Genomic DNA, 53,743 nt, shown 5'->3' with positions numbered 1-53,743 from the left:
GGCGCCAACGCCCAGCAGGGCGCGTTCAACCTCGGGTTCGGTGACATCACCCTCGGCGACAAGAGCACCAACACCGCCACCAACGGCGGCGTGGTGGTCGACGGCGAGAACAAGGGCGACATCGTCAGCGGTGACGGGGCGGTGCTGGGTGACGGCAACACCATGAACAACGGTGACATCTGGGCCGGCTCCGGCTCGCATGTCGCGGTCGGTAAGGACAACGCCATCGAGGACAACTCGCAGCACGCCGGCGGTGACCTGATCTCCGGCAACGATGGCCCGGTGATCAGTGACGTCGACATGAGCGGCGGCCACGGTGGCGGTGCCTCCGGTGGTGACAGCCTGATCGGTATCGGCAGCGGTGGCGCGTCCGGTGGCGACGGCGGCAATGCCGGTTCGATCATCCTGACCGATGCCTCGACCCACGCGGTCGGCGGCAACCAGACCACGGTCGACGGTGACTACGGCAGCCGCAACACCCAGGACAACTCGGTGAACACCTCGGTGCAGACCGAGACCACCCACAGCGTCGAGGACAATTCGTCGAGCTACACGTCCAACATCGGCTCCGGCAACGACACCGCGTTCGCGTCGAACAACGACACCCTGTCCCACAACGACACGTCCTTCGGGTCGCACAACGACACCAGCTCGGCGCTGGGCTCGGGCAACAGCTACGAATCCCAGTCGCACACCGATGTCGCGTCGCACAACCCGATCGACACCGGGCTCGACGCCTTCTGATCCGATTCGCCCCAGGGACGGGGGCCATCCGTTACGCGGGTGGTCCCCGTCCCATTGGCGCGCCTACCGTTGAGCCCGGCAGGAGGGATTTCCATGACGCAGCCCGCAGACCCGCGCAAGGTCAAGGTGATCGTCGAACTCATCGACCACACCAGCACGATCGCCGCCACCTACGACCGCGGCGATCTGGTGGAGCGCCTGCGCGTGGCCAAGGTGCGCATCAGTGACCCACAGATCCGGGTGGTGATCGCCGGCCAGCTCAAGCAGGGTAAGAGCCAACTGCTCAACTCGCTGCTCAACATTCCGGTGGCCCGCGTCGGCGATGACGAATCCACCGTGCTGGCCACCGTCGTCGCCTACGGCGAACAGCCGTCGGCCCGGCTCGTGGTGGCGCGGCCCGACGGTGCCGAACCGGAACTCGTCGAGATCCCGCCGTCTGAGGTGACCAACGATCTGCGTCGCGCCCCGCAGGCCGGCGGTCGTGAGGTGCTGCGAGTCGAGGTGACCGCGCCCAGCCCACTGCTCAAGGGCGGGTTGGCATTCGTCGACACCCCCGGAGTGGGCGGCCATGGCCAGCCGCATCTTTCGGCCACCCTGGGTCTGCTGCCCGACGCCGATGCGCTGTTGATGGTCAGCGACACCAGCCAGGAATTCACCGAACCGGAAATGACCTTCATCCGCCAGGCGATCGAGATCTGCCCACTGGCAACGATTGTCGCGACCAAGACCGACCTGTATCCGCATTGGCGCCAGATCGTCGGGGCCAACACCGCGCATCTGCAGCGGGCCGGTATTTCGACCCCAGTCACTCCCGTCTCCAGTGTGCTGCGCAGCCATGCGATCCAGCTCAATGACAAGGAGCTCAACGAAGAGTCGAACTTCCCGGCCATCGTGAAGTTCCTGTCCGATCGGGTGTTGAGCCGTGAGACCGACCGCATCCGCGACCAGGTGGTGGCCGAAATCCATTCGGCAGCAGAGCATCTTCTTCTAGCTGTGAACTCGGAGCTGTCGGCGTTCACCGACCCGAATGAACGCGAGCGGCTCACCGCCGACTTGGAGCGGCGTAAGCAAGAAGCCCAGGATGCGTTGCAGCAGACCGCCTTGTGGCAGCAGGTGCTCAACGACGGTATCGCCGATCTGACCGCTGACGTCGATCACGATCTGCGCCACCGGTTCCGTAACATCACCACCCACGCCGAAAAGGTGATCGACTCCGGCGACCCGACCTTGCACTGGGCCGAGATCGGTTCGGAACTCGAAGAGGCCGTGGCCACCGCGGTCGGCGACAACTTCGTCTGGGCCTATCAACGCGCCGAGGCATTGGCGGCCGAGGTGGCCCGCACCTTCACCGAAGCCGGTTTGGAGGCCGTGCAATTGCCGCAGATCGACGCCAGAGACATGGGGGCCGGATTCGGTGAGATGAAATCGCTGGCCCGGTTGGAGGCCAAACCGATCAAGGCCGGGCACAAGGTGATCACCGGTATGCGCGGGTCCTACGGTGGCGTGCTGATGTTCGGCATGCTCACCTCGTTCGCCGGGCTCGGCATGTTCAACCCCCTGTCGCTCGGCGCGGGTCTGGTGCTGGGCCGCAAGGCCTACAAGGAGGACATGGAGAACCGCATGCTGCGGGTGCGCAGTGAGGCCAAGGCCAACATGCGGAAATTCGTCGACGACGTCGCGTTTGTGGTCGGCAAGGAATCACGGGACCGGCTCAAGGGCATCCAGCGTCAACTGCGCGACCACTACCGCGAGATCGCCAACCAGACCACCCGCTCCCTCAACGAGTCACTGCAGGCCACCCTCGCCGCCGCCAAGACCGAAGAGGCCGAACGGGCCACCCGAGTCCGCGAGCTGGAGCGTCAGAAGAACATCCTGACCCAGGTCGTCGACCACGCCCGGAAACTGGCCGTAGCGGGCAACTAAGCTCGAAGGGTTAACTGGCGTCGAAAGGTTGGACCCCGCAGCGTGAGCACGGCCGATCAGGTGCGCTCGATTCTGGGCGGCACCATCAAGGCGTACCGGGGTGACCCGGCCTATCGCCATCGGCCCGACGTGCACAACGAGCTCGACCGCATCGGGCGTCGGCTCAACCAACCGATCCGCATCGCCCTGGCCGGCACGCTCAAGGCCGGCAAGTCCACGCTCGTCAACGCCTTGGTGGGAGAGGACATCGCGCCCACCGACGCCACCGAGGCCACGCGCATCGTCACCTGGTTCCGGCACGGGCCCACCCCGAAGGTCACCGCCAACCACCGCGGCGGCCGCCGGTCGAACGTGCCGATCGCGCGGGACCCCAACGACAGAGGCCTGACGTTCAGCTTCGCCGGACTCGACCCCGATGACGTGGTGGACCTCGATGTGGAGTGGCCGGCCGCCGAGCTCATCGACAGCACGATCATCGACACCCCGGGCACCTCGTCGCTGTCGCGCGACGTCTCCCTGCGCACCCACCGGCTGCTGGTTCCCGAAGACGGTGTGCCCCGCGTCGATGCTGTGGTGTTCCTGCTGCGCACCCTCAATGCCGCCGACATCGCCCTGCTCAAACAGATCGGCGAACTCGTCGGCGGGTCTTCGGGCGCGCTCGGCGTCATCGGGGTGGCCTCGCGGGCCGACGAGATCGGCGCCGGGCGCATCGACGCCATGATGTCGGCCAAGGACGTGGCCAAACGGTTCACCGAGGAGATGGACAAGACCGGCATCTGCCAGGCCGTCGTCCCGGTGTCCGGGCTGTTGGCCCTCACCGCCCGCACCCTGCGTCAGAGCGAGTTCGTGGCGTTGCAGAAGCTCGCCTCGGTCGAGCCTGCTGTGTTGACGAAGGCGATGCTGTCGGTGGATCGGTTCGTTCGAGAAGACCCGGCGCTGCCGGTGGACGCGGCCACCCGCGCGGCGCTGCTGGACCGGTTCGGCATGTTCGGCATCCGGATCTCGATCGCGGTGTTGCATGCCGGGGTGTCCGACTCCGTCGCGCTGGCCGACGAGCTGCTGGAGCGCAGTGGCCTGATCGCACTGCGCGACGTGATCGACCAGCAGTTCGCGCAACGGTCGGAGCTGCTCAAGGCGCACACCGCGCTGCTGTCGCTGCGACAGTTCGTCCAGCACAATCCGATCTACGCGACGCCTTACATCCTCGCCGACATCGACCCGCTGCTCGCCGACACGCATGCCTTCGAAGAGCTGCGGCTGCTCAGCCTGCTGCGCTCGCGGCCCACCACCTTGAACGACGACGAGATGGCTTCGTTGCGGCGCATCATCGGCGGCGCGGGCACCGATGCGGCCAGCCGGCTCGGGTTGCAGCCCGACGCACCATTCGACGGGCCACGGGCCGCCTTCGCCGCCGCGCAACGCTGGCGGCGACGCGCCGATCATCCCCTCAACGACCCGTTCACCACGCGGGCCTGCCGCGCCGCGGTGCGCAGTGCGGAGGCGCTGGTCGCCGCGTACTCGTCCCGTCACTAACGAATCTCCGCTCGCCGCCGACATACAGGTATGCGTGATTGCCTGGGGTTGTCCGTCGGGACGACCACATTGGTGGGCGTCGCCGACCAGGCACCGCTCGTGCGTCCGGCGGTGCTGCCCAACGGGTTGGCGTTCACCGACTTCCTCGGACGGGTGGGTGACCCGGTGCCGCTGATCGCGGCCGATGGTTCGACGCATCGGGCCGAGCGGTTGTTGGCCGAGGCGATCGAAATGTTGACCCGCGAGGCCAGCCCTGCACGTCGTCCCGACGTGTCGGTGGTGGCGGTGCCCGCACATTGGAGCCCGGTGGCATTCGATGCGCTGCGTGGGGTGCTGCCCGGGGTCCGGGTGGTTCCTGATTCGGTTGCGGCGCTGACGGCCATCCAGTCTCATCCCGGTCTGCCGGCCCGCGGTGTCGTCGCCCTCTGCGATTTCGGTGCCTCCGGCACCAGCCTGACCCTTGCCGACGCGTCGGCCGGGTTCGTCACCATCGGACAGACCGTGCGGTTTGACGAGTTCTCCGGCGACCTGATCGACCAGGAAGTGCTGCGGCACGTTCTGCGCAACCTTGAGGCCGAACCGGCCGGGACGGCCGCGGTGGCTACGTTGGTTCATCTGCGTGAGCAGTGCCGCGCCGCCAAGGAACGGCTCAGCGATGAGAGTGCCACCAGCCTGGCCGGTCCGAGCGGCGCAATCCGGCTCACCCGCGCCGAACTGGACGCGGTGGTGGACCAGTCCTTCGGCGGCGTGATCGAGGCACTCTTCGACTTGCTGCGCCGCAACGGTATTCACCCATCGCGGCTCGCCGCCTTGGTGACCGTTGGTGGCGGGGCGAGGATACCCCTTGTCACACAACGACTTTCATCCGCTTTTCGAATTCCGGTCACCACCGTGCCGCAGGTCCAGGTGATCGCGGCGGTCGGTGCCGCGCTGCTGGCCCGTCGCGGCGCCGACGAGACGGCAACGCAGGTGGCGGTTGGTCCTGCATCGGTCCCGGTGACAGAGACGGCGACGGTGGCCGCGTCCGCGCTGGCCTGGTCAGTCGAGGACTCGGCGGCTGAGGTCGCCGAGTTCATTCCCGAATCGGTGACCGAGGATTCGGCCCGGCCGGAGTTCGTGTTCTCCGAACCGCCCATGGCGCCCGCCCCCGCGCGTCTTGCCTGGTACCGGCGTGGCGGCGTGGTGACCTATGCAGCGGTGTTCCTGGCCGTGGTCGGCACTGTTGGCATGGTGTTGTCGGCGCGCGCCGATCGCCTCGACACCGCGGTTTCCGGACTTCTGGGACCGCAAACAGTTCCGGCCGAGTCTCCGTTGGCCCAGGCCGCGCCCGCACCGCCGACCCGGACCGTGGTGGTGCGTGATCCGTCGTGGCCGGGGCCCAAGGCCGGCGCTCCGGCTGCTGCTCCTCGCCCGGCGGCCGCGCCACGGATGGTGCAGAGCGCGCAGAGTCCACCTGCTCCGCAGCGAGTGGCTCCCGCGCCGCAGGCGCCGCTGCCGGCCGCTCCTGCGCCCGCGCCGTTGCCCGCACCGCCGGTGGCTTTGCCACAAATTCCCGTGCCGCCGTTGGTGTTTCCGCCTGTCACACTGCCGCAGTTGCCGATCCCGACGTTCACGCCGCCGAGCCCGTCACCGTCACCCAGTCCGTCGCCGGCCCCTTCGCCCAGCCCGTCGCCGACGCCTGAGCCGACGCCTGAGCCGACGCCCGAGCCGACACAGGAGCCCACACCTCAGCCGACGCATACGCCGGAGCCCACGCACTCGCCGGAACCCACCTCAGCGCCCGAGCCCACACCCACATCGTCTGCGCCCTCGCCGTGAGCCACACTCAAATCTCGGATTACTGCTTGATATTGACTGAAATCCGAGGTGTTGATAACTATGCGGCGCGGTCGAGCCGAGCGAACTCACAGCTCGGCCCACACGGATGGCCGGCCACTGCGATCCCGTGCTGTTGCAGCACCTGAGCGATCTTGCTCGCGGTTCGGCATGGCCGGTCAAAGACTTGCCCATACGAGAGCCGGACGGTTGAACGGCCGTCGACTGCGGCGTCGAGATCTCGCTCGAAGTCGGCATCCCGACTGGTCGCTGAATCGTGATGCAACCGGCCGTCGAGCTCGACGATGAGCCGTTCGCCGTACTCAGTGTCGCGGTAGCAGACGCCGACGGACGATGCTGCCCGCTTCTGGCGCTTGGCCCGGGGTAGACCGTGCGGCCGCTCGACGCGAACGAGATAGCCGTGCTCGAGCACTGAGCAGGTGCCGTCGCCGATATCGACCAACACCGAACGTAACCACCGGCGACGGCGGACCCGTGACCGTGAATCGAGCACTTGCAGCAACCGATGGGCAGTGGTTCGCCGCGATTGGCAGGCATTGGCCAGGACCGCGATGGCATCGAGTTCGGACGCGGCGCGGCACGCGACGTCGAGCACGGCTTCGTCGTAACGCATCCGCGGTGGGCTGACGTTCCACAACACCCGCTCTTCTAGGTTCACCAGGTGGTGAATGCAGACTCCCGCCGGTTCAGCCAACATCGGCCGCTGTTGCGCGACGGCGACATGGATGGGCAGGGCGTCGGGTCCAAGGGCAGATTCGAAGCACAATGCAGCCGGAGCCGCGTAAAGCACTGCGGCCCAAGCACGTTGCCGCCACGTCGGCGGCCCGGTGTGGTCGACGTATACGCCCGTGTGGACCCGGGCCCACTCATTGCGTCGGAGCAATCGCCGGATCTCGTGCTCCCGCAGGCCGGCGTCCAACGCCTGCCGACGCGAGATGACCCCATCCTGCTGCCGAAGAATTTCACCGACGTCCACCAACCCGATACTCGTGGACGGTCGCTACGGCGGCCAGAATCATTTCGACGACCTGTGGATAAACCCCGCCGAGCCAGTCAGGGGTTGCCCGCGGGCGGCGGCGTTGTCGTCGTCACCGGCGCAGTGGTGGTTGTCGTCGTCGGGGCCGTCGTCGTGGTCGTGGTCTCGGTCGTCGTGACGGGCTCAGTGGTTGTGGTCGTGGCGGTGGTTTCCTCGACCGTGGTGGTCGGTACGACCGTCTCGGTGACCGTGTGAGTCGGCGCCGGAACCACCGGGGCCGAGGTGGCGACCGATGTGGTGGTGGTTGCCGTAGTCGACGTGGGGGTAGTCGTCGTCGACGAGGAATCGGACGAGAACAGCTGCACCAGGGCATAGATGACCAGCGCCGCGATGACTGCACCCGCAGCGCCCATGCCGATCAGCGCGACGGGCTTGCGGTACCACGGGACGGGCTCGGGAGCGGGCGGCGCGGGCGCCTCGGAATACTCGCCGTAGCTGGGCGCGTACTGGGTGGGCTCGTCGTCGTCGTAATAGTTCGACACGCGCCGATGGTAGGCGGGGTCAGCCGCCTGGCGGGGGATACAGCGTGCGTGTCACGTTGGTACGCGGCCGGTAGTGCGTCGTGGGGTACTCCCCATAGTCGGCGCCCGGCGACGTGTACGACGGCGTGGTCGTTGTCGTGGTGGTCGTCGTCGTTGTCGTCGTGGTGGTCTCCGACGACGTGGTGGGCGAGGTCTCGGTCGTCTCCGACGGCGAGGTGGTCGTGGTATCGGACGGCACGCCGAACTCGGTGGTCACCGGCAGGCGGGAGGTGGTGGTCCGGGTCGTGGTGGACTTCGTGGTCTTCGAGGTCGACGTATAGGCGGGCGGGACGAAATCAATCGGAGCGTCCTCGGGCCCTCCGGAGCTGGTCAACGAGATCACCGCCCACAACACCAAGCCGATCACGGCCAGCGCGGCAGCGCTGGCCCCCGCGACTGCGGGCGTCGAGTGATGCCAGGGCGCCTCGGGAGACTGCCCCTGATCGTCCTCGTCACCGGCCACGGGCACCGATACTATGCCCGGCCCTGAAGCGGGCTTCGGTCAGCTCAACTGACGGATGACTTCACCGGCGAAGAACTCGAGATGATCCAGATCGGACTGGTCGAGCATTTGCAGGTAGACCCGCTGCACACCGGCCTCCAGGAACGGTCCCAGCTTGTCGACTATCTCGGCGGGTGTGCCGACCAGGGGCGAATTGCTGCGCAGCTCGTCGACCTCGCGGTTGATCGCGGCGGCCCGCTTGGCGATCTGCGCCTCGTCGCTGCCTGCACACAGCACGAAGGCCGCCGAGTAGGTCACGGCGTCCGCGGCTCGTCCCGCTGCGGTCACCGCGTCGGCCACTCGCGTGAACTGGGTTTTCAGGGTGTCCAGCGGCACGAACGGCACGTTGAACTCCGACGCGAACTCCGCAGCCAGCGCGGGGGTGCGTTTGGCGCCCATCCCGCCGATGACGATCGGCAGAGATGACTGTGCGGGCTTGGGCAGCGCCGGGGAGTCTACGACGGAGTAGTGCCTGCCGGTGAAGTCGAAGGTTTCGCCGACCGGCGTACCCCACAGGCCGGTGAGGATGCGCAGCTGCTCTTCGAGCCGGTCGAAACGCTCACCCAGCGGCGGGAACGGGATGGCGTAGGCCTGGTGCTCGGCCTCGAACCAGCCCGCGCCGAGACCCAATTCGACACGGCCACCACTCATCTCGTCGACCTGTGCCACCGAGATGGCCAGCGGGCCTGGATGACGGAACGTGGCCGAGGTGACCATGGTGCCCAGTCGGATCGTCGAGGTCTCGCGTGCGAGTCCGGCCAGCGTCACCCAGGAATCCGTCGGTCCGGGCAGGCCGTCACCGCTCATCGCCAGGTAGTGGTCAGACCTGAAGAACGCCGAGTATCCGAGGGCTTCAGCGGCGCGGGCCACCGCGAGCTGGTCAGAGTAGGTAGCGCCTTGCTGGGGTTCGACGAATACACGGAAATCCACGGACGCCAGCCTATCGGCGATCTCAAGTGAGCGGCTGCTGAGTGAGTTCGTCGAAGCGAGCGAGCGCGGTATCGAGGTCTGGTTCGTCGAAGACTTCGCCGAGTCTGATTCGGTCGCCTTCGACGGTCAAAACGCAAACGTCCCGCCACTCGGCATCGAAACCCTCTTGAGAGGTTGCTGTCGCCACATGAGTGACGACCACTCCGACGTCACTGAGCCGATGAACCGCCTCGACGTAGATGGTGGCGTGTGTTGTGATGTCCCAGATCGCGCGGAGTGACGCACCCAGACCACCGGCCGCGATAGCGACTGTTCGCCGGTGGTCGACATCCGTCCAATTTGGTGTGGCCGCGGGAAGCTGATGCCGATTCAGCGCAGCGTATGTGCTTATGACCGTCGACCACGTCTGCGCATGGGTCGCGGCCTCACCTGCGAGGTAGCGGGCATCGAGTTCTTTGAGTGCGGCGTCGAAGTCGTCGGAGTCGAAGGTGACGACCGCGGCGATGAGCCCGTGGTCGTCGAGCGCAATGATTTCGAGAATTTCCACATGGAACCCGTCGACCTGCTCATCGCGGTTTGCGTATCGGGAGCGTCTGAGGGCGAGGCGCTCGCCGCGTGTCGCGACGACGGTCGCCGCTGCGTTCCTGACGCCGAGCCCAGCGACTGCGCGGGCGTCTTCGAGGGCGGCATCCCGGCCGCGACGGATTCCGGTGCTGACGATGTGGCGGCGGTCCTCACTGAGCATGTCGTCGGCCAGCATGGTCGCCATCGCATCCAGATCCGGTCCTACAAAACAATTCTGTAAGCGCTCGTACGCGCGGCTCGCCGCGTTGCTCGGCTGTGCCGGGCGGCTGAGTTCGTTTAACCGCGCGAACGCGGCGTCGAGGTCGCTCTCGTCGAAGACTTCCAAGCTGCTGAGCTGCTCGCCATCGACGGTGAGGATGATGACGTCTCGCCACTCGGCATCGAAGCCCTCGTGCGAAGTGCCTTTCAGCACTTGGGTAAAGAGTGCTCCTGACTCACTCAGTCGATGTACGCACTCGATGTAAAGGTTGATGTCCGGTGCGACATCCCATGTCGCATGGATGTACGGGGTGATGTCGCCGGGTTCGAACGCCGTCGCGCGCCGGTGGTCGGTTGTTACCCAGTCCTGCGTCGTCATCAACGGCTCACGGTGGTTGAAAGCCGCGACATTCCGGGCGATGACCGTCCAGGAGCGCGCGTGGTCGACGGATTCGCCAGCGAGGTACCGCGTGTCGAGTTCGGCGATCGCGGCGTCGAAGTCGTCGGGGTCGAAGGTGACGGTAGCTGAAATTCGATTGTCGGAGTCGATCTCGATCACGTGCAGGAGATCGAGGCCGAACTCCTCGGGTGCGCCGCCGCCGAGTGAGAATCGAGCTCGGGCAAGGACGACGCGTTCCCCACGAATCGCGATTGCGGTGGGAGATTGAGTAGCGCCGAGATCGGCTGCTATTCGGAAGTTCTCAACGAAGGATTCCCGGCCGATTTGTGAGCCGGCGCTGGTCACCCTACGACGGTCGTCGAAGCTGATGTCGTCAGTCACCGCCTTCCCCATCGCGTCCCAGTCGCGGGCGGCGAATCGCTCTAGAAAGCGATCGGTCGCTTGGCTTGCCGCGTTTTGCAGCCGCGGCGTGTGCGGGTGCAGCTCCTCGAACCGCGCAAGTGCAGCATCGAGGTCCGTCTCATCGAACATCTCGCAGCGGTTGATCAGGCTGCCGTCGATTGTCAGAAGGTTGATGTACCGCCAGGCCACCTCAATGCCCTCCGGGGAGTTCCCCTGCGCCGTATGGGTGACGACTGCGCCGAGTTTGCACAACCGATGGACAGATTCGATGTGGATGGTGCCGCCAGTCAGTTGGTCCCAGGAAGCCTCGATGCTTGCGACCATTTCACCCGGGGCATACGTCAAAGCGCGCCCTCGCTGGTGGTCGACATTCACCCAGTCCAGCGTCGTCGCGGGGAGTTCGCGTCGGTTGAGTGCAGCGTATGCGCCCGTGATCGCTGACCACGTGTGCGCATACGGAGCTGCTTCACCCGCGAGATATCGAGCCTCAAGTTCAGCAAAGGCAGCGTCGAGGTCGTCGGGGTCGAATGCGATGACGGTCTCGACCAATCCGCCGACGACTTCGGTTACGTTGAGCGATTCTGCGTCGAAACCATCGCGGCCGTGGAGGCTTGCACGGCTGAGGCAGAGACGATTACCCCGGACCGCTAGCGTTGTTGTCGAGATGGTCACCACGCCCAAGTCGGCGACGGCTCGAATATTGCCGAGCGCCTCGGAGCGACCATTGTGCTCTCCGCGGATGCCCCGCCGTCTGTCATCAATCCAGACCTCCTCAGCGAACAGCGGACCGATTTCGTCCCAGCGGCCGACGGCGAACAGGTCATTGATCCGATCGTTGATTTGCGTTGCGCTGTTTTCCAGCGAGGCCTGCTGTGTTCCCGCGAACCTGGTGTACAGACCGTCGAGTTCAGCGAGCGCGGCGTCGATGTCTTCGATGTCGAAGGACATTTGCAGGCTGATGCCACCTTGTGCATCCAGCCCGAACAGATGCAACAGCTCGTCGCGTGGCGCGCCAGGACTCTCATCCGCAGTTCCCAGTATCGAGCGGACCAAGGCCAGGCGTTCACCGCGCACGACGACAAGCACCCGATGGATCTGCACGACGCCGATCCCAAGGAAATTTTGCGCCGCACTTGCCCACTCGCTGGGCGAAATTTCGGTCCGTGTGAAGCCAACTATCTTTCGCCGGCCCTCGAGCGTGATTCTGGGAGCGAACACCTGATCCAACTCGTCCCAGGCCTCACGGGCCGCACTGTCGTCCAACCGGCGGATTGCCCGCACACAGGCGCTATCTGACCTGGTCCCGCTTTCCGATGTGGCATCGAAATGCGCCTGAAGGCGCCGGGGCACTTGGTCCTTCGAGTGTTGCACTTCGAAACACGCATACTGCGCGTCAAGTTCGGCAAGCGCATCTTCCATGTCGTCGACGTCGAACCATATTTGCAGGGCGATTCGGCCGCCCTCATCGATGCCGTACACCTGGAGCAGTTCGTCGCGCGGTGCGCCGGGGCTTTCATCGACAGTGCCCAAGGCGACCCGTGCGAGAGCCAGGCGTTCTCCTCGTACGGCGACAACGGCATGGTTCGCCCGCATGATCCCGTTCTCGAGGTCGCACCTTGTCTGGTGCACGACGTCCCGTGGTGAGAATTCGGTCCGGTCGAAGCCGATGAGTTTGCGCCGACTCTCGATAAAGCCTTCGGGAGCGAACATCTGCTCGAATTCGTCCCACGCCCCGGCCTCGATCGCGGCCGCAGCACGTTCGCTCACCCGTGTGCAGGCGGTATCGGGATAGCGCAACACTTCGCATCGCGTATGCTGCGATGCGAGTTCGGCTGTCGCAGCAACGATGTCGTCGCCGTCGAAGAAAATGACAAGTTTGATCCGACCTTCGTCGTCGAGACCCTGTAGCTCGAGGAGCTCATCCTGAGGTGCGCCGGGGCTCCCATCGTCGGTGGCTATCGTCAGCCGGAAGAGCGCCAGTTTCTCCCCTCGCGTGGCGATGATCGCAATGTGGTGCCGCTCGGCGCCAATCCCGCGGAGGTGTGTCACCTCCTGTGTCCATTCTCCCGACGAGAACTCGGTGCGGGGGAATCCGACGACCTTGCGGCGACTCTCGACGGTGACGTTCGCCGCGAACATCTGCTCGTACTCCGCCCATGCCTCGCGATCGAGTGCGGCACTGAGCCAATAGAGCGCACGCACGCACGCACTGTCCAGCTTGACGTTCGGCGATTCCAGCGATGCTCGTGGACGTACCTCCGATCGGGCGTACTGCGCGTCGAGTTCGGTGAGCGCGGCGTCGATGTCTTCGAGGTCGAACCATATTTGCAGCGCGATTCGGCCCTCTTCATCGAGGCCAAGCAACTGGAGCATCTCGTCCTGCGGCGCCCCGGGGCTGATGTCCGTAGTGCCCGCTTCCAGGCGGGTAAGCGCAAGACGTTCGCCCCGCACAGCTATAACAGTGCGACGGTGCCGTACCACGCCCATTCCACGAAGGAAACGTCTTGCTTCGTCTGCGAATTCGTCCGGTCGCCAGTCCACCCGGGGGAAGCCGACTATCTTCCGGCGGCTCTGGATGGAGCCGATCGGCGCGTACTTCTGCTCGACTTCATCCCAAGCTTCGCGGGCGATAGCGTCATCGAGTTGGAGGATCGCTCGCACGCAGGCGGTGTCCAGTTCGATGGCACGAGCTTCGGGAGTGGCTGGCAAATTGGGGAGCGCCGCCGTGCCGAACAGGGCGCGCGCCCTTTCGACAAGTGCCCCAGCACCTTTACGCTCGTACAGGTCGGCAGCTCGGTCCGCAGCGGCCCGTGCACCAGCACCATCGCCTGCGAAGCTCAACACCGTCGCCAGCGCGAGGCACGCATCACCGTGATCGACCAGCGCGTCGGTCCGTTCGGCAATGGCAACGGCCTCTTCGGCGATGCGTCTCGCTCCATCGTGATCCCCACTACCGGAAAGCAGCTGTGCACGAACCGTGCGCCAGGCGATGGCCGCCTTCAAGCCATGCCCCGCGAGCCGCTCACTCTCCAGACACAGTTCGTCAGCCTCGACGCCTCGGTCCAGCAATAGGCAGGCACGCGCCAACAGCGCGGCCACCTCCGCCGTATCGGCATCCAGGCGCATGCGACGGAAACCGTTGTAGGCCAGACGAAGATGCTCTTCGGCGGCAGCCGCGTCGTCAAGCACCAACTCGACGATGCCGGCGAAGTGCTCGACCTCGAGAAGGGCGTGGCGCAAACCCAGCTCAGTGACGGTGCGGCGCGCCGACTCGATCATTCGCCGGGCCGCGGCGGCCCGGCCGCGGAACGCCTCCAAGACCGCCTGGCATCGCGTCGACGTCGCTTCGACCGCAGGCGAATCGGTCGTGATCCGCAGGAGGCGCACCACGTCGAGGCACCGTCCACCCGCACGCGGAACCGGATTGGGCCCCCACAACGCAGCCAGCGGGGCGCCGGCCAGTACCGCGTTCACCAAACGATGCTCACGCGCATGTCGAGCCGCGGTAAGCGCATTGTCCAAAGCGAGCTCGCAGTCGGCGACACGTCCGAGGCGGGCGAGACACCCAGCGCGGACCGTATGAGCCTTGGCTTCCCCTGCAGCATCGCCCAATTCAGCCAACACTGCAGCGGCTGCACTCACCGCGGCTTCGATCTCGTCCAAGCGTTCGGGGTCGACGAGCATCGAGAGCTGACCATCGAAACACGTCGCCCATGCTGCAAGACGCGCTGAATCCCGAGTGCCCTCTTTCAGTTGCGATACCGCACCCGCGGCTGTGGAGACATCACCCGCGGCCAGCAGCGCCTCGCACCGAGCGACCAGGAGTTCAACTCGCTGGTCGTCGCGGTCGGGCAACTCGTCGTCCAGTTCTTCCAGTGCGTGCAGGGCATGGTCGTAGAGTTCGGCGGCGCCTTCGTATGCCAGTCGCGCCATGGCTTGGTCACCGGCGCGGCGGCAGTACTTGATGGCCTTGAGCGCGTTTCCCGCCCAAGCACATTCGAAGTAATGGTGGGCCAGCTCAGCCAGCAGTTCGTCGTCGGCCCCTGGCATCGTCTCCAGCGTCGTGGCGATCCGCTGGTGCAGCCGCATGCGCCGCATGGAAGCCAGTTCAGCGAGCAATGATTGCCGGACGATGGCATGGTTGAAGCGGTAGCGTCCACCGGCCTCCTCAATGAGGATGCCCGCCTGGCAAGCCTCGTCGAACGCGTCGACGAGATCCTGGCCGACCACCTGCTCGACCAGGTCAAGGGTGAACTGGCTGCCGACCACCGCGGCCGCGGCCAGTGCTTTGTTCGTTTCGAGCGGGAGCCGGGAAAGTCTGCGGCTCACCGCTTCCCGAACACCCTGCGGCAGGGTGCTCGGGTCCCAGTGCCCACCGCTTTCGTCCACATGGCGCAACGCCTCGATGAGGAAGAACGGGTTGCCCCCGGTGACCGATGCCAAGGCGCGGGCCAACTCTTCGTCGTCGTATCCGGCTTCGGCGACGTACGCACTGACGTCGTCCTCGTCGAGGCCGCCCAGGGCAATGCGGTTGGCGCTGCCGTCACGGTGGAGGTCGGCGAGCATCGCCGCCAGCGGGTGGGAGCGATCGAGGTCCGTACTGCGGTAAGTGCCGACGATCTGCACGCGAGCGTGCTCGCCGAAACGCAGCAGGTGGCGGAGCAGCAGCAGGGTGGGTTTTGCCGCCCAGTGCAGGTCGTCGAGTACCAGGACGATGGGCGCTTCCACCGAGGCGACTCCGAGCAGTGCCACGACGGCGTCGAACAGTGCATAGCGTTCGGTGTCTGGGTCGCCGTGCGGGGATGCAACGAGATCGGGGAGAACCTCTGTCAAACCGGGAACCAGCGGCAGCAATGCCTCGACTCCGCGCATGGTGCGCAGCCGATCGGAGCCGATACAGGGCACGAGTGTGCGCAGGGCTTCGGCGAACGGTTGGTACGGCGCACCGAGATCCTCGTCGGACCGGCCGTACAGCACCACCGCACCCTGTTCATACGCTTGCCGGCACCATTCTCCGGCCAGGCGGGTCTTGCCCACGCCCGGTTCGCCCGCGATCAGGACCGCGCGGGTGCCACCGGTGAGGGCCGACTGCCAGGCGGTGAGAAGCTCAGCCAGCTCCCGGCCACGCCCGACGAACGGACCGGGTCCGCCGAGCACTGCCGGCATCATCGGCCGCTCGATGGGGGAATCAGCTGTCGGCGGCGGACTTTCGTCGGTCTGGAGGCGCAGCTCGAAGATGTGCTCGGGCCGTGCCAGGTTCTTCAACTGACGCATGCCCAGGTCGACGAGCGCGACGTCGTCGGACAAGGAGTCGATGACCAACTCGGCGGTCGCGCCCGAACACAGGATCTGGCCACCCGAGGCCTGCGATCGCAACCGGGCGGCGCGGTTGACCGCGCGACCGAAGTAGTCGCCGTCCCGAAGCTCGGCCTCTCCGGTGTGCAGGGAAATGCGGATACGCATCGGTTCGGCCAGCGGCCACGGCTCGTGGAAGATCGCGTCCTGCAACTCGATCGCGGCGGCTGCGGCCGCCGACGGGCGGTCGAAGACCGAGAATGTGGCATCACCCTCGCCGCGCGTCTTGATCAGCCGGCCGCCGCGGGAGGTGACGACCTGTTCGACGAGCTCGTCGTGTCGCGCGAGCGCGAGGGCCATGGCGTCGGCATCTGCCTCCCAGGCGGCTGTCGACCCTTCGATGTCGGTCAGTAGGAAGGTCACCGCCCGCGTCACGGACGGAACCTGTTGTGTCGCAGGGGGGTCGAGCTCGGCATCCTGGGCGACGATCGCGGCTTCCAGCCGCCGTAGTTCGGGTCCGGGGTCGACCCCGAGCTCATCGGCCAGCAGGGACCGGGCCCGGCGATAGGCGCCGAGCGCCTCGCCCTGTCTGCCGGCGCGGTAGAGCGCGAGCATCAGCTGGCCCCAACGTCTTTCGCGTAGCGGTGCGTCCGCCACGGCCGCCTCGAGGTCGCCGATGATCTCCGCCGCACGGCCGGTCGCCAGGAGTGCATCCGCCCGGTCCTCGACCAGTGCCGCGTTGGCCTCGATCCAGCGAGTCTTCTCGGACGCACCCCGCCGACCGTTGGGGAGTTCCGGGACACCACGCCACAGGGTCGCTGCCTCGTCGAACCGCGCCAACGCACCACTTGTGTCGCCGGTACCGAGGGCGTCGTGGCCCGCTCTGGCCAGTCGCTGGTAACGCGGAGCGTCGACCGCGGCTGCACCCAGGCGCCAGCCGGTCCCTTCGGTCAATACGAACCCGTCGCCGAGGGTGTGACGCAGTGCGGAGATGTGGGTCTGCAGGGCTTTGGCCGCCGTGCGTGGCGGATCGTCGCCCCAGAGCAATTCCATGAGTACGTCGGCCGGTACCACCGAACCGCCGTGCAGTCCGAGCATCGTGAGAATGGCGCGCGGCTTTGCGCCCGGTATCACGACGGGCGCACCGTCCATTCGGACCTGAAGAGGTCCCAAAACCCCCAGTTCCACCGATGAAAGCGTACCCACGAGCCAATCGTCGGGGTGACGATTCAACGCACGATCAAGAATGAGTAAAGCCAGGGACTACCTGGCGTTTTACAATCCGCGGTGGGCGGCACGAAGCGCGGCGACGGCGGCGTCGTCTCCCGAGAACGTGACCCGCGCCGGTTCTCGTCCGGCGGCGAACATCAGGAGCTCTCCGGGTTCTCCGGTGACCGTCACTTCAGGTCCGGAGCCGACCGTGGCCAGTGTCTTGCCGTCTGGCGTCCTCAATGCGACCCGGGCGGGGGACTTACCCATGGCCATCCGGGCCATGTTCGACACCTGCTTCGTCAGCGAGGTCACTGTCTCCTGATCGAGAACCCTTGGCTCCCAATCGGGTTGAGCCCGGCGCACATCCTCGTTGTGGATGAACATCTCGGCCACGTTGACCAGCGGGTCCAACAGCTTGAACGGGGAGTACAGCGGAGGGCCTGCGGCGATCTGGTCTACCAATGCGGCCCACTCGGTGCCCTCGGTCAGCTTCCGCTGCACGCGCTCGGTGTAGCCCGCGAGCTGGGGCACCACGATTCCGGGAGCCGCGTCGAGGCGACGCTCGCGGACCACCAGGTGGGCCGCCAAGTCACGCGCGGTCCACCCCTCGCAGAGTGTGGGCGCATCCGGGCCTGCGGCTCGCAGGCTCTCCACCAGTGCGGCACGTTCGCGTCGAGCAACACTCATGCGCCCAACCCTAGAAGGTCCGCACCCCTTCCACAGCGATAACCATCCCGTGGCCGCTGCTGTCATTGCTGATCCGGGTGCCCTCGCTGCTCGCGTCGATCGTCCAGCCCAGCGCGCTGTACTTGCGGTAGTCCAGGGTCACCGCCGGAATATCGCCGAGATTGCCCAGTACCCAGTTGATATTGCCGCCCGGGGTGAGCCTGACCCCGTTGGCTGCCGACCCATCGATCACCGGGGCGTTGGTGAAATCCGACTCGCAGCCGACCTCTTGTGTGGAGAGTTGGCAACGGGTTTTCCCGGATTTGGTCTGGACGAAGACATATCCGTTCTGCGGCTGCAATGGGGTTGCCCCCGACGGAAGCGCCGTCGACGGGCCACTCGGCGGCACCCCGGCCTTGCTGCTCGACGGGGGAACCGGAATCACCCGGGTGGGGCGCGCAGTGGGGAAATCGGGTTCGGTCAACGATTGCGAGCCGGTGCGCGGCGTGCCCTCGATACTCGACTGACAGCCGCTGAGCAGGACGCCTGCCGCCAGCAGGGCGCCGGTGAATCGCCAGGCCTTCATCGCGACAAGGCTACGCATCCGACGTGGTCAGAGCCGGTTATGACCCGCCGAGCCGCGCAGTCGAGACAGTCTCGGGATATTCCCAGCGTTCGGGACGGCGCTACTGCGTCGACGGGTCGTCACCCAGACGTGATGTCACGCACCATCAGTTCGGGGCGGACGCCGGCAATTCGGGTGTAGTCCCGATCGTGATGGAGGACCCCGGCGCTGTGCGCCAACGCGGTTTCGGCGATGAACAGGTCCGGAATGGCGGTGCGATGCCACATCCCGTGGTGGTGAGCGAGGTCGCGTTGTAACCGGCGCACACGGTCGAAGATGTCGGGCGGCGCCGGTAACACGGCGAAAGCTCCGCGCACGGAGGTCCGTTGGCGCTCATAGTCGGCGGCCGACCGTGCCGAGTAGAGCCACTCCAACTCACCGATTTCGCACAGCGCCAGATCGGCGAGGTCGATCTCCGCAGGAGGTGTGACGCCGTTCAGCAGGCGAATATGAGCACTCTTGTCCAGTACCCACAGCGTCATCGCCAGGCCTCGTCGGACTCAAGCAGATCCATGTCGATGGCATCACGTGCGGTGTCGAAGTGTGCGGACACCCGTGCTCGCCTGGCGTCGCGTTCTCGATCGGCCGCTTCGATCAGGGTCCGTAACCCCTCCTCGACGGTCGATCGCACCGTGGTGCCGGTGATGCGCTGTGCGGCCTTGACCAAGTCCTCATCGAGCTCGATGGTCGTCCTCTTCACGGGCATACATACATATTATTTCCCTCGATGTACATATTCGAGCTGCCGAGGAATATTCGTCGGCTCAGCGGGAACAAACCCCCGGAAGCCTGCGTTGACCACATCGACAGCAAGTTGAGTGACAGTGACTCAAGTCTGGGTTGACAATCTGGGCTTCCCAGGAGCAGGCTTGAGCGCAGTCCGCTCAGACCCCTATATGTCTATCAGGAGGCAACACCATGGCTCGTGCGGTCGGTATCGACCTCGGGACCACCAACTCATGCGTGGCGGTCCTGGAAGGCGGCGACCCCGTCGTCGTCGCGAACTCTGAGGGCTCCCGGACCACCCCGTCCGTCGTCGCATTCGCGCGCAACGGCGAGGTGCTGGTCGGCCAGCCCGCCAAGAACCAGGCGGTGACCAACGTCGACCGGACCATCCGTTCGGTCAAGCGTCACATGGGCAGCGACTGGACCGTCGAGATCGACGGCAAGAACTACACGGCGCAGGAGATCAGCGCCCGTGTGCTGCAGAAACTCAAGCGCGACGCGGAGGCCTACCTCGGTGAGGACATCACCGACGCGGTCATCACCGTGCCCGCCTACTTCAACGACGCCCAGCGTCAGGCCACGAAGGAAGCCGGCCAGATCGCCGGCATGAACGTGCTGCGCATCGTCAACGAGCCCACCGCGGCCGCCCTGGCCTACGGTCTCGACAAGGGCAGCAAGGAACAGACCATCCTGGTCTTCGACCTCGGTGGCGGCACGTTCGACGTCTCGCTGCTCGAGATCGGCGACGGCGTCGTCGAGGTGCGTGCCACCTCCGGTGACAACCACCTCGGTGGTGACGACTGGGACGACCGGATCGTCGAATGGCTGGTCGACAAGTTCAAGTCCACCAGCGGCATCGACCTGACCAAGGACAAGATGGCCATGCAGCGGCTGCGTGAAGCCGCCGAGAAGGCCAAGATCGAACTGAGCTCCTCGCAGAGCACCTCGATCAACCTGCCCTACATCACCGTCGACGCCGACAAGAACCCGTTGTTCCTCGACGAGCAGCTGACCCGTGCCGAGTTCCAGAGGATCACCCAGGATCTGCTGGACCGCACCCGTCAGCCGTTCCAGTCGGTGATCAAGGACGCCGGCATCTCGGTTTCCGAGATCGACCACGTGGTGCTCGTCGGTGGCTCGACCCGTATGCCCGCCGTCACCGACCTGGTCAAGGAACTGACCGGTGGCAAGGAGCCCAACAAGGGCGTCAACCCCGACGAGGTCGTCGCCGTGGGCGCCGCGCTGCAGGCCGGTGTGCTCAAGGGCGAGGTGAAAGACGTTCTGCTGCTTGACGTCACCCCGCTGTCCCTCGGTATCGAAACCAAGGGTGGCGTGATGACCAAGCTGATCGAGCGCAACACCACCATCCCGACCAAGCGGTCGGAGACCTTCACCACCGCCGACGACAACCAGCCGTCGGTGCAGATCCAGGTCTTCCAGGGTGAGCGTGAAATCGCTTCGCACAACAAGCTGCTCGGCTCCTTCGAGCTGACCGGTATCCCGCCGGCCCCGCGCGGCGTGCCGCAGATCGAGGTCACCTTCGACATCGACGCCAACGGCATCGTGCACGTCACCGCCAAGGACAAGGGCACCGGCAAGGAAAACACGATCAAGATCCAGGAAGGCTCCGGCCTGTCCAAGGAAGAGATCGACCGGATGATCAAGGACGCCGAGGCACACGCCGAGGAGGACAAGAAGCGTCGCGAAGAGGCCGACGTCCGCAACCAGGCCGAGTCGCTGGTCTACCAGACGGAGAAGTTCGTCAAGGAACAGCGTGAGGCCGAGGGTGGCTCGAAGGTCCCCGAAGAGACGCTGTCCAAGGTCGACGGCGCGATCGCCGAGGCCAAGTCGGCGCTGGAAGGCACCGACATCTCCGCGATCAAGGACGCCATGGAGAAGCTCGGTGTCGAGTCCCAGGGTCTGGGTCAGGCGATCTACGAGGCCACGCAGGCCGAGCAGGCCGCCGGTGGATCCGACGCCGGGGCAGCTGCTGATGACAACGTGGTGGACGCCGAAGTCGTCGACGATGACCGGGAGAACAAGTGACGCAACCTCAAAACGGCGGCGACGATCCGCAGGAGCCGGTGACCATCACCGACAAACGGCGCATCGATCCCGATACCGGTGAGGTACGCGACCAGGCGCCGGCCCCCAGCGGGCCGGCGTCGGCCGCATCGCCTACCGGAGAGTCGGCGAGCGACAGCGACGAGGTGGCCGAACTCAAGTCGACCCTGCAGCGCGTCAAGGCCGAATACGACAACTACCGCAAGCGGGCACTGCGCGACCAGCAGGTCACCGCAGACCGGGCGAAGGCCGGCGTCATCACCCAACTCCTGGGCATCCTCGACGACCTCGACCGGGCCCGCGCCCACGGCGACCTGGAATCCGGTCCGCTCAAGTCGGTTGCCGACAAGCTCGTCAGTGTCCTTGAAGGACAAGGGCTTTCCGCGTTCGGTGAAGAGGGCGACGAATTCGACCCGTCGTTGCACGAGGCCGTGCAGCACGAGGGTGAAGGCACTCATCCCGTGGTCGGGACCGTGATGCGCCGGGGTTACCGCATCGGCGAGCAGGTGGTCCGCCACGCCATGGTGGGCGTGGTCGACACCGTCGCCGATGCCGACGGCGGTGCGGATAACGCTGACGCCGCCGGTGATCAGGCCGCAGAATCAGACAACTAGATACAACGACTAGAGAGAAGAGGTAAGGAGGTGGCGCATGGCCCAACGCGAGTGGGTCGAGAAGGACTTCTACAAAGAACTTGGCGTCTCCTCTGACGCCAGCGCCGACGAGATCAAGAAGGCCTACCGGAAGCTGGCCTCTGAACTGCATCCCGACCGCAATCCCGATGCGGGAGCGGCCGAGCGGTTCAAGGCGGTTTCCGAGGCGAACAGCGTCCTGTCGGACCCCGCGAAGCGCAAGGAGTATGACGAGACCCGCCGGTTGTTCGCCGGTGGCGGGCGCCGGTTCAACCCGGGTGGGAACTTCGGTGGCGGGTTCGGTTCCGACGGAGCCGAATTCAACCTGGGAGACCTGTTCGACGCGGCCGGCCAGAGCGGCGGCGCCAACATCGGTGACCTCTTCGGCGGGCTGTTCGGCCGTGGCGCCCAACCACGGCCGAGCCGGCCCCGCCGAGGCAACGACCTGGAAACCGAGACCGAGCTGTCGTTCCTGGAAGCCACCAAGGGCGTGGCCATGCCACTGCGGCTGACCAGCCCGGCGCCCTGCACCAACTGCCACGGCAGTGGTGCGCGGCCGGGCACCAGCCCCAAAGTGTGCCCGAACTGCAACGGCTCCGGTGTGGTCAACCGCAACCAGGGTGCATTCGGGTTCTCCGAGCCCTGTACCGAATGCCGGGGCAGCGGCTCGATCATCGAGCACCCCTGCGAGGAGTGCAAGGGCACCGGCGTCACCACCCGGACCCGCACCATCAACGTGCGGATCCCTCCCGGTGTGGAGGACGGCCAGCGCATTCGGCTGGCCGGCCAGGGCGAGGCCGGGTTACGGGGCGCCCCCTCGGGCGACCTCTACGTCACCGTGCATGTGCGCCCGGACAAGGTGTTCGGACGTGACGGCGACGACCTGACGGTCAGCGTCCCGGTCAGCTTCCACGAATTGGCGCTGGGTACAACGCTTTCCGTTCCCACGCTGGATGGCAAGGTCGGCGTGCGGGTGCCCAAGGGCACCTCCGACGGCCGCATCCTGCGGGTGCGCGGGCGCGGTGTGCCGAAACGCTCCGGGGGACACGGTGACCTGCTGGTCACGGTGAAGGTCGCCGTGCCGCCGAACCTGGAAGGTGAAGCGGCCGAGGCGTTGGAGGCCTACGCGAAAGCCGAACGGGACAGCGGGTTCGATCCGCGGGCTGGTTGGGCGGGCAATTTATGAGCCAGCGTAAGGAGGAAGCCCGTACGTTCCTGATCTCGGTGGCCGCCGAGCTGGCCGGTATGCACGCGCAAACCCTGCGCACCTATGACCGGCTCGGCCTCGTCAGCCCGCAACGCAGTTCCGGAGGTGGGCGACGTTACTCAGAACGCGACGTCGATCTGCTCCGCGAGGTGCAGCGGCTGTCGCAGGACGAGGGCGTCAACCTGGCCGGTATCAAACGCATCATCGAACTCACTAATCAGGTGGATGCGTTGCGCACCAGGGTGTCTGAGTTGACCCAGCAGGTCGAGCGGCTCACCACCGATCAGCGCCGCGATGTTTCGGCGGCGTCGAAAGCGGTGGTCCTGTGGCAGCCCCGACGGGGCGCACGTTAGCCGACTCTGATCGAAAAGATGGCCGTCTCCGGTTTTCCGGGGGCGGCCATCCGGTAATTGCCTTGGCGCAGTGCGTCGGTGGGTGCCGTCATCGGCTCGATCCCCGCCACGGCATCGTTGCCCGGTGCGAACAGCTGGGCTGCGGTGTAGCCCTTGTCGAAGGTGACCTCGATCCGATGCTGACCGCCCGAGAGTGCGAACACCGCGCCCGCGTCGACCTCATCGAATCCGTCGTCGAGTTCGGTGTCGCCCAATTGTGTTGTCCCACCTGGCCACTCCCGGAATTCACCGGTGGGAAGCCCACGGTCGTCCACCAGTCGGTGCCGCATGGCGGGGGAGTGCAGGTCCCAATCTTTCCGGGGCACACCGGGAATCGTCAGATACGGGTGGTAGCCGTAACAGAGCGGCACCGGTTGCGTCCCGGTGGCCGTTACCGTCGTCGACACCGTGAGGATCCGGTCGGCCAATGACGCCGTCATCGTCAAACGATGCGGGAAGGGGAACGTCGCCAGTAGTGTCGGCTCAGCAGCCCAGTCCAGGGACGCCACCAGTGAGTTCTCGGACCGTTCGATCACCTGCCAGTCCGGATAGGCTGCGAGCACACCGTGGATGGGTGCGCCGTGCGGATCAGCACGCACCCCGTCAGCCCCCGGAGTGAGCTGAACCTCAGTGTCTCCGACGCGATATTCGTTGCCGCTCAATCGGTTTGCCCACGGATAGAGGATCGGGATGCCCATGGTCTTGCCGTCAGAGACGTAGGCCTGAAGGCCGCGCCGCTGGCCCAGGTACTCGATATCGCCGTCGGCCAGCGAGCTGCACACCATCCCGGCGCCCGGAACGTAGGTGGCCGTCAGCGATGACGAGGGATCCTGCAGGATGACTGGGTGAAGGTCGGCCATGGCGCCAGTCTGGCACGCGTCAGCGGGTCAGCGGGTCGTGCTGGATGCGGTCGGCGGGCGCACCCCGCTCGATCAGGGCGGATTTGGTGGCGGTGACCATCTCGGGACCACCGCAGATGAGAATTTGGCGGTCACCCCAGTTGCCGTATCTGGTCACCACCTCCGCCAAGGTTCCGGTTTGGCGCACGTGCAGGCCGCGCGGGGGCTGCACGTCGGGATATTGCCCAGCCCATGGCGGATCGGTGCTGTACTCCGACACCGGCGTCACCGACAACCAGGGGTTGGTCGAGGCGATGTGCCACAGGGTTTTCAGGTCGTACAGATCGCACGGGTAGCGGCCACCGAAGAACAGGTGAACGCGCGGGTTCTCACCGTGCAGCGTCATGTCCATGATGATGTTGCGCAGCGGGGCCAGGCCTGTGCTGCCGGCCACCATCAGCACGTCTTCGCCGTCACGGTCCACGTGTAGCCCGCCATGTGGGCTGGACAGCCGCCAGCGGTCCCCGATCCGGGTTTCGGCGACGATGGCCGTGCTCACCATGCCGCCGGTGACCGAGCGCACGTGGAACTCGATGGCCCCCGAGCGGTCCGAGGGGATGGCGGGGCTCAGATAGCGCCACCGCCGTGGCCATTGCGGCACCTGGACGGTGACGTACTGGCCGGGGTGATAGAACAGCGCCTGGTCGAGCTGGAGCCGGATCACCGAGACATCGCGGGTCACCCGGTGATGTTCGATGACGGTGCCGTCGCAGTAGGCGGGGGAATCCTCGGCGTCGGCAGCTCCCCGCATCACCCCGATGAACAGGGCCACCGCGTCGTGGGCGGCTTCGGCGAGCCGGTCGTCCCACTCGGTCTCCAGGTGATCGCGCAGTGCGTTGTACAGCGCATCCTGCATCGAGTCGTAATGGCTCTGCATCACGCCGTATTTGCGGTGGTCTCTGCCGAGCTGTGCCAGGAACGCCACCGGCTCTTCGGCACGCTGGGCGATCAGCTCGCCGAACAGCCAGGTCAGAGCGCGGCCGAAGACCTCGCGCTGGCTGGTCATGTCGGGAGGGAACAGGTCCCGGGCCGAGAGGTCGGTGGCAAACCACCGGGTATAGAAGTCGAGGATCAGGGTGTGCGAGCCGTGCGCAGGGTCGACGGCGCGCTGCAGTGTCTCCAGTGCTTCACGGTCATCGAGTCCCACGGAGCTGCATCATAGGCGCGGTTCGCGTGGGCCGCCGCAAACCCACGATGACCACCAACGTCCGCCCGGCCATCGCCCAGCAACCGAGCACGAAGAGGGCGGTGTCGGCGCCGGAGCCGCCGGAGTATGCGGTGGACCGCAACAGGGTGGCGCGTGGCGGGCCCCAGGCGGCAGGCAGCGTGCGTACCACCTGCCGATGCAGATGAGTTGGGGCGGCCTGAGGCGTAGGTGCTACTTGCCGAATGTGGCGCTTGCGGCCACCTTTGCGTACTTCCCCATCGCCTGGCCGATCTCCACTGCGTTCGCCATCGAGTTGGCGTTCATCATGGAAGTCTGGCCGGCAGCGAGAGGCACGGAGCCGGCGACAGCTCCGACCTCAATCGCGATCGCGTAGGGGGCCGTGGCTGGAAACGCCTTCGCCGCCATTGCAGGCAGGATGGCGTATCCGAGTACCGTTGCGCAGGTCCCGAGAAAACTACGTGTCTGGTCGATCTGGCCAGCTTGTTTGCTGATGACAGCTTCCATCTCTTTATCGGCTTCAGCGATCATGCGTGCACGTTCCTGTTGCTTCGCATCTTGTCCGGTGTAGGCCTGCGAAGCGCCTCCTTGCCATCCGGAGGTCGGCTTCGCCGATTCCAGTGTCTGGTCGACGTCGCCCAATTGTGCTGCGCCCTGCCCGAACCTGTCGCCACTGTCTGGAGTGCCGATACCACAGGTCATGGTCATTCCCTGGATGGCCAATAGGCCAGCTGAAATGATGGGGGTGGCATAGGACTTGTTGAGAAACATCTGCACGATGCCGATCGCGTCTGATCCCAACCCGAGCTTGTCCCCGGCATCATCGTGAGACTTTGTGGACCACAGAGTGTTGGCATTTCCGAGGTCGGTTACCTTCTCGCTGTTGCCGAGGACATCGCTTGCCCTTTGCGCGGCATCCCAAAAGCTCATTCTGGTCTGGTCCTTCCTTCGCTGGGACCAGCCTAACAGCACGCCAACATGTTGCTATGCAGCAATTTTGGGCGTTCAACACGCGGTTTGACGTTCTCTGAGACAACACCGAACGGGCTGCGGGCTGGTGTCTAGAGTGACGGCACACTCATCGGGCCCACCGCGAGAACGGCGCTAGCGAATCGAGATGGTCGTACAGAAAGTGTGCAAATGCGGTGGCCAACAGCAGCGTAGGTGTTGGTGGGGCCGTGGGACGCGCACAGTCGAGCCGGTAATCGAAGGTCGCGTACATGACCATGCGTTCAAGCTTGGATTGGTTCCGTTGACTACGTACCCGTCCGATCTCTGCACTGGTGTCGCAAATCGGTTCGTCGAGTTCCAACTTGGTGAACTTCGGGATATAGGAACGTATTTCGGTAGTGCCCAGCGATTGGTCCTGATACTCGAGCTCGAAAGAAATTTTGGGGGTTCGGAAGAATTGCCAGTACGAGCTGGTCTGGCGAAGGCAGCCGAGTTCTAGGCCGGAGGGGTCGTGAACCAGAAGACGATGTTTGCCGCGGCCTCGGAATCCGACGGATCGCGTGAACTGCAGCAGTTGGGTGCCATCCGGCCGAACGACCTCGAATACGAGTTCGCTTATTGCCTCAGCTCCCCGGGGGAGTGCTTCCCGTGGTTGGATCAAAGCGAGTAGTTGCCCACCTAGGTTCGTAATGCGGCAACGAATGTCGCTGCTGACGCTGCCGTGGATTGGTTGCAGGAACAGCGTTGGCTCCCCGAAGGGGTAGCCGCCTGACGACACGGGTGGGGTAGGGAATGATGCCGCGGTTTCCTGCTGCTTCGGTGAACCAGTTGCTATGTGGGCTGTCCATTGCCGACCGTCAAAGTATCGAATTTGCTGCATGTTCCACGGATCGGTAAACCAGCCCGCTTGCGGGGGCGGCGGCACGGATTCGTTGATGATGGTTCCTCGGTCAGTCTTGCCGCTCAGAGTGCCGCGCGATGAGCGCGAGGTCAGCCTCGTGGGCCTGTTCCGGGGTGGCGAACGGCATGTTGGTCTCCACGAAATCCCGCGCGTCGCGGAGATTCATGCCTTGCTCGACGAACATGTTCACTACCCCGACGTGCACGACCGCAGAAGCCTTCTTCGCCGCCACGCCTGCCACGAACCGGATCTCTTCAGCCAATTGGGATTCGGTCAGGGCGGTCACCTTTGGATCCAGATCGACCTGTGCGACCGACCCGCCGAGGTAGGCCGTCACGGCAACGGTGCCAGGAGGGTTGATCGCCTGGACCATGGGCCCCTGATCTTCGTCCGCCGTAGCCGCGTCGGCATCGACCGCGCCGAAACCGTCGTCCTCATCTTCGTCGACTTCTACGTTGGTGAAGTCGTCGACACCATCGAGGCTCGTCCCGTGGTCGATTCCACCGACGGAGTAGTCGGGCAGGGCGTCAAGTCCTGACCCGTCGTCGGGTTGGACTGGTGTGTCGAAGTCAAGCGCGTCCAAACCTGTGTCTTCAGAGTGGAAGAACTCATCGTCCGGATCGTGTGTGGTCACGTGTCTGAAGTCCCGATTCTGATCGAAGGCCCGCGCGAGCCGAGACAACTGGCTTTGATTCGCACGTTACCGCTGACGAAGTTGGGGCTGGTAGTGGGCTCAGCGCGGATGCATCTCTTTACTGAGTTTGCCCGCCCCTTGCGCGTCGGACTGGTCGTAACGTGACGCCGCGATCCCAAGCCGGCTCGACAGGCTGGTCGAGACCGAGTTCATGCCGGCGCATGCAGCAGCGCGTGCGCTTTCTGCCGCTGCGACGGCCGCGTTGGCGGCTGAGCAGACGACGCCGTGATTAACCATCATTGACGAGCTGACACCATGTGCCGCCGTGGCCGCCGCGAGGAGCTGTTCCGCGGCGGTGGCCTGCGTCTGCGCAAGTTCGAGCACGTGTGAGGTAATCACGCGCAGTTCGCCGGACATGTGGATCTCCTCGTGTATCAGCTGCGAGTGTTGGCAGCCCCGTTCTGATGAAGGCTCTATCTGTGGGTGAGCTTAACTGCCCACTAGGGGACCTCTGTGCACCAATCTTGTTGCTGCGGATTTCATCGGGCGATTTGGTGAGGCGCCCAATGGGCAGTTGTCCGAGACGGTTTCCGCCAAACGCGTTGGCCCGCTCGGTCAAGATCGGTCTCGGGTGAGCAGACCCGCGTTTAGGCTGTCGCCGTGCGAGGGGACATATTGGCAGCGGAGTTTGTCGCGCGGGGGCGTCTGCCGAGTACCAAAGAGGAGTGGCTCGGACTGTTGGCGGCCATCGGCGTGATGATCGCAACCTATGTGCTGGTCCAGGTTGGGCCGGCCGCAGCGTAGCCAAGGAGTTGGATGCGCTGGAAGCACGATTTGTAGCGGAATCAGCCCAGTTCAAATCCCGTTGGCCCGCGCAACTGCTATGGCAGGCGCCGTATTTGGAGCTCGAAGCGGAGGCGGAGCGTTCTTGGCGAGTGGTCTTCGCCCTGGAAAGTCGGCGTGATCTCGCGCACCGAGGTCGAGGCGGTGACTTTGATGCTCAAATCGCTGCCGTTCGCAGCTGGATCACCACAATCGTCAACGCGATGAATAGCTCGGCTTCACGTGGACGGTAAGCCGATGTATGACCATGTGCTTGCTGCGGGTTCTCACGAGCCAAAGAGCTTCCTCACCTACTTGACGGTTGGTCTGGTGTTGTCTGCTCTCTTCGCTGCCGGAGCGATTGGGTTGTCGATGGTGCCGTCATCCGCGGGCGAACGGTTGGACGCTGAGCGCGCTTGGCTGTACACCCACTCTGAAGCGTTCTGGGCTCGATGGCCGAACAATCGTGTGTTCGACGCGCCCTATGAGGAATTGGCTGCGGAGAGCGCCAGGTGTGAGCGGGTCATCGAGATATGTCAGGGGCAACGCGGTACGACTGTGCGGCCAGCGTACGGGGCGGCCCGAGAATCTTACGACCAATCCAACAGCCAGATTGCGACGTACCAGCACATGCTCAGCACCGTGCACAATGCGATGAATATGCGATCGCGCAAGGTAGAGGTCCCCGGCCGCCGCGGCCCTTCGGTGCGCGAGTTCCGATACCTTCAAATTGAATCTCACATGAACATCAGGGCACCGCACTGTTGGTCATGTGGCCGGTATTACCCAAGCCACCACCTCTGTCTCGAAGGCCGCAATTGATACGGGATCCGGGTCGTCCAGTGTCAGCGACAGAGTCGCTGACACGCGGGCACTGGGCAGATGATGCTCGTGGGGCCAGGGGTGCCTGAGTGCCAAAAACGGCGAGCGACAATGGTTCTCGTGGGGCGACCGTTGCCTGTGTGGCGATTGTCGCTCGATTGTCGCTAATAAGTGGGCACATCGGATACCCGTCTGGAAACAAGCGATGGATGTGACCAGAGGAGCGCCTAAAACTATGCCTCAGCCACCCTCGAACTGATTCTGCCCCAACGTATTCACAAAAGAAGGCCCGCGCCGGTCGAGTTCACGCAGGTACTCGTCAGCCCACGTGCCAAATGGCTTGTGCGCCAGGTATTCATTGCGGAACCGGTCGTCTTCGGACACTTCGGAAACGCAGAATGATGGAATGGCGAGATCGACCACCGGGCCGCCGCGTTCGACTTCGGAGAGCAACAGCGGTGCGTTGCGGCCCAGGAACTGGTCGATGATCCAGCCGTCCTCGCCCAGCCACATCGAGTAGCGGACCTTGGCGACCACATGTTCGGATCGGCCGACGATCTGCGCTGCCACCAATGGGTCGAGTTCGCGTTCGGCTTCGTATCGGGTACCGCCGACGGCGGGGCCTTTGGCGGTCATCGTTCCCAGTGATTCCTCGCCCAATGCCTCGACGAGTTCTGCTGCCGTCGCATCCAATTCAGCCGGTGCCGGCCCTTGTACCCGCACTCGGACGGCATAGCCGTCGGCGGCGAACAGATATGCCTGCACGATCAGGGCGGGCGTCGGATCGGAGGCCGCCGCTGCGGGCAATTCGCGGACAAAGAACTTCCGCTCGAATTCGAAATCACCGAAACCGGATTCGGACATGGCCACACCGTAGCCCGATTTGCACCGAATGCGTTACCTATAGCGCGTGAATTCCCTTGTAGAGCACAAGCAGGCCGATCACCACCAGAATTCCGGCGACCAGCACGGCGTGTTGGCGTTCCATCCAGTCTTTGAGTCGGGCCAATGCCGGGTCGAGACGGTCACCGGAAATCGCGTACGCCAGGATCGGCAAAGCAACCGTCGACCCGGCCGCCGCCACGTACCACAGCCCGGCTGCCCAAACACCGGGCTGTCCCAGGCCGGCGCTGCCGATGGCCAAACCGGCAGCCGCGCAGATGAACAGCACTTTGGGGTTCACCACGGTCAACACCGCGCCGGTCAGGGCGGCCCGCGGCGTGGTCAGCTTGCTCAGGCTGGCGAGCCAGCCGGGCATGTGTTCTGACTTCGCCCGGGTGAGAAATCGGTAGACACCGAGAACGATGAGCGCAGTACCCACCACGATGCGAAACCACGACGCCCACGTCGGTGGTTCATCGAGCGCGCCGAGCAAACCGGAGACGCCGACGAAGACGGCGGTCAACCCGGCCAGACCGACCAGCCACCCGGCCAGGAATGCCAGGCCGGTGGGGCGGGGGCGCGGCGTGTGCAGCACGAGGATCGCCGGAATGATGGTCAGCGGCGACAACGCCACCACCATTGCCAGCGGGATGAGTTCGGTGACAACCGAGCTCCAGTTCTCCGTCATCGCCAAAACCTAGCAACGCCGTATCCCGGTCGCAGCCCCTTACCAGCGACCGGCGGCGACGTCTTCGACCGCGTCGGCGGCATGTCCCGGACCACCGTGCGCATGGATCTCGGCGCTGATGGCATCGAGCCGCAACCGGGTTTGTTGATCGGCCGTGATGCCGAGCACTGCGTCACGGATCTGCGCCACGCTGGGCAAGGGGTCGTACAAATGCCTGCCGACGCCGATGGACTCCAGTCTGGCTGCATTCGCCGGCTGATCGACCGCCTGCGGTATGGCCACCATCGGTACCCCGAACCACAATCCCTCCGTGCACGAGCCCATCCCGGCGTGGGTGATGAAGCAGTCGGCCCGCTGCAGCACCGCCGGTTGCGGGACGGACTCTTGCACCTGCACCCACGATGGCACCGCACCCATCTCGGCCCGGCCGACCGCCAATACGAGCCGCCAGCCTTCTCCGTCTAAGGCGTCGATCACGTTGCGGTACACGTCGGCTCGCTCGGTATAGGCGGTGCCGAAGGCCAGCAGCGCCAGGGGACCGTCGCCGGCCGGTGGGTGCCAACCGCCGCGGTCCGTACGTCGCGGGTCGATGCAGGGTCCGACGAACCGGTAACGGTCACCGACCCGGTCGGCGTGCCGTTGCATGATCCGGGGGATTAACGCCAGGCAGCGCCGGGGCGCACCGGTCACCTCGTCGAACGTCAGTCCCGTTTCCGAATCGGCGAGCCAACCGTCGAACGCCTCGCGATAAGCCCGTCCGCCTGGGCTGTTGAAGATCGGCACCAAGATCTCGGCCATGTCCTCGTGGTAGCCGTCCCAGGCCACCTCGCTGGGCGACAACTGGGCGGCGGGCACGCCCCAGTAGGCAGCGGCGACGGGCCCGGCCATCCCGCCGATGTCGTACAGCACCACGTCGGGGCGGTCAGCGTCGAGGGCATTGTGAACCTGTGGCAAAACGTGAATCGCCTCGTCGAGGAAGATTCGCATGCCCGCGGCCGGGTCGGTCTCGTCGAACGCTTCCGGAGCACCGGGGGCGCCCGGCAGTACCGAGGTGCATCCGATCACGTCGGCTCCGGTCGGCCGGACCAGATCGGCCAGATGAGCACCGACGAGGTAGCTGACCCGATGGCCGCGGCGCACCAGTTCGTGGATAACCGCGAGATGTGGGTACATGTGGCTGGGAGCGGATGCAGCGACGACGGCAATGTGTGAGGCAGGGTGCACCTGATCGAGTCTGCCGATCAAAAATTTCTAAACTTGAGCGGAACAGACTCAACCTTGACTACGTTGTACATCGCGACAAGCATTTTCTCTATCGGAAAAGGGAGGTGTCGTGGACTCGTTCAACCCGACGACCAAGACTCAGGCGGCGCTGACCTCAGCGTTGCAGGCGGCCAGTTCCGCCGGCAATCCGGAGATCCGTCCCGCTCATCTTTTGATGGCACTGCTGACTCAGAATGAAGGCATTGCCGCACCGCTGCTGGAGGCCGTCGGCGTGGACCCCGCGACGATCCGGACCGAGGCGCAGCGGTTGCTCGACCGGCTGCCCAGCGCCAGTGGCGCCAGCAGCCAACCCCAACTGAGCCGTGAATCGCTCGCCGCGATCACCACGGCCCAGCATCTGGCCACCGAGATGGACGACGAGTACGTCTCCACCGAACATCTGATGGTCGGCCTGGCCACCGGCGACTCCGAGGTCGCCAAACTGCTGACCGGTCACGGTGCTTCGCCCGAGGCGCTGCGGGAGGCGTTCACCAAGGTGCGCGGCAGCGCACGGGTCACCAGCGCGGATCCCGAGGGCTCGTATCAGGCGTTGGAGAAGTACTCCACCGATCTGACCGCGCGCGCCCGGGAAGGCAAGCTGGACCCGGTCATCGGCCGCGACAACGAGATTCGTCGCGTCGTGCAGGTGCTGAGCCGGCGGACCAAGAACAACCCGGTGCTCATCGGTGAACCCGGCGTCGGCAAGACCGCGATCGTCGAGGGTCTGGCCCAGCGCATCGTGGCCGGCGACGTGCCGGAAAGCCTGCGGGACAAGACCGTCATCAGCCTGGACTTGGGCTCGATGGTGGCCGGTGCCAAGTACCGCGGTGAGTTCGAGGAACGCCTCAAGGCCGTCCTCGACGAGATCAAGGACTCGGCCGGGCAGGTCATCACGTTCATCGACGAGCTGCACACCATCGTCGGCGCCGGTGCCACCGGTGAGTCGGCGATGGACGCGGGCAACATGATCAAGCCCATGCTGGCCCGCGGTGAGCTGCGCCTGGTCGGCGCGACGACTCTCGACGAGTACCGCAAGTACATCGAGAAGGACGCCGCGCTGGAGCGTCGATTCCAGCAGGTGCTTGTCGGCGAACCGTCCGTAGAGGACACCGTCGGCATCCTGCGCGGCCTCAAGGACCGCTACGAGGTGCACCACGGTGTGCGCATCACCGACTCGGCGCTGGTGGCTGCGGCCAGCTTGTCTGACCGCTACATCACCAGCCGCTTCCTGCCCGACAAGGCCATCGACCTGGTCGACGAGGCCGCCTCGCGGCTGCGGATGGAGATCGACTCCCGGCCGGTCGAGATCGACGAGGTCGAGCGGTTGGTCCGTCGCCTCGAGATCGAGGAGATGGCACTCGAAAAGGAAGAGGACGACGCGTCCAAGGAGCGGCTGGAGAAGCTGCGTGGCGAGCTGGCCGACTACAAGGAAAAGCTCTCGGAGCTGACCACCAGATGGCAGAACGAGAAGGGCGCCATCGACGTGGTCCGCGAGCTCAAGGAGCAGCTGGACAGCCTGCGCGGTGAGGCCGACCGGGCCGAGCGCGACGGTGACCTGGCCAAGGCCGCCGAACTGCGGTACGGCCGGATCCCTGAGGTCGAGAAGAAGCTCGACGCCGCGCTTCCGGTGGCCGAGGCTCGTGAGAACGTGATGCTCAAGGAAGAGGTCGGCCCCGACGACATCGCCGAGGTGGTCGAGGCGTGGACCGGCATTCCGGCCGGGCGCATGCTCGAAGGCGAGACGGCCAAGCTGCTGCGCATGGAGGAGGAGCTGGGCAAGCGCGTCATCGGCCAGAAGGCCGCGGTGACCGCGGTGTCGGATGCGGTGCGCCGCAGCCGGGCCGGGGTGGCCGACCCCAACCGGCCGACGGGTTCGTTCATGTTCCTCGGGCCGACGGGTGTCGGTAAGACCGAGCTGGCAAAGGCGTTGGCGGAGTTCCTCTTCGACGACGAGCGCGCCATGGTCCGCATCGACATGAGCGAGTACGGCGAGAAGCACTCGGTGGCTCGGTTGGTCGGTGCCCCTCCCGGATACATCGGCTATGACCAGGGTGGTCAGCTGACCGAGGCGGTGCGGCGGCGTCCGTACACGGTGGTGCTGTTCGACGAGATCGAGAAGGCTCACCCGGACGTGTTCGATGTGCTGCTCCAGGTGCTCGACGAGGGCCGGTTGACCGACGGCCAGGGCCGTACGGTCGACTTCCGCAACACGATCCTGATCCTGACCTCCAACCTGGGTGCCGGTGGCACCGAGGAGCAGGTGATGGCCGCGGTGCGGGCGGCGTTCAAGCCGGAGTTCATCAACCGGCTCGACGACGTGATCATCTTCCACGCCCTGGAACCTGGCGAGCTGGTGTCGATCGTCGACATCCAACTGCAACAGCTGCAGAAGCGGCTGGCGCAACGTCGGCTCACCCTGGAAGTGTCGCTGCCCGCCAAGCAGTGGCTGGCCCAGCGCGGCTTCGACCCGCTCTACGGTGCCCGCCCGCTGCGCCGGCTGGTGCAGCAGGCCATCGGTGACCAGCTGGCCAAGATGCTGTTGGCCGGCGAGGTGCACGACGGTGACGTCGTCCCGGTCAACGTCAGTGCCGACGGCGAAGGCCTGGTCCTCGGCTGAGTTAGCCCGCCGAAAAGACACAAACCCGCACAATTCCCGTGGGAAGAGTGCGGGTTTGTGTCTTTTCGCGCTAGAAACTGAACCGGCCGGCGAACCCACGCAGTGGCACGTCGGCACTCGTCAACAACCCGGGCGGGGCTTTGACCACCGAGGCGATCGCGTTGAGCGCGGGTAGCCCTGTCACCGTCATGCCGATCGAGGCAAATGAGTCCGGATCGGAAAGGTCCACACCGGGTTTCGGGAAGATCATGTGCTTGTTGTAGACGCACGGATCGCCCTTGATCTGGGTGATGTAGCAGCCCTTGATGTCCCAGCTGGGATCGGTGTGCGGCGTCATCTGCCATTCCAGGTGCGTCTCGACGCGCGGCACACCGTCGATCATGCCCTGATACTTGATGTAGTTACCGCCCAGCGATCCCTTGGGCAGCTTGTACCACCCGAGGTCGACATCCTTTGTGCAGGCCCCGAGTTCGGCACTGAACTTCACCTCGTCGAGTTCGAGTCCGAAGCAGTCGGCCATCATCAACACGCTGTCGGCGAACACCCGGGTGTACTTCTCGAGCTTTCCCGGGATCGACGGGTCGTCGACCGGCAGGCCGTAGCCGACCTCGATCCAGGTGTCCTTGCTGTGATGGCATGACACATCGACGGATTCGATGGTGGTGACGTTCTCGATCTCGGCCACGTCGGCCGAACACACCACACCCAGAATCTGGTTGACGCCCGGGTTCATCCCGGTGCCGTAGAACGTCGAGCCACCCTTCTCGCACGCCTCGGCGAGCAGCTGCGACACCGGCTTCCCGGACGGGTGCGGATGGTTGGTGTCACGGTGCCAGCCGGTGATCCAGTCGGCTGTGGTGACGATATTGATCCCGGCCTCAAGGACTTTCACGTACAGGTCCTCGTCCGGAAACACGCCGTGAAAGGTCAACACGTCAGGACGCGCGGCGATGATGTCATCGACCGAGCCGGTGGCTGTCACGCCGATCGGCTCGATCCCGGCAATCTCACCGGCGTCACGGCCTATCTTTTCGGTTGTGTAGCAATGTAATCCGATCAGTTCGAGATCGGGCCGCTGGCCGATACGCTTGATCATCTCGGTGCCGACGTTGCCGGTCGCCACCTGGAAAACCCGGATCTTCTCGGTCATAGGGCGTCTGCCTTTCTGGCGTCGGGATAGAACTGCATGGCCCACTTGCGGATTGCGGTGAAGCCTTCGTATTCGGCGGTGGCCAGCGCCGGGGGATCGGAATAGCGCTGGTGTGACCAGATGTGGATGTCCTGGGTGAACTGGCGGATCACCTCGTCGCCGAACTCGGCGGCCTTCGCAGCGGCCCGAACAGAATCTTTCCCGGGGGTCCGGCCGATGTAGACCATGAACCGCACGTCGGAGGTGGACTCGTCGACAGGCGTGACCGCTGAAATGGTCCGGTTGTCGATCATTCCCCAGCTCTTGGTCACCGCGATGCCCAGGCCGCCGTTGATGGCTTCGACGCCGCTGCGCACGTCGTCGATCGATTGTTGATCGTCGCCCTCGAAGGTGATGGTGAAGTCCACGTAGGAGATGGGTGCGGCGAAGTCGTGGCGGGTGAACACCGGCACGATCGGCGTCTGGTGCACGAACTTGAAGTGGGCGAAGTCGACGCCGTTCTCCAGCACGTACTGCGGATGCAGCTCGAGCGCTTCGCGGAACAACCGCTGCTGGGGGTAGTAGTCGGCGGCGCTGCTGCCGTCGGCGAAGGACGCGAACACATCCGGCGCGTCGAAGAACGGCTCGCGCCCTTCGATGTCGTGCCAGATGTAGATGGCCTCGTTGCGTTCCACGACGGGGTAGGTGCGGATGCGCCGACCGCGGTTGGGCCGGTCCTGGTACGGGATGCAGACGTTGCGGCCCTCGGCGTTCCACTGCCAGCCGTGGAACGGGCATTGGATGACCTCGCCGACGACCTGGCCGCCGAATCCGAGGTGGGCACCGAGATGCTCGCAGTAGGCGTTCATCACGGTCACCTGCCCGGCTTCCGAACGCCAGGCGACCATCTCCTCGCCGAAGTACTTCATGGCATGGACGGCCCCGGCGGCGACCTGGTCCGACCAGGCAACTTGGAACCATCCTGTCGGCTTCATCGACAGCGGCGGTTTGGCCATGAGGCGAATCGTAGGAGCTTCTGTGAAACTTTGGAAGAGGGTTCTGTGAAACCGGGGTAGCCTCTCGAAGATGACCGAGGTGAGCGCGCGCCGCACCAACCGCCGCGGTGAAGCCACCCGGGAGAGCATGCTGGAGGCCGCCCGCAAGGCGCTGGCCACCGGAGATCCGACCGCGGTCTCGGCCAACCGGATCGCCAAAGAGATCGGCGCCACGTGGGGCGCGGTGAAGTACCAGTTCGGTGACATCGACGGGTTCTGGGCCGCGGTCCTGCAGCGCACCGCCGAGCGTCGGGCGGGCATGCTGAGCCACCACGACGGCAATGCGCCGCTGCGTCAGCGCGTCGCCGGCATCATCGACCTGCTCTATGACGGATTGACCGCCAGCGACTCACGGGCGATCGAGAACCTGAGGGCCGCCCTGCCACGCGACCATGCCGAGCTCGAACGGCTCTACCCGAAGACCGCGGCCGAACTGTCGTCGTGGGGACAGAGCTGGTTGCAAACCTGTCAGCAGGCCTTCGCCGACCTCGACGTCGACCCTGAGCGGGTCCATGAGGTCGCCTCCTTCATTCCGGGGGCGATGCGCGGCATCACCTCGGAGCGTCAACTCGGCACCTACACCGACCTCGACGTGGCCCGCCGCGGACTCACCAATGCGATCGTCACGTACCTCGAGGAGTCCCGGTTACAGCCCGCTGAGCACCAGTAATCGGGTTGTGACCTCACAAGGCTGGGGCATTGCCCCGGTCAACAAGTAGGCTAGGCCCGATGGTCCCGCTCTGGTTCACGCTGTCCGCACTCTGTTTCGTGGGTGCGGCGGTGCTGCTGTACGTCGACATCGACCGTCGACGTGGGTTGGGACGGCGCCGTAAGTCTTGGGCGAAGTCGCATGGCTTCGATTACGAGCACGAGTCGCACGAAATCCTCAAGCGCTGGAAGCGCGGGGTCATGTCGACCATCGGTGACGTCACGGCCAAGAACGTCGTCCTCGGCCAGATTCGTGGCGAGGCGGTGTTCATCTTTGACATCGAAGAGGTGGCGACGGTGATCGCGCTGCACCGCAAGGTCGGCACGAACGTCGTAGTCGATCTGCGGCTCAAAGGCATCAAGGAGCCCCGCGAGAGCGACATCTGGCTGCTCGGTGCGATCGGTCCGCGGATGGTGTACTCCACCAACCTCGACGCCGCGCGTCGGGCCTGCGACCGCCGGATGGTCACATTCGCCCACACCGCTCCCGACTGTGCCGAGATCATGTGGAACGAGCAGAACTGGACGCTCGTCAGCATGCCCGTCACCAGTACCCGCGCCCAATGGGACGAGGGACTGCGCACCGTGCGTCAGTTCAACGACCTCTTGCGCGTGCTGCCTCCGGTTTCGCAGAACGGTGTGGCACCGCAGTCCGGTCAGGGCAGTCAGGCTGCGTTGGCCCGCCGTGCCGGTTCTCCCAGCCGCCCGCTCGCCCCGACTCCGGCCGCCGCCGGGCGTCGCGAGCTGCCGCCTGGTCGGACCGACGCCGCACCGGGCCGCGGTGACGTCAGCCGTTACACCCAGCCACGTCAGGAGACCGGCCGTCCGGATGGGATCCGTCGGCCTCCGCCTCCGGCACGCAACGGCCGCCACGCCCCGCACTACCAGCGCTGAACCGCGACAGAGTAGTTGACTACGCTGTCGGCATGCCTCGTCCCGTCGCGCTGATCACCGGACCGACCTCGGGACTGGGTGCCGGGTTCGCCCGGCGTTACGCCCGCGACGGGTACGACTTGGTGCTGGTGGCACGCGATGGTGAGCGCCTCGAACAACTGGCCGCCGAGCTGCGCGACGAGGCCGGTGCCGGTGTCGAAGTCCTTCCTGCCGACCTGTCCCGTGCCCCGGACCGCGCAAACGTCGCCGAGCGGCTTGGGGCCGGGGTTCAGGTGTTGGTGAACAACGCCGGGTTCGGCACGTCGGGTGAATTCTGGACTGCGGACCTGTCCCAGTTGCAGGACCAGTTGGCGGTCAACGTCACCGCGGTGATGGAGCTGACCCACGCAGCGCTACCGTCGATGATCGACGCGGGCGCCGGCACCGTGATCAACGTGGCCAGCGTCGCGGGTCTGGTGCCCGGGCGGGGATCGACGTATTCGGCCTCCAAGGCCTGGGTGGTCTCGTTCACGGAGGGGTTGGCCAACGGGCTCGGCGGTACCGGCGTCGGGGTGCATGCCCTGTGCCCAGGCTTCGTCCACACCGAGTTTCATGCCCGTGCGGGCATCGACATGGCGGGCACACCGTCGTTCATGTGGCTGCAGGTCGACGACGTGGTGCGAGACTGCCTGTCCGACGTGGCCGCGGGCAAGGTGGTCATCGTGCCGGGTCTGCAGTACAAGGTGTTGACCACCGGAGGGCGGATGGCTCCGCGAAACCTGGTGCGCGCCATGACAAAAGCAGTGGGAAAAGGTCGTGGGAGAACTTAGAACAGAACTTTCGTACCGGTGCGGGCGCTGATCGCGGCGGTGATGGCGGTACTTCTCGTCGTCACCGCGGGCTGCGCGCCCGATCAACCGGCACGAACCTATGAGGCGTCGACTGCGGCGCTCGGTGAGTCGTTGGACATCCTGGGATGGCACCTGAAAGTCTCGGATCTGCGGTTCGATTCCGAACGGGTGCTGATCGACGTCGAGGGCTCGGCCTCCGGCGATTCCCCGGCCAAGCCCGAGGACCTCAGGTTCGGCCTGTACGGCGCCCTGGCGCATCCGATCGAGGCCGACGCCCTGCACGGTTGTGACGGTGTGACCAATCTGGGTCTGCGGCCTCTGTCGGCACCATCGCCTGACAAGCTCACGGGCACAGTGTGCTTGGGGCCGTTGCGGGATCAGAGTCAGGTGCGCGGGGTCTACGTCTATTCGCCGCGCGAACGCATCGCCGGAACCACCATCGCCTATCCGGCCGCCTTTCCGGTCGGGATGCTGCCGACCAACGTCAACGACACCGGCGTCACGGTCAAGACCACGAGTGTGGACGGGTTCAGCGCCGACGGCGGACAGCTGGCGCCGACCGCGATCGGTGATCCCACCGCGTTCAACGGCAAGGGTTACATGCTGCTCGGCCTCGAAATCGACGGGGCCGCATCACGTTACCGGCAGGACGCGGCCGAGCGCGGCGGTCCGCTGATGGTGGTGGTGGGCCCGACGCTGCCGCCACCGGGGCTCAGCCACATCTGCTCGGTGTACGGCTCGTCGGTGCTGATCCTGCCGGAGGCTTCGCGGGACGCGGTCAACGTGCGGGTCTCGCTGTGCTCCCAGGGGGAGATCAACGCCGCACTGTTGTACGCGTCGGTGTCGGTGATCGGGACGCATGCCGCCCTGTGGACCACCGGTGGCTGAGTCTGTCGGCCCCACCGAGTGGGGTGAGTCGCCGGGTGTCGGTCCGTGGGAGGGGCCGTTACCGACCGGCGACGACGCCGCGCGCTACGACCCCGACCTGCTGCGCGACGGGGACACCCGCAATGTCGTTGACGCCTACCGATATTGGACCCGCGAGGCGATCATCGCCGACATCGACCGACGCCGGCACCGGTTGCACATCGCGATCGAGAACTTCGGCAGCGACGCCAATATCGGCACCGTGGTGCGCACTGCGAACGCCTTCGCCGTCGATACCGTGCACATCGTCGGCCGACGGCGGTGGAACCGGCGCGGTGCCATGGTCACCGATCGTTATCAGCGGTTGCGCCATCACGACACCACCGCGGAATTGCTGTCCTTTGCCGCCGAGGCCGGGTTGACCGTCGTCGCGGTCGACAACGTGCCCGGATCGGTGCGGCTCGAACAGACTGAGTTACCCCGCGACTGTCTGCTGATCTTCGGACAGGAGGGCCCAGGTATCACTCCCGAGGCGCAGGCCGGGGCCGCTGTCACGGTTTCCATCGCTCAGTTCGGGTCCACCCGAAGCATCAACGCCGGAGTTGCCGCGGGAATCGTCATGCACGCCTGGATCGCTCGACATGCCGACATTTCGGCGGCCTGGTAAGGCAGGATCGGTGTCATGGATCAGCTATGGGCCAACCGCGCGGCCAGCGCCGAAGCTGCGATCACCCAACGGCATCTGACCAAACTCTGGCACCTGCCGGGCACTCAGCTCGGTGTGACGGCATGGCCGGCGACCAAGAAGTACCGCCAGTTCGGGACATGGCATTACTGGTGGCAGGCCCACCTTCTCGACTGTCTGATCGACGCACAGGTACGCGACCCCCAGCCGGAGCGGAAAACCCGTATCGAACGGCAGATTCGTGCGCACTGGCTGCGAAACACGGGATGGGTCAACAGCTACTACGACGACATGGCGTGGTTGGCACTGGCCATCGAGCGGGCCGGACGCCTGGCCGGGGTCGAAAAGCCCCGTCCGCTCGAGAAGTTGTGCGATCAGTTCGTCAACGCCTGGGTGCCCGAGGACGGCGGCGGTATCCCGTGGCGCAAGCAGGACCAGTTCTTCAATGCTCCGGCCAACGGGCCGGCCGGAATCTTTCTGGCCCGTTATGACGACCGGTTGCGGCGGGCCCAGCAGATGGCCGATTGGATCGACGACACCCTGATCGACCCGGAGACCCATCTGGTGTTCGACGGCATCAAGGCCGGCTCGATGGTGCGCGCCCAGTACACCTACTGCCAGGGCGTGGTGCTCGGTCTTGAGGTCGAGCTCGCGGTGCGCACGCAGGACGCCCGTCACGGCGAGCGGGTGCGCCGTCTGGTGGCCGCGGTGGACAAGGAGATGGCGCCCGACGGCGTCATCAAGGGCGCCGGTGGCGGCGACGGCGGACTGTTCAACGGCATCACGGCGCGTTACCTGGCGTTGGTGGCCACCACGCTGCCCGGTGACACCGAAGCGGACGAGGCGGCGCGCCGCACGGCCCGGTCGATCGTGCTGAAATCCGCCGAGTCGGCCTGGAATTACCGCCAGACCGTCGACGGCCTGCCGCTGTTCGGGCCGTTCTGGGATCGCAATGCCGAGGTGCCCACGGCCGGGGGCGACAAGAGCGCGGAGGCCCAGTTCGTCGACGGCGCGGTCAACGCCTCGGCGATGCCCGAACGTGATCTGTCGGTCCAGTTGTCGGGCTGGATGTTGATGGAAGCCGCGCACACGCTGGCAGAAGAGGAGTAGGCATTGACGAACTCACAACGGGCGACGATCGATTTTCCGAGCCGGATCGGCGTGTGGTGGGCCAGTGAGACCTGGTCGATGCCGGACGCGCAGGAGGTGGCCCGAGAGATCGAGGCACTCGGCTACGGTTCGTTGTTCCTGCCCGAGGTGACCGGCAAGGAATGCCTGACGCAGTCGGCGGCGTTTCTGGCCGCGACGCAGCGCCTGGTGGTCGGCACCGGTATCGCCAACATCCATGTTCGGGTGCCGAGCGCGGCCGAGACCGGCGCCCGGACCCTCACCGCGCTGTATCCCGGGCGGTTCGTGTTGGGTCTCGGGGTCAGCCACGGGCCGTTGGTCGAGCACGGCCTGCGCGGTGTGTATCAGAAGCCGCTGGCCACCATGCGGGACTATCTGGACCGGATGGCCGCGGTGCCCGAACAGATCGAACCGGGCGTCGGCCGTCCGCCCCGGCTCTTGGCTGCGCTGGGCCCCAAGATGATCGAGCTGTCGGGCACCCATGCCGACGGCGCGCACCCGTATCTCGTGACTCCGGAACAGACGCGGGTCACCCGCGACATTCTCGGGCCGGACAAATGGATCGTTTCGGAGCAGGCGGTGGCCATCGGCTCCACCGACGAGGATCAGCTCCGTCGCGCCCACGCTCACCTCGACGTCTACAGCGGTCTGCCGAATTACCGGAACTCGTGGCTGCGCCAGGGTTTTGACGAATCCGACCTCGTCCGCGGTGGTTCCGACCGGCTGGCCCGCGGCGTGGTGGGGATGGGTTCGGTGGAAAGTGCTGCGAAGGCCGTGACGGCGCACGTGGACGCCGGTGCCGACCACGTGGTGGTACAGGTACTCGGCGACAACCCGACGGCAGATCCGCGACCCGCACTGCGCGAACTCGCCGGTGCCCTCGGTCTGGGGTAGTCCTCAAGCCTTAGATTGAACGTCGTGAGAGACGTGCTGAGCACCCTGTTAGCGGTCTGGCGTGCCGGCGGCACCGCCGGCGTCGGGACCGTGGTGCGCACCTTTCGGTCGGCCCCGCGCCCAGCGGGCGCGGCGATGCTCGTCGCGCCTGACGGCACGGTGACCGGATCGGTCTCTGGTGGTTGCGTCGAGGGTGCGGTCTACGAACTGGCCACCGACGTGATGGCCACCGGCGTCCCGGTGCTGCAGCGCTACGGCGTGAGCGACGACGACGCGTTCGAGGTCGGTCTCACCTGCGGCGGCATTCTCGACGTGTTCGTTGAGCCGGTGTCCCAGGAGACGTTTCGGCAACTGGATGCGGTCGCCGACGACATCGAGGCCCATCGCCCGGTCGCGGTGGCCACCGTCATCGCGCACCCGGATTCGTCCCGGGTCGGCAGACGACTGGTGGTGCGCAGCGACGATTACGAGGGCTCCCTCGGATCGTCGCGGGCCGACGCCGCGGTGTCCGACGATGCCCGCGGCCTGTTGGCCGCCGGCCGCAGTGAGGTGTTGACCTACGGCCCGGACGGGCAGCGCCGGGGCGAGGGTATGGAGGTTTTCGTGGCGAGCCACGCGCCGCGGCCCCGCATGCTGGTGTTCGGGGCGATCGACTTCGCGGCGGCTGTCGCCCAACAGGGAACATTCCTGGGTTACCGGGTCACGGTGTGCGACGCGCGTCCGGTGTTCGCCACGCCCGCGCGGTTTCCGACGGCCGACGAGGTGGTGGTCGACTGGCCGCACCGCTACCTGGCGGCGCAGGTCGAGGCCGGCGCGATCGACGCCCGCACGGTGATCTGCGTGCTGACGCATGACCCCAAGTTCGACGTGCCGCTGCTGGAGGTGGCCCTGCGGCTACCCGAGAATGCGCGCGCCGCCTACATCGGGGCGATGGGGTCGCGGCGTACCCACGAGGACCGGATGGCGCGGCTGCGCGAGGCCGGGATGACCTCCGACGAGCTGTCCAGGCTGCGGAGTCCGATCGGTTTGGACCTCGGTGGCCGCACCCCGGAGGAGACGGCGGTGTCGATTGCAGCCGAGATCATCGCTCAGCGGTGGGGTGGTGGCGGACGGCCGCTGGCTCAGACCGACGGCCGGATCCATCACGGCTAGGCCTGTTGCTGGGCGGCGTTCTTGGCGGCGCGACGGCGCTTCAACCACTCGATGAACATCGGTGCCACGGAAGCGACCACGATCAGGATGAAGATCGGCTCGAGCAGCTTCTGGATGATCTCGAACTGGCCCAGCCAGTAGCCGAGCAGGACCAGGCCGACGCCCCAGATGATCGCGCCGAGCACGTTGAACGTCGTGAACACCGAGTAGCGCATCTTGGCGGCCCCGGCGACGATCGGCGCCAGGGTCCGCACGATCGGCACGAAGCGGGCGATGACGATGGCGAACGGGCCACGCTGTTCGAAGAACGCGTGCGCTTCGTCGAGGTACTTCTGCTTGAGCACCCGCGCCTCGGGTTTGAACATCGAGGTGCCGATGGTCCGTCCGATGATGTAGCCCACCTGGCCGCCGAGGACCGCCGCGATCGGGATGAACACCAGCAGTTGCCACAGTTGGAAGTTGGCGTTCACCGCCGTGCCCTGCGCGGCAGTGCCGGCCGCCAGCATGCCCGCGACGAACAGCAGCGAGTCGCCGGGCAGAATCGGGAACAACACCCCGGACTCGACGAAGACCACGACCAGGATGCCCACCAGGGCCCACGTGCCGAAGGATCCGATGAGGTGCAGCGGATCCATGAAATCCGGCATGAGTGCCAGATTGGTCGTCGCGGCGGGGAGGGCGGTGTCGATCACGAGTCCCAAGGGTACCGGCGGTCAGGGGGCGGGCTTGCCGTACCCGATGATGCCCGCGATCTCGGCGTCGTCGAGGGTGTGCACCCGGATGCCGCCCTCCTCGTTACCGCCGACCGTGGTGATCGCGTCGCCGTCCACCGCCACGACGAAATTCGTGTGCAATCCGAGCGGGCTGCCTTCGGCGTACATCGCCACATCACCGGTCTGCGGGCGGTAGCCGTCGACCCCGGCGAACCGCCCGGTCGCCTGGTAGTACTCCTGCAACGTGTACACGCCCGGGATCCGCCAATGCCCGGAGTTCGGGTTGGACAGCGGTTGGCCCGCCTCGTTGAGCACCCAGCTGACGAAGTCGGCGCACCACGGTTCCTCGATGCCCTCGGAGTAGTGGCTGCCACCGGGTTGGGCGTCGTACTGCGCCTGCAGAACGTCGACGATCCGGGCCTGACTCGGCGCCAGGGCGGTGCGGTCGATCTCGGGAAAGGCGACGGGTTTGCCGGGCAGGATGTCGAGCGCGGAGCCGGGCGGCCGGATCAGCAGGGCCACCACACCGACGACGACCACGGCGCCGAGGGCGCAGAGCGCCAGGAAAAGTTTGGTTCCCCCCAGTTTCACCCGATCAGGCTAGCCGGTCGGGGCCTGGCAGATCTTCCACTGATTGTCGCGGAACTGGAGGTCGAAGCTGCGGGTGGAGCGGGTTTGCGGCGCGAACGCCATGAAGCTGGTGACGTTGGCCTCGGCGTGATCGCCGTTGACCACCACCTGGTCGATGCTGGCGACCACGGGGTACTGCTTCGCCGATTCGACCCGGGCATGGGTTTCATCCCAGGCCTTCTGGTCGTACTTCACATAGTTGTCGCGGGTGGTGCCGCAGGTGATGGATCTCAGGGTGGCCAGGTCGCCGCGTTGGATGGCCGAGTCGAAGTCCTGGATCGTGGCGCGGACGTCGTCTTCTTGGGAACTCGACGCCGACGAGTTACGGGTCAGCAGGACGGTGCCCAGCACCGCAATCGCCACCAGTGCGGCGATCACCAACAGGACCGCGACCACCCATCCCCAGCTGCGCCGGGCGGTGGTCTGCGCCGGCTCAGCTGACTCGTCGCGGGGCGGGATGACTTGCGGTGCAGCGCCTTTGGGTACTTCTGCGGCGACGGTGTCGCCCTCGGCCGGCGGTGCGAACACCTCGGTCTCGGGATCCGGCGGGGTGTCGATCTTCTGGGTGGATCCGTCGAACCCGGACGGCGCGGTGAAGCGTCGTTCCTCGCTGAGTGCAACCGCCTCGGTGACCTCGTCGGCCGAACCGATGATCTCGGTGGCCGGGTCGGTCACCTCTGACGCCGGGGGTAGTTCGACCTTCTCGGTCGGTGTGTCACTGTGATGCTCGTCCGGTCCCGATGGGTTCGACATCCCTGCTGCGGTCCTCCCGTACGTCGGTACTGGTGGAGCTTATCCGTCGGTGCACAATAGGCCCATGACACGGATGGGTGATTTGTTGGGGCCGGATCCGGTTCTCCTTCCCGGGGACCCGGAGGCCGAGGACGAATTGGCCGCGGGAGAGAAGGCCGCCGTGGTGGCCGCCGCGCACCCGTCGGCATCGATCGCCTGGGCGGTACTGGCCGAGTCGGCGCTCGCCGAGGACAAGGCCGTCACCGCCTACGCGTATGCCCGCACGGGTTATCACCGTGGGCTGGATCAGTTGCGTCGCAACGGTTGGAAGGGCTTCGGTCCCGTTCCGTTCGCTCATGAGCCGAACCAGGGGTTCCTGCGGTGCGTGGCGGCACTGGCCCAGGCTGCCGACGACATCGGGGAGACCGACGAGTTCCAGCGGTGCCTGGATCTGCTCGACGACTGCGATCCGTCGGCCCGCGGCGAACTCGGCCTTTCCTGAATTCAGTCCTTGGCGTCGCAGGAGCAGTCTTCTGCGGCGTCGGGCGGTTCGACCTGCACGGTGGCGTGTGCCAGTCCGCGGGCGGTGAGGACCGCACGCGCGTCGTCGAGCACCCGCGCGGTGTCGGCGCTGCTGGTCAGGTGCGCGGTCACCATGTCCTTGCCGGGCACCAGCGTCCACACGTGCAGGTCGTGTACGCCGGTGACCCCGTCGACCGCGCCGAGCGCGGTACGCAACTCCTCGACGTCGATGTGGCTGGGCGAGGACTCCGACAGGATGCGCAGGGCGGCGCGGGCCAGGGCGATGGCGCGCGGCAGGACCCACAGCGCGACGAGGACGGCGACCACCACGTCGGCGTAAGGCCAGCCGGTGGTGACGGTGACGATGCCGGCGATCAGGACGCCGATGCTGCCGACAGTGTCGGCCACGACCTCCATGTAGGCGCCCTTGACGGCCAGGCTGTCCTTGGAGTGTGACCGCAGGAGCAGGACGACGACGGCGTTGGCGGCCAGGCCGGCCAAGGCCACCACGATCATCGGCACGCCGGGCACGTCGGGCGCATCGCCGAGGCGTTCGATGGCCTCGTAGAGGATGAATCCCGCCACGCCGAGCAGCAGGGCGGCGTTGGCCACGGCGGTGAAGACCTCGGCCCGGTGCCACCCGTACGTCCGGGCCGGGGAGGTGCTGCCGCGCTTGGCCAGCAATACCGCCGTCAATCCCATGAACATGGCGACCAGGTCGGTCAGCATGTGGCCGGCGTCGGCCAGCAGGGCGATCGAGTTGATCAGCAGCGCGGTGACCAGCTCGAGCACGAAGAACGCGCTGAGGATCGCCGCAGCGATGATCATCCGGCTGACCCGGGCATCGCTGCGGTGGCTGTGATCATGACCGGCACCCATGCCCCGCAATATATGCGGAAGTTCGCATATGTGGCAAGGGGGGTCAGAGCCAGGCGGACCAGAACCGGGTCAGCTGGCTACCGATCGATACCAACGGGCTGGGCACTCCGGACAGATCGACGAACCAGAACACCACCGAGAAGAACCACTGGTTGAGCACCGGGGTGAACAACAGGATCAACAGGATGAACAGGCCCCACTGCTTGGCCGGCTCCAGGGCCCGTTGGGTGTCCGGGCTCAGATGCGGTTCCAACGCGCCGTAGCCGTCGAGCCCGGGAACCGGAAGCAGGTTCAGCACGAGCGCAGTGACCTGAAGGAATCCCAGAAAAGCCAGCCCAGACCAGAAGACGGTGTGGCCGCCGTCGTAGCCGAGCCGGGTGATGCCCAGCAGCAGCACCGCCAACACCAGGTTGGCGGCCGGACCGGCCAGGCTGACCAGGGTTTTCTGTCGGGCCGTCATCCAGGACGTCCGGACGTAGACCGCCCCGCCGGGCAGTCCGATCCCGCCCAGCGCGATGACGAGCACCGGAAAACCCAGCGACAGCAGCGGGTGGGAGTACTTGAACGGGTTCAGCGTCAGATAACCGCGCACCGCGACGTCATGATCGCCGAACCGCCACGCGGTGAACGCGTGGCCGAATTCATGCAGGCACAGCGACACCAGCCAGCCCGCGATTACCAGGACGAACACGCCCGCATACGACAACGCGGACCACTCCACCCCGCCCAGCCAGGCCATGACCCCGCCGGCCGCGGTGAGCGCGACGACGGCCAGGAAAACCGGGCTCGGCCGTACCGACTGATGCAGCGGGCGGATGTTCACGATTCGACGCTACCGGGTGCCGCCCCTGCTCAGCCGACGCGCAACCAGCCCTCGGTGTGCCGGTAGAACGTCGAGCGTCGGACGGTCTTCGGGGCGGCCACCCCGTCCCGGATCACCTGCGCGCCCGGGGTACCCAGCTGCGCGGCGCGGCCGACGACCCAGCCGCGCGGACGGCCCCGGTCCGAGAGCACGCTGGCGCGTAGCCCCGGCATGTCCGTCGTGGGTTCGACGCGGACACCGGGGGCTTCGCCGTCGAACAGCACACAGTCGTCGACGATGGCCTCGCCCTGCAGCCGCGCACCGTCGACTCCGTGCCACTGGGCCGCTTTGACCAGCACTGTTCCGGTTTCGTCCCGGATCAGCGGAACCCGCCGGGCCGAGCCGCGCAGGGCGCGGCGGGCCGACCAGCTGCCGGTCACCGGGGCGACTTCCACGTCGAGCCGGTCGGCGCGCAAGAGTGCCGTCAGCACGGTGGCCAGCTCGGCTGCACCGCCGGTCACGACGATCCTCCGGTGTGTCGTCACGTCGTCGACAGCGACCCTCGGCAAGGATTGGAGGGGGCGTGGAACCGACGCCGTGCCGACCACCGCGATCCCATGTGAGGGGGTCAAAACTGCACCTCGCCCGTGAGAGAAAATGTGTTCCCAGCGTGTGCTGGGATAAGGTGACCTACCGGCTGCACCACACTAGTGCGGAAGATTAGGCGGGAGATTACGCCATGCCGGCAATCGTCCTCATCGGCGCCCAATGGGGTGACGAGGGCAAAGGTAAAGCCACCGACCTGCTCGGTGGCCGCGTGCAATGGGTCGTTCGCTACCAGGGTGGCAACAACGCGGGGCATACCGTGGTGCTGCCGACGGGGGAGAACTTCGCGCTGCACCTGATCCCATCGGGCATCCTCACCCCGGGTGTCACCAACGTCATCGGTAACGGCGTGGTGGTCGACCCGGGTGTGCTGCTCACCGAGCTGCAGGGCCTGGAGGATCGCGGCGTCGACACCTCGGGGCTGCTCATCTCGGCCGACGCGCATCTGCTGATGCCGTATCACGTCGCCATCGACAAGGTGGTGGAGCGATATGCGGGCAGCAAGAAGATCGGCACCACCGGCCGCGGCATCGGGCCCTGCTATCAGGACAAGATCGCCCGCATCGGCATCCGGGTGGCCGACGTGCTCGACGAGCAGCTGCTGTCCGAAAAGATCGAGGCGGCACTGGAATTCAAGAACCAGGTGCTGGTCAAGATCTACAACCGTAAAGCGCTCGAGACCGCCGAGGTCTTGGAGAACCTGCTCACCCAGGCCGAGGGTTTCTCCCACCGCATCGCCGATTCCCGGCTGCTGCTGAACCAGGCGCTGGAAAAGGGCGAGACGGTGCTGTTGGAGGGCTCGCAGGGCACCCTGCTCGACGTCGACCACGGCACGTATCCGTTTGTCACGTCGTCGAACCCGACGGCCGGCGGCGCTGCGGTCGGCTCCGGCATCGGCCCGACCCGGATCACCACGGTGCTGGGGATCCTCAAGGCCTACACCACACGCGTCGGTTCCGGCCCGTTCCCGACCGAGTTGTTCGACGAGCACGGGGCCTATCTGGCCAAGACCGGCGGCGAGGTCGGCGTGACCACCGGACGGGCCCGGCGCTGCGGCTGGTTCGACGCGGTGATCGCTCGGTATGCGACGCGGGTCAACGGCATCACCGACTACTTCCTGACCAAGCTCGACGTGCTCTCCAGTCTGGAGACGGTGCCGGTGTGCGTCGGCTACAAGGTCGACGGCAAGCGCACCAACGAGATGCCCATGACGCAGGCCGATATCGCGAAGGCCGAGCCGATCTACGAAGAGCTGCCCGGCTGGTGGGAGGACATCTCCAGCGCACGCGAATTCTCTGACTTGCCCGCCAAAGCACAGGACTATGTGCTGAGGCTGGAAGAGCTTGCCGGTGCTCAGGTTTCGTGCATCGGCGTGGGGCCGGGGCGTGAGCAGACCATCGTCCGGCGCGACATCCTGGCTGCTCCGTGAGTGACGAGCGACCCGAGTCCGTTTTCGAACAGCACGGCGGTTTCCCGGTTTTCGAGCCGGCCGATCCCGGGCCGGGGTTCGAGCGATTCCTGACGGCGATGCGCCGAGCTCAGGATCTGGCCGTATCGGCCAACCCGGACAGCGATACCTGGGATGACGCGGCCGATCGGGTCGAGGAACTCGTCAAGCTGCTCGAGCCGTATCAGGCAGCCGAGGGTGTGGGCCCGGCCAACCGGGTGCCCTCACTACCGGGTGCGGGCAGCCTGCTGATGCCGCCGTGGACCATGTCGAAGTTCGAGCCCGAGGGCGTCGAACTGAAGGTCGAGTTCAGCCGCTTCCACGTCGGTGGCAACTACGCGGTGCACGGCGGGGTGCTGCCGTTGCTGTTCGACTCGGTGTTCGGCATGGTGATCCACGCCGCCGGTCGGCCGATCAGCCGCACCGCGTTCCTGCACGTCGACTACCGCAAGGTGACGCCGATCGACACGGTGCTGACCGCGCGGGGCTGGGTACGGGAAGCCGAGGGGCGCAAGGCGTTTGTGAACGCCGAACTGCGTGACCCGGACGAGAATCTGCTCGCCGAGGCGCATGGCCTGATGATCCGCTTGTTGCCCGGGCAGCCTTAGATCGCACTCCGGCCGCCGTCGGCCGGTAGCACCGCGCCATGGATGAAGCTGGCGTCGTCACTGACCAAAAATGCGATGGTGCGGGCGATTTCGGCCGGGTCCGCCGGGCGCCGGGCCGGAGCTTTCGACGCGAGCGCGGCCAACCCTTCGGTGCCGTACTGCGCGGTGGTGCCTTCGGTGACAGTCGGGCCGGGCGCAACGGCGTTGACCCGGACGCCTTTTGGGCCGTATTCGGCGGCCCACGACTTGGTCAGCAGGTTGAGGGCGGCTTTGGAGGACGCGTACACCGCCGAGCCCGGCGTGCCGAACATCGAGACCATGGTGCTGACATTGACGATCACCCCTTCTCCGCGTGCGGCCATGGCCGGCGCGATCGCCCCGACGAGGAAAAACGGCACCTTCACGTTGAGGTCGTAGCAGGCATCGAAATCCTGCTCGGCAATCTTTGCCGTCGGCCCGAACACCGCGATGGCGGCATTGTTGACCAGGATGTCGATCTGCCCGGCGACCGTGAGCGCGTCGTGCACCAATGCCTGGGCACTGGCGGCGTCGGTCAGCGTGGCGCCCCGGAAGTCCGCAGTGCCACCGGCGTCACGGATCTCGGTCACCACGTGGGTGCCGCGGTCCGCGTCACGGCCGCTGACCAGAACATGCGCGCCGAGCTCGGCGAGAAGTGTTGCGGTGGCGTGGCCGATGCCACTTGTCGCACCGGTGACCAATGCTGTTTTCCCGCCCAGTGACATCGGGTCATCGTAAGTGTCACGATGAGCCGTGGTTCAACGACCTTTGCACCGTTTGTCGACGCCGCGTGCGGCCGCGTTTGCGGGAGTGCTGTTCGCCGTGTTGTTCGGGGTAGCCCTGGTGCTGATCCGTACCGCGTTGCCCGAGGGCGCCGAGCCTGGTTCGCAATGGATCGACGGCGCGACCACCCGGCTGCGGGTTGCCTCGGTGCTGATGCCGTTCGCCGGTATTGCGTTCCTCTGGTTCATCGGCGTGGTGCGCGACGGCTTCGGACGTTATGAGGACCGGTTCTTCGCGACGGTGTTCCTGGGCAGCGGCATCCTGTTCTTGGCGACGATGTTCGTCTCCTCGGCGATCGGAGCCGGATTGATCGCCGGCCGGGCGGGGATGACGGACGCGACCGTCTACAGTCACGTCGCCACATTCGGCCAGATGGTGTTGATGGCGTTGAGCAAGACATACGGCGTGCGCATGGCGGCCGTGTTCATGATCTCGCTGGCCACGATCTGGCTCAAGACCGGTCTGATGCCACGGCCGCTCGTCTATGCCACCTACCTGTTTGCGGTGGCGCTTTTGATCGGCGGAGACGTCAGCATGTGGATCGTGCTGGCGTTCCCGCTCTGGGTTCTGGCGGTCAGCCTGCTGATCCTGGTCCGTGCCGGGGTAATCGACCTGCCGGGCGGTGAACACCAGCATGTGAGCTGACAAAACGCCTGTGGTTGTGGTTCAGGCCGTCGAGGCGGCTCCACGCGGTATGCCATCAGGCTGGCGCGAACCGTCACCGATGTCGTGATGCAGAAGTGTCACCGATGTCCTGAGAGATCCTGCGGTTGTCGGTCGGCCGTGGCATAATCGAACATGTGTTCGACACTGATTCCGATGCGGCCCTCATCGACGCGATGAGCGCGGCGGCGCGGGCAGAATCCGCGGCGATCGCCGCGCGGCTGGCCGCCATCGGTGCGTTGGACACCCGCCGCGAACACGAACTGGCCGAAACGGTGTACTGGCGCACCGACCCGTTCGAAGCGGTCGCCGCCGAAATCTCGGCAGCGTTGAACATCAGCCGCCACCGCGCCGGTGAACAGATCCGCCACGCCCGCGTCCTGCGTGACCGGCTTCCCCAGGTGGCGGCCCTGTTCGCCTCCGGAGCCATCGACATGCGCATGGTGCTGGCCATCATCAACCGCACCGACACCGTCGACCCCACCGCCTGGGCTGCTGTCGACGAAGCCCTGGCTGCCCGCGCCGGAACCTGGATGCGGTTGTCGAAACGCAAACTGCGCGACCGCATCGATCAATGGGTGGCCCGACTGGACCCCCACGGTGAACGCGTACCCCCGCAGATCGATGAGGGCCGGCATTTCAGCGTCGAGGCCGGCACCATCCCGGGCATGGCGACGGTGTGGGGCAATCTACGCGTCGGGGATGCCGCCGCCCTCGATCAACGCCTCGACGCCCTGGCCGCCACCGTCTGCCCCGATGATCCCCGCACACTGGATCAGCGCCGTGCTGATGCCGCCGGGGCGTTGGCCCGACTGCAAGACCACCTCCCCTGCCTGTGCCGCACCCCAGACTGCCCGGCAGCAGGCACCCGGGCTGCTGCCGATGCCGCGGTGGTGCACCTGCTGGCTGAGCAAGCCACCCTCGA

The 53,743-nt window shown here is 65.9% G+C and carries 50 protein-coding genes and 1 pseudogene; 24 read left to right on the top strand and 27 right to left on the bottom strand.

Features of this window, described 5'->3' with window-relative positions; all coding sequences use genetic code 11:
• The 4 genes from A5699_RS02160 to A5699_RS02145 all read left to right on the top strand — a co-directional run.
• A partial coding sequence (locus A5699_RS02160; RefSeq protein WP_067764684.1) for a hypothetical protein occupies positions 1-744 on the top strand: 744 nt, incomplete at its 5' end.
• Positions 745-837: 93 nt separating this feature from the next.
• Entirely contained in the window at positions 838-2,667 is a 1,830-nt protein-coding gene (gene iniA, locus A5699_RS02155; protein WP_067764681.1) for an isoniazid-induced dynamin-like GTPase IniA, read from the top strand.
• A 42-nt stretch (positions 2,668-2,709) separates the two neighbouring features.
• Positions 2,710-4,200, top strand: a complete 1,491-nt coding sequence (locus A5699_RS02150; protein WP_067764678.1) for a dynamin-like GTPase family protein — start codon at positions 2,710-2,712, stop codon at positions 4,198-4,200.
• Between the two features lie 30 nt (positions 4,201-4,230).
• Positions 4,231-6,018 carry an Hsp70 family protein gene (locus A5699_RS02145; protein ID WP_067764675.1) on the top strand — a complete coding sequence of 596 codons (1,788 nt, stop codon included), beginning with the start codon at positions 4,231-4,233 and terminating at the stop codon, positions 6,016-6,018.
• A 58-nt stretch (positions 6,019-6,076) separates the two neighbouring features.
• Here the strand turns inward: A5699_RS02145 and A5699_RS02140 are convergent, their stop codons facing one another.
• The 9 genes from A5699_RS02140 to A5699_RS02100 all read right to left on the bottom strand — a co-directional run bounded on the left by A5699_RS02140 (position 6,077) and on the right by A5699_RS02100 (position 19,114).
• Positions 6,077-7,012: a type IV toxin-antitoxin system AbiEi family antitoxin domain-containing protein gene (locus tag A5699_RS02140; RefSeq protein ID WP_067764672.1), complete on the bottom strand. Its 936-nt coding sequence runs from the start codon at positions 7,010-7,012 to the stop codon at positions 6,077-6,079.
• Positions 7,013-7,089: 77 nt separating this feature from the next.
• Positions 7,090-7,554 carry a hypothetical protein gene (locus A5699_RS02135; RefSeq protein WP_067764669.1) on the bottom strand — a complete coding sequence of 155 codons (465 nt, stop codon included), beginning with the start codon at positions 7,552-7,554 and terminating at the stop codon, positions 7,090-7,092.
• 19 nt (positions 7,555-7,573) lie between these two features.
• Positions 7,574-8,056, bottom strand: a complete 483-nt coding sequence (locus A5699_RS28910) for a hypothetical protein (RefSeq protein WP_157561044.1) — start codon at positions 8,054-8,056, stop codon at positions 7,574-7,576.
• Between the two features lie 39 nt (positions 8,057-8,095).
• Entirely contained in the window at positions 8,096-9,025 is a 930-nt protein-coding gene (locus tag A5699_RS02125) for an LLM class F420-dependent oxidoreductase (RefSeq protein WP_067764664.1), read from the bottom strand.
• A 22-nt stretch (positions 9,026-9,047) separates the two neighbouring features.
• Positions 9,048-17,057: a BTAD domain-containing putative transcriptional regulator gene (locus A5699_RS02120; protein ID WP_082957531.1), complete on the bottom strand. Its 8,010-nt coding sequence runs from the start codon at positions 17,055-17,057 to the stop codon at positions 9,048-9,050.
• 123 nt (positions 17,058-17,180) lie between these two features.
• Positions 17,181-17,804, bottom strand: a complete 624-nt coding sequence (locus A5699_RS02115) for a TIGR03085 family metal-binding protein (protein ID WP_067764658.1) — start codon at positions 17,802-17,804, stop codon at positions 17,181-17,183.
• Positions 17,805-17,814: 10 nt separating this feature from the next.
• On the bottom strand, positions 17,815-18,369 hold the full coding sequence (locus tag A5699_RS02110) for a hypothetical protein (RefSeq protein ID WP_067764655.1): 555 nt from the start codon (positions 18,367-18,369) through the stop codon (positions 17,815-17,817).
• A 119-nt stretch (positions 18,370-18,488) separates the two neighbouring features.
• On the bottom strand, positions 18,489-18,890 hold the full coding sequence (locus tag A5699_RS02105; protein ID WP_067764652.1) for a PIN domain-containing protein: 402 nt from the start codon (positions 18,888-18,890) through the stop codon (positions 18,489-18,491).
• Entirely contained in the window at positions 18,887-19,114 is a 228-nt protein-coding gene (locus A5699_RS02100) for a type II toxin-antitoxin system VapB family antitoxin (protein WP_142253910.1), read from the bottom strand. The genes A5699_RS02105 and A5699_RS02100 overlap by 4 nt, the downstream gene beginning before the upstream one ends.
• 212 nt (positions 19,115-19,326) lie before the next feature.
• Here A5699_RS02100 and dnaK point away from each other — a divergent pair, with 212 nt between their 5' ends.
• The 4 genes from dnaK to A5699_RS02080 are packed head-to-tail and all read left to right on the top strand — an operon-like array spanning position 19,327 to position 23,390.
• On the top strand, positions 19,327-21,180 hold the full coding sequence (gene dnaK / locus A5699_RS02095; RefSeq protein WP_067764649.1) for a molecular chaperone DnaK: 1,854 nt from the start codon (positions 19,327-19,329) through the stop codon (positions 21,178-21,180).
• The gene (grpE, locus tag A5699_RS02090) at positions 21,177-21,812 is read left to right on the top strand and encodes a nucleotide exchange factor GrpE (RefSeq protein WP_067764647.1); all 636 of its coding nucleotides are present in this window, start codon (positions 21,177-21,179) and stop codon (positions 21,810-21,812) included. Before dnaK ends, grpE begins: the two co-directional genes overlap by 4 nt.
• Positions 21,813-21,849: 37 nt before the next feature.
• Positions 21,850-23,016, top strand: a complete 1,167-nt coding sequence (dnaJ, locus tag A5699_RS02085; RefSeq protein WP_067764645.1) for a molecular chaperone DnaJ — start codon at positions 21,850-21,852, stop codon at positions 23,014-23,016.
• Positions 23,013-23,390, top strand: a complete 378-nt coding sequence (locus tag A5699_RS02080) for a heat shock protein transcriptional repressor HspR (RefSeq protein WP_067764643.1) — start codon at positions 23,013-23,015, stop codon at positions 23,388-23,390. The genes dnaJ and A5699_RS02080 overlap by 4 nt, the downstream gene beginning before the upstream one ends.
• Here the strand turns inward: A5699_RS02080 and A5699_RS02075 are convergent.
• The 3 genes from A5699_RS02075 to A5699_RS02060 form a co-directional block, all read right to left on the bottom strand.
• Positions 23,387-24,289, bottom strand: a complete 903-nt coding sequence (locus A5699_RS02075) for an aldose 1-epimerase (protein WP_067764641.1) — start codon at positions 24,287-24,289, stop codon at positions 23,387-23,389. The two genes, A5699_RS02080 and A5699_RS02075, sit on opposite strands and share 4 nt — an antisense overlap.
• 19 nt (positions 24,290-24,308) lie before the next feature.
• Positions 24,309-25,475: an FAD-binding oxidoreductase gene (locus tag A5699_RS02070; protein WP_067764638.1), complete on the bottom strand. Its 1,167-nt coding sequence runs from the start codon at positions 25,473-25,475 to the stop codon at positions 24,309-24,311.
• 231 nt (positions 25,476-25,706) lie between these two features.
• Entirely contained in the window at positions 25,707-26,423 is a 717-nt protein-coding gene (locus A5699_RS02060) for an EspA/EspE family type VII secretion system effector (RefSeq protein ID WP_142253911.1), read from the bottom strand.
• Between the two features lie 532 nt (positions 26,424-26,955).
• On the opposite strand from A5699_RS02060, the gene A5699_RS29780 reads away from it, so the two are divergent.
• Positions 26,956-27,114, top strand: a complete 159-nt coding sequence (locus tag A5699_RS29780) for a hypothetical protein (RefSeq protein ID WP_231965537.1) — start codon at positions 26,956-26,958, stop codon at positions 27,112-27,114.
• 153 nt (positions 27,115-27,267) lie between these two features.
• Here A5699_RS29780 and A5699_RS30120 read toward each other — a convergent pair.
• From A5699_RS30120 to A5699_RS02050, 3 genes and pseudogenes are all read right to left on the bottom strand, one after another.
• Positions 27,268-27,369, bottom strand: a pseudogene (locus tag A5699_RS30120) (DUF2510 domain-containing protein); the annotation flags it as partial.
• A gap of 25 nt (positions 27,370-27,394) precedes the next feature.
• A complete protein-coding gene (locus tag A5699_RS29460; RefSeq protein ID WP_197508169.1) occupies positions 27,395-27,979 on the bottom strand; it encodes a hypothetical protein in 585 nt (194 codons plus the stop codon).
• A 99-nt stretch (positions 27,980-28,078) separates the two neighbouring features.
• Positions 28,079-28,396: an ESX-1 secretion-associated protein gene (locus A5699_RS02050; protein ID WP_067764627.1), complete on the bottom strand. Its 318-nt coding sequence runs from the start codon at positions 28,394-28,396 to the stop codon at positions 28,079-28,081.
• Between the two features lie 243 nt (positions 28,397-28,639).
• Here A5699_RS02050 and A5699_RS28905 point away from each other — a divergent pair, with 243 nt between their 5' ends.
• Complete coding sequence (locus tag A5699_RS28905; protein WP_157561043.1) at positions 28,640-28,783, top strand: hypothetical protein; 144 nt, start codon at positions 28,640-28,642, stop codon at positions 28,781-28,783.
• A 1,080-nt stretch (positions 28,784-29,863) separates the two neighbouring features.
• On the opposite strand, the gene A5699_RS02040 is transcribed toward A5699_RS28905, so the two are convergent.
• Genes A5699_RS02040 through A5699_RS02030 form a run of 3 tightly spaced genes read right to left on the bottom strand, consistent with a single transcriptional unit; the run spans position 29,864 to position 32,417 of the window.
• Positions 29,864-30,487, bottom strand: coding sequence for a hypothetical protein (locus A5699_RS02040; RefSeq protein WP_067764621.1), 624 nt, complete (start codon positions 30,485-30,487; stop codon positions 29,864-29,866).
• Positions 30,488-30,524: 37 nt separating this feature from the next.
• Complete coding sequence (locus A5699_RS02035) at positions 30,525-31,193, bottom strand: GAP family protein (RefSeq protein WP_067764618.1); 669 nt, start codon at positions 31,191-31,193, stop codon at positions 30,525-30,527.
• Positions 31,194-31,232: 39 nt separating this feature from the next.
• Positions 31,233-32,417: a macrolide family glycosyltransferase gene (locus A5699_RS02030; protein ID WP_067764615.1), complete on the bottom strand. Its 1,185-nt coding sequence runs from the start codon at positions 32,415-32,417 to the stop codon at positions 31,233-31,235.
• A 109-nt stretch (positions 32,418-32,526) separates the two neighbouring features.
• Between A5699_RS02030 and clpB the strand changes: the two genes are divergently transcribed.
• Positions 32,527-35,073: an ATP-dependent chaperone ClpB gene (gene clpB / locus A5699_RS02025; RefSeq protein ID WP_067764612.1), complete on the top strand. Its 2,547-nt coding sequence runs from the start codon at positions 32,527-32,529 to the stop codon at positions 35,071-35,073.
• Positions 35,074-35,143: 70 nt separating this feature from the next.
• On the opposite strand, the gene A5699_RS02020 is transcribed toward clpB, so the two are convergent.
• Together A5699_RS02020 and A5699_RS02015 are read right to left on the bottom strand one after the other, a co-directional pair.
• The gene (locus A5699_RS02020) at positions 35,144-36,223 is read right to left on the bottom strand and encodes a dihydrodipicolinate reductase (protein WP_067764609.1); all 1,080 of its coding nucleotides are present in this window, start codon (positions 36,221-36,223) and stop codon (positions 35,144-35,146) included.
• The gene (locus A5699_RS02015) at positions 36,220-37,218 is read right to left on the bottom strand and encodes a Rieske 2Fe-2S domain-containing protein (protein WP_067764606.1); all 999 of its coding nucleotides are present in this window, start codon (positions 37,216-37,218) and stop codon (positions 36,220-36,222) included. Before A5699_RS02015 ends, A5699_RS02020 begins: the two co-directional genes overlap by 4 nt.
• Before the next feature lie 70 nt (positions 37,219-37,288).
• Between A5699_RS02015 and A5699_RS02010 the strand changes: the two genes are divergently transcribed.
• From A5699_RS02010 to A5699_RS01975, 8 genes are read left to right on the top strand one after another with little or no spacing between them, the layout of a single operon-like run.
• The gene (locus tag A5699_RS02010) at positions 37,289-37,927 is read left to right on the top strand and encodes a TetR/AcrR family transcriptional regulator (protein WP_067764603.1); all 639 of its coding nucleotides are present in this window, start codon (positions 37,289-37,291) and stop codon (positions 37,925-37,927) included.
• Positions 37,928-37,986: 59 nt separating this feature from the next.
• On the top strand, positions 37,987-38,859 hold the full coding sequence (gene ttfA, locus A5699_RS02005; protein ID WP_067764600.1) for a trehalose monomycolate transport factor TtfA: 873 nt from the start codon (positions 37,987-37,989) through the stop codon (positions 38,857-38,859).
• 32 nt (positions 38,860-38,891) lie between these two features.
• Complete coding sequence (locus A5699_RS02000; RefSeq protein WP_067764597.1) at positions 38,892-39,668, top strand: SDR family oxidoreductase; 777 nt, start codon at positions 38,892-38,894, stop codon at positions 39,666-39,668.
• 18 nt (positions 39,669-39,686) lie between these two features.
• Complete coding sequence (locus A5699_RS01995) at positions 39,687-40,577, top strand: hypothetical protein (RefSeq protein WP_067764594.1); 891 nt, start codon at positions 39,687-39,689, stop codon at positions 40,575-40,577.
• The gene (locus A5699_RS01990; protein WP_067764591.1) at positions 40,570-41,223 is read left to right on the top strand and encodes an RNA methyltransferase; all 654 of its coding nucleotides are present in this window, start codon (positions 40,570-40,572) and stop codon (positions 41,221-41,223) included. The genes A5699_RS01995 and A5699_RS01990 overlap by 8 nt, the downstream gene beginning before the upstream one ends.
• A gap of 15 nt (positions 41,224-41,238) precedes the next feature.
• On the top strand, positions 41,239-42,351 hold the full coding sequence (locus A5699_RS01985; protein ID WP_067764587.1) for a glycoside hydrolase family 76 protein: 1,113 nt from the start codon (positions 41,239-41,241) through the stop codon (positions 42,349-42,351).
• 3 nt (positions 42,352-42,354) lie between these two features.
• Entirely contained in the window at positions 42,355-43,263 is a 909-nt protein-coding gene (locus tag A5699_RS01980) for an LLM class F420-dependent oxidoreductase (protein WP_067764584.1), read from the top strand.
• A 24-nt stretch (positions 43,264-43,287) separates the two neighbouring features.
• Positions 43,288-44,415, top strand: coding sequence for an XdhC/CoxI family protein (locus A5699_RS01975; RefSeq protein WP_067764581.1), 1,128 nt, complete (start codon positions 43,288-43,290; stop codon positions 44,413-44,415).
• On the opposite strand, the gene A5699_RS01970 is transcribed toward A5699_RS01975, so the two are convergent.
• The 3 genes from A5699_RS01970 to A5699_RS01960 form a co-directional block, all read right to left on the bottom strand.
• Positions 44,412-45,062: a DedA family protein gene (locus A5699_RS01970; protein WP_197508170.1), complete on the bottom strand. Its 651-nt coding sequence runs from the start codon at positions 45,060-45,062 to the stop codon at positions 44,412-44,414. The two genes, A5699_RS01975 and A5699_RS01970, sit on opposite strands and share 4 nt — an antisense overlap.
• A gap of 66 nt (positions 45,063-45,128) precedes the next feature.
• Entirely contained in the window at positions 45,129-45,719 is a 591-nt protein-coding gene (locus A5699_RS01965; RefSeq protein WP_067764575.1) for a CHAP domain-containing protein, read from the bottom strand.
• Between the two features lie 9 nt (positions 45,720-45,728).
• The gene (locus A5699_RS01960; RefSeq protein WP_067764572.1) at positions 45,729-46,511 is read right to left on the bottom strand and encodes a DUF4878 domain-containing protein; all 783 of its coding nucleotides are present in this window, start codon (positions 46,509-46,511) and stop codon (positions 45,729-45,731) included.
• Between the two features lie 64 nt (positions 46,512-46,575).
• On the opposite strand from A5699_RS01960, the gene A5699_RS01955 reads away from it, so the two are divergent.
• Positions 46,576-46,992 carry a DUF3151 domain-containing protein gene (locus tag A5699_RS01955; RefSeq protein WP_067764568.1) on the top strand — a complete coding sequence of 139 codons (417 nt, stop codon included), beginning with the start codon at positions 46,576-46,578 and terminating at the stop codon, positions 46,990-46,992.
• A 2-nt stretch (positions 46,993-46,994) separates the two neighbouring features.
• On the opposite strand, the gene A5699_RS01950 is transcribed toward A5699_RS01955, so the two are convergent.
• Genes A5699_RS01950 through A5699_RS01940 form a run of 3 tightly spaced genes read right to left on the bottom strand, consistent with a single transcriptional unit; the run spans position 46,995 to position 49,325 of the window.
• Positions 46,995-47,891, bottom strand: coding sequence for a cation diffusion facilitator family transporter (locus A5699_RS01950; RefSeq protein WP_067764565.1), 897 nt, complete (start codon positions 47,889-47,891; stop codon positions 46,995-46,997).
• A gap of 43 nt (positions 47,892-47,934) precedes the next feature.
• Positions 47,935-48,714, bottom strand: a complete 780-nt coding sequence (locus tag A5699_RS01945; RefSeq protein ID WP_067764562.1) for a site-2 protease family protein — start codon at positions 48,712-48,714, stop codon at positions 47,935-47,937.
• Positions 48,715-48,743: 29 nt separating this feature from the next.
• Positions 48,744-49,325: a hypothetical protein gene (locus A5699_RS01940; protein ID WP_067764560.1), complete on the bottom strand. Its 582-nt coding sequence runs from the start codon at positions 49,323-49,325 to the stop codon at positions 48,744-48,746.
• 107 nt (positions 49,326-49,432) lie between these two features.
• Between A5699_RS01940 and A5699_RS01935 the strand changes: the two genes are divergently transcribed.
• Entirely contained in the window at positions 49,433-50,728 is a 1,296-nt protein-coding gene (locus tag A5699_RS01935) for an adenylosuccinate synthase (protein WP_067764557.1), read from the top strand.
• Positions 50,725-51,354 (top strand): PaaI family thioesterase, encoded by a 630-nt coding sequence (locus tag A5699_RS01930; RefSeq protein WP_067764554.1) that lies wholly within the window; start codon positions 50,725-50,727, stop codon positions 51,352-51,354. The genes A5699_RS01935 and A5699_RS01930 overlap by 4 nt, the downstream gene beginning before the upstream one ends.
• Here A5699_RS01930 and A5699_RS01925 read toward each other — a convergent pair.
• Positions 51,351-52,097, bottom strand: coding sequence for an SDR family NAD(P)-dependent oxidoreductase (locus A5699_RS01925; protein ID WP_067764551.1), 747 nt, complete (start codon positions 52,095-52,097; stop codon positions 51,351-51,353). The genes A5699_RS01930 and A5699_RS01925 overlap by 4 nt on opposite strands.
• A gap of 52 nt (positions 52,098-52,149) precedes the next feature.
• Here A5699_RS01925 and A5699_RS01920 point away from each other — a divergent pair, with 52 nt between their 5' ends.
• Both A5699_RS01920 and A5699_RS01915 read left to right on the top strand, forming a co-directional pair.
• The gene (locus A5699_RS01920) at positions 52,150-52,800 is read left to right on the top strand and encodes a hypothetical protein (RefSeq protein WP_067764687.1); all 651 of its coding nucleotides are present in this window, start codon (positions 52,150-52,152) and stop codon (positions 52,798-52,800) included.
• A gap of 155 nt (positions 52,801-52,955) precedes the next feature.
• A partial coding sequence (locus A5699_RS01915; protein WP_157561042.1) for a DUF222 domain-containing protein occupies positions 52,956-53,743 on the top strand: 788 nt, incomplete at its 3' end.

The organism is Mycobacterium sp. E802 (assembly GCF_001666875.1).
Taxonomy (GTDB): Bacteria; Actinomycetota; Actinomycetes; order Mycobacteriales; family Mycobacteriaceae; genus Mycobacterium.
Note: the sequence above shows the minus strand (reverse complement) of the source record. Positions and strands in the feature narration are given on the sequence as shown.

What these genes read in the sequence shown, in the direction of transcription:
- dnaK (WP_067764649.1), top strand. Translation starts at nt 19,327, where the DNA reads ATGGCTCGTGCGGTCGGTATCGACCTCGGGACCACCAACTCATGCGTG.
- A5699_RS02050 (WP_067764627.1), bottom strand. Translation starts at nt 28,396, where the DNA reads ATGTCCGGCGAACTGCGCGTGATTACCTCACACGTGCTCGAACTTGCG.
- A5699_RS02145 (WP_067764675.1), top strand. Translation starts at nt 4,231, where the DNA reads ATGCGTGATTGCCTGGGGTTGTCCGTCGGGACGACCACATTGGTGGGC.
- A5699_RS01960 (WP_067764572.1), bottom strand. Translation starts at nt 46,511, where the DNA reads ATGTCGAACCCATCGGGACCGGACGAGCATCACAGTGACACACCGACC.
- A5699_RS01935 (WP_067764557.1), top strand. Translation starts at nt 49,433, where the DNA reads ATGCCGGCAATCGTCCTCATCGGCGCCCAATGGGGTGACGAGGGCAAA.
- A5699_RS02015 (WP_067764606.1), bottom strand. Translation starts at nt 37,218, where the DNA reads ATGGCCAAACCGCCGCTGTCGATGAAGCCGACAGGATGGTTCCAAGTT.
- A5699_RS02020 (WP_067764609.1), bottom strand. Translation starts at nt 36,223, where the DNA reads ATGACCGAGAAGATCCGGGTTTTCCAGGTGGCGACCGGCAACGTCGGC.
- A5699_RS02115 (WP_067764658.1), bottom strand. Translation starts at nt 17,804, where the DNA reads ATGAGTGTTGCTCGACGCGAACGTGCCGCACTGGTGGAGAGCCTGCGA.
- A5699_RS01985 (WP_067764587.1), top strand. Translation starts at nt 41,239, where the DNA reads ATGGATCAGCTATGGGCCAACCGCGCGGCCAGCGCCGAAGCTGCGATC.
- dnaJ (WP_067764645.1), top strand. Translation starts at nt 21,850, where the DNA reads ATGGCCCAACGCGAGTGGGTCGAGAAGGACTTCTACAAAGAACTTGGC.
- A5699_RS01925 (WP_067764551.1), bottom strand. Translation starts at nt 52,097, where the DNA reads ATGTCACTGGGCGGGAAAACAGCATTGGTCACCGGTGCGACAAGTGGC.
- ttfA (WP_067764600.1), top strand. Translation starts at nt 37,987, where the DNA reads ATGGTCCCGCTCTGGTTCACGCTGTCCGCACTCTGTTTCGTGGGTGCG.
- A5699_RS02010 (WP_067764603.1), top strand. Translation starts at nt 37,289, where the DNA reads ATGACCGAGGTGAGCGCGCGCCGCACCAACCGCCGCGGTGAAGCCACC.
- A5699_RS02100 (WP_142253910.1), bottom strand. Translation starts at nt 19,114, where the DNA reads ATGCCCGTGAAGAGGACGACCATCGAGCTCGATGAGGACTTGGTCAAG.
- A5699_RS02035 (WP_067764618.1), bottom strand. Translation starts at nt 31,193, where the DNA reads ATGACGGAGAACTGGAGCTCGGTTGTCACCGAACTCATCCCGCTGGCA.
- A5699_RS01955 (WP_067764568.1), top strand. Translation starts at nt 46,576, where the DNA reads ATGACACGGATGGGTGATTTGTTGGGGCCGGATCCGGTTCTCCTTCCC.
- iniA (WP_067764681.1), top strand. Translation starts at nt 838, where the DNA reads ATGACGCAGCCCGCAGACCCGCGCAAGGTCAAGGTGATCGTCGAACTC.
- A5699_RS01970 (WP_197508170.1), bottom strand. Translation starts at nt 45,062, where the DNA reads ATGCCGGATTTCATGGATCCGCTGCACCTCATCGGATCCTTCGGCACG.
- A5699_RS02075 (WP_067764641.1), bottom strand. Translation starts at nt 24,289, where the DNA reads ATGGCCGACCTTCACCCAGTCATCCTGCAGGATCCCTCGTCATCGCTG.
- A5699_RS02040 (WP_067764621.1), bottom strand. Translation starts at nt 30,487, where the DNA reads ATGTCCGAATCCGGTTTCGGTGATTTCGAATTCGAGCGGAAGTTCTTT.
- A5699_RS01950 (WP_067764565.1), bottom strand. Translation starts at nt 47,891, where the DNA reads ATGGGTGCCGGTCATGATCACAGCCACCGCAGCGATGCCCGGGTCAGC.
- A5699_RS02105 (WP_067764652.1), bottom strand. Translation starts at nt 18,890, where the DNA reads ATGACGCTGTGGGTACTGGACAAGAGTGCTCATATTCGCCTGCTGAAC.
- A5699_RS02110 (WP_067764655.1), bottom strand. Translation starts at nt 18,369, where the DNA reads ATGAAGGCCTGGCGATTCACCGGCGCCCTGCTGGCGGCAGGCGTCCTG.
- A5699_RS02120 (WP_082957531.1), bottom strand. Translation starts at nt 17,057, where the DNA reads ATGGACGGTGCGCCCGTCGTGATACCGGGCGCAAAGCCGCGCGCCATT.
- A5699_RS02080 (WP_067764643.1), top strand. Translation starts at nt 23,013, where the DNA reads ATGAGCCAGCGTAAGGAGGAAGCCCGTACGTTCCTGATCTCGGTGGCC.
- A5699_RS02000 (WP_067764597.1), top strand. Translation starts at nt 38,892, where the DNA reads ATGCCTCGTCCCGTCGCGCTGATCACCGGACCGACCTCGGGACTGGGT.
- A5699_RS02060 (WP_142253911.1), bottom strand. Translation starts at nt 26,423, where the DNA reads ATGAGCTTTTGGGATGCCGCGCAAAGGGCAAGCGATGTCCTCGGCAAC.